Below are 54176 nucleotides of genomic sequence, written 5' to 3'. Positions count from 1 at the left end.
TCCTAGTTTTCTATAAATCTTTACTCATAGTGCCTTAATAGTAAAAGTTGTACTTTTCTCTAGTTATTTCTGTACTTTTACTTTATAGTACAAAAAAATCACTCTATAGAGAGGTTTTTTCTACCTACTCTATAGAGTGATTTTTTATGTTTTACAACAATTGTCTCATTTTGCTTGAACACTAATTACGGTAGTGCCAAGTAAATTATTTTCAAGATAGGTTTTTAATTTCCATCTACCTTCTCTTAGGGGAGTAATTTTTGCTTCGAATTTTACCATTCTATCAGAATCAGGCAAACTAAGTATCTCATCTTCTGATAATTCTTGGATTTCCCCATCTGATAAGTGCATTTCTTCACCTTTATTTTTTTCACTAATACCTTTTATACTAACTTTCTTTCCAATCAAATCTTCTTTATTTTGATCCTGAGTCCATAAATACCATGTATATAGTCCTTCTGTTTCTATCCGAAATACATCTGACCTAAGAACGTAATCACCTATTTCACCTAACAAATCCACGTTTTCATTCTTAATTTGTATAGAGTTTTGTGTTGTGACATTCCAAGTCTTTAATTCCTCAGTGGATTTTTCGCTGGAGGCTATTGTATCTTGTTCATTTTCTTCAATATCTTTACTTCCTTCATTGGAGCATCCTATTAGTAATCCTAGTGTGATTGCTCCAATAAATAGTGATCTCTTCATGATTAATCCCCCTCGATTAAAAGATTTATAGTAATATTTATAATTTACAGTATACTATAAAAAATGAGATAAATATACTTTACTGTAAAAAATAAGGAAAATATGTAAAATAGTGTTGAATATTATAAATTATATGATAATATTAAAATCGTAGTATATATATTACAAAAATAGAAAATAATGGGAGATGAGGGAATGAAGAAAAAAATATTATCAATTGCTGCTGCTGTTGGAGTTAGTTTTAGTATGCTTGGACCGGTTAGTGCTGCACCAGTAGAAACTATTACTATTGCTAGTGAAGATGTTTCTACTCAGAATATTCAAAAGGGTGTAACTCAGACTAAATACTACTTAAAATCTGAATATAGTAGTTCACAAGTACCTAAATCAATTACTTATAGTGATAGTAATGGATTTTATGGTTCATTAACACTTCAAGGTAGTTTAGAAACTTGGGGTACATATGGTGAATGGTGGAAAGCTACTTATTCGGGTATTGTAACAAAGGCTGAGTAAAATTAGGGGGCATGTTATAGAGGTCGATCTACTGATCTTTATAACATGCCTTTACTTATATTTATAATTAAATTAACTTTATTAATCAGTATCCGGATGTTTTGCTCTATTTTCTTACCTTTTATGTCACTTTTTGTACATATTTTATGCATCTCAAATGAGTAATAAAATCAAAAGTTAATTTGACATCTTCCTATATTATTTTTTTAGTACCTGAAATTAAGGTTGATGCAATTTCTTTTCTACTAATTTATCTATAAATATCACGCTTATATGCCTCTACTTTTATCGTTTTTATTTGTATTGTTTCATTGGATCCTTTGATGAAACTCATAATTAAGCAAATGTTATGGTTTTTTACATTCTACAAAACTAGTTGCAGTTTCAAAAGGTGGACATAATTCTGAATACTAATCAGAAATTAAATTTCAGCATATGACGAATCTTGATTGGAAATACATTATTTCAATATCTATTTTATAGGCAAAATAAATATTTGTTATATTTAAGAGCTATGGTTCATAATATTCGGGGTTTCATTTTTAATTATGCGGAAATCCTGACTGAAGTCCGACTTATTTAAGTATTGAGCTAAAAAATTATAAATTAGAGAGAGTAAGTAAATTATTTTATTACTGCTGAGTAGTTTTTTGAAGTTAATTAAAAAAGAGAATAAAGTTATTCTATCGTGTACATTATCGTGTGCATTTTTTAGGTAACAAAATCGATGAAGGAAAATTACAGAGGACAAACGGTACGATCAGTTTCATTGTCTATTACAAAACTTGTTGATGATTATGAGATGCAGCTAGATTTATTTGACATTGATGGTTGGAAAAAACGGGAGCTTGGGTATGTAGTTGATAAGATTAGGAATAAGTATGGTTCTGCAGCTATTCTAAGAGCAGTGTCTTTTACAGGTGCTGGCACTGCTTTGCATAGGAGTAAGTTGGTTGGGGGGCAAAAAGGATAAAGCCCTCTCGTATTGAAAAGGGCTAAAATTGGTTATAATTTATTATAGACATTTTTATTCTTTTCGAATATGATGTTGTTATAAAGATCTAAGAAGTGATGGCAACCTGAATTGGTTAGGCGTCACTTCTTTTATTTTTTACAAGATCATAAATTAATAGTAATCTTCGAAGATGTGTATTAATCTTAGCCTCTCCTGCAGATACAAGATCTTTGACTTTTTTCTTAATATACTGATCAACCTTTTCAAAATCTAGCCGTTCAATATTAAATGCAATTATGCAATATTCTCTGTCAGGGACGTATCCCCAAGATAAAATTTCATCTAATTCACTCATCTTTATACGATAAGAATTTGGAATACTATTCATTTGCATATTAAGGTTTCCGTGATTTTTCAATCTTTGTCTTAGTTTTTCTTTTTCATAATCATGAAGACTAGATTCTTCAATTTTCTTATTTGATACATATTTAATGAATGGATATCGTCCCGCTTGATTCTCATTTGCTAAAAATCTCAAAACAACATCCGTAGTTAATTCGTTTGTTTCAAAGATATAATCCTCAAGATAAGATAATTTATTCGGTATTTGAAATATTACCTTCGAATCTCCCATTGCTACTACTATTTTTTCATTAAGTGCATCGTGACTATTTAGCCTTTGTTCAAGTTCATCTAATTCTATAGGAGAAATTAATACTGATCTTAAAGCACCTTCTCTTCCAGCGTCAATAACAAGTTGCTTAATAATGTGCTGATATTTTCGTATTTCTGAAGGAGCTACTCCCTGATCTATTTTTAAGAGATAATCATAAATTAAATTGTAATTATCAGTCTTTATTACAGTAAACTTACAATTTAATTCTGGATCAAAAATTACCTCTTCGATTAAACTCTTTTCATTTTCCTTCCATTCAACGATTATAAGTCTTTCCTCAAGAGATATAGGATCATCAGCGTTAAGGGATGATGCAAAATCTTTAATAAACTTTCTAACATTTAGATCCGTTAAAGAATATCCTAGAAATATGATTGGTGAATGGATCAACATTGAAATAATTTTTGCGCTAATAAGGATAGAATTTTTATCAAATAATTCATAATCTTCTTTTGTAATTACAATTGATTGTGGCTTGCTAATACAACCATGAATTTTGTAAAGTTCGGCATATCCAATGGTCTCCTCGAAAAATCCAGTTTGACCGATATATGTCTTAACACCATATTGACTAATTGAATTATAGCTGTCCTCAATAAAATTATCATAGTTAGTTGTAATCATAATTTGTGATTTTGTTAAAGCTTTCTTAAAGTTTTCTACTTCACTTTCCTTTTCACTTCGAATCAAATACTCTTTAAAAGTATTTTTAATTCCCATTTTATATGGTTCGATTCCTGTCGAATAGGCATCTTTAGTCGAAAAATCCTCAATATTTATTTCACCTTGATTAAACTTCCTATTATATTTCTTTGCAATTAATGAACTCATTTCTAGATTGCTATAAAATTCTATCTCTTTGTCGTTTATTAATCCTTTTTCACTTTTCAATTCTTCCCTTAAAATATTCAACCTCCCATAAAAATTCTTGTTTTCTTCTGACTTTTCCCAAAACCTTTCTAATAATCCATCCCAGCTAGGGAAGTCCATTAAATATCTTTTTGATATCCCCGATCCTATAAACAGTATCGGAAATTCATTTTTTTCTTTTAGCATATTCAGCACACTTTCAACCATAAATTCACCCCCTATATTTTATTTTTTATATAATGTCTATATTTCGACAAAAGATTGAAAGTCCCTCTCTAGTAAAATAATTTGAAATTAAAATCCATCAATTTGTCACAAGGACTTCCCTCCAATATTAATATCCCTAGTTCCCTTAGAATACTTATTGAGATAATCTATAACAAAATTAGGTTCCACTCTTGCCTAATTATTAGGTTTAGGAGGGATCTTTTTATGAATGAAACGCCTATACGAACAAACTTCACTCAAAAAACACTTCAAAAACTGCCCCAGGTACTTACTCTATACAACGACTACCACCAATCTGTCCAAACAATAGCTAAAGCACTTAAAATGTCACCAATGACTGTAAGCAATTTACTAAAGCAATATAGCAACGGATTACGACCTAGTAAAATTGAGTATGTAAATAAAGTAGATAGACTAGGTAAGGAAATTGAAATCATGTACTATGATCAGCTAATGTCCACACGCCAAATAGCGAAGAAATTAGGAGTAGAACCTAATTTTGTTATAGATTATCTCAATAAGTTTTCTAAGGGAACTAGGGATATTAAAGAAGCCTGTCAGCTGCGAACAAATGATGAGTACAGGAGAAAATTAAGAGAAAAACAGCTAGGGGAACTAAATAATAGTGTGAAGCTTACAGAAGAAAAGGTACAGAAGATCCGTCTAGAATACGAGAAAATGCTAGAAATTGGCTATACGAAAACGCTGGCACAATATTACCTTGCAAATAAATATAATGTTAAGCGTCCTACTATATCAGATGTTGTTTTACGAAAAACATGGAAGCATATTTAAGAATTGCCCCTCTCAATTGAGAAGGGCTTTATTATAGAACAAAATGTGAAGGAATATTGAGGAGGAAAGTGGGATTATTAATTAATGACAGAGTACTTACTCCCGAATCAATCGAGAGATAACCTTATTAGTATTAAGCAAATTTTTAGGAAGAGGTCTAGTAACTGATTCAATTATAAGTCATGGAAATATTTTAATAATTATTTGGATCCTAATAGAAAGTCAATTTTTTATCTTCTCCTTAAAAAAAATCAATTAATCTAATATTGAACTCATTCTTAATAAAAAACACTCCAGATAACAAAAAAGAATAAGATTATTAAATTTGCAATCAACATTTTTTTTATACCAAAGCCTCTAAAAGAATAGCCTAACTTATGAAATACAATATCTACTAGACTTTTAATAATCAAAAACAATAAAGCGTATAAGAAATTATACTTAGTCGATTGTTGTATTAATGAAATTGTAATAAACAGGATACATACGGAAATAAGAGAATGGTAGATGCTAAGTTGGTTTTGACTCATTTTTTCGTTCTTTTCCATTTCCACTTCCCTTTCATTATTAAAATTAAGTTAGCAATAGTCATTGTCTACTATATTATCAATTAATTATTAAGCGAAAGTACTATAATATACTTTTGTTGGACCTGCTTGACTTTTACGATTAGGATCCCAATACATAGTAACAAAAAATTGTTTTGCAAGCATTCCTAAAGATTTATGATGCCATTCTACCTTCTTATAGAAAATAGCAAAGGCATTAATGTCATTTTCCCAAGCTTCAGCAATTAGAATAGCTGACATAGCAGCTCCTACAATTGGAGCTACTAATCCAATGATTACAGCTAGTGCACCAGCTGTAAAGTTTTTAATGTTTTTCTCCAATTGTAAATTGCCGAGATAAGTGTCCTTATATTTACTATAATCTGCACTAGGATACGGAGAAGTTTCTGAATCATAATATGCCATTACCCCAATATCACCATTAGAATTAAGTGAAGTAGAAGAATCATTCTCGTCCTCTGCTGGAACTAACTCTTCGTTAATAGTAGCTAAAACTTCACCTTTTTCATCGTATAACACATTTTCTTTCAATATAAACTTTTCTACATCGCCTTCAGGACTGTGTGCTTCATATTTAACAGTTCCGTCAGTTTGTTCATTCTTATAAATTTCGTAGATTTCACCTCTAACATCTATCGATTGTTTATAATCAATATCTAATGAAGCTTCAAAATCCCTTTTATCAATAATTTTTTGACTTTCCGAACTGTTAGCTAGAGTGTTTGATACAGGACTTATTAATAAAAAGAACGCAATTAATGAGACTATTGACTTTTTAAACATATTTTCCCCCTTAAAATTGGTAGACAATGACATTTGCATAATTACAGTCTACTATAGTTCAGATATAAAAAATAGGTTATTTTTGTAATTTTTAGGTTTCTTTGTATTTTTCGTAAATTCTGATTTATAAAGTTTTTATTAGTTTTTATTTTTTATATTAGTAAAAAACTAAGCCCATCCAACTGGAAGGGCTTTTATTATTACTTATAGAATTCTGCTGCCTTTTCTAGCAAAGCTTTAGACGGTGTCTCATATTTAATGTAGCCGTCCATCTTCGTAACCCAATGACCGCCGCCTACATCATATTGTCCTTGATGCTTATCTCGATAACCGTACACCCTATACTGTTCATCTGGTTGTAAGATACGTGCCATTTCTAATTTTCCGTTAGCATCATCGGTCCATAAATTAATTGGTTTCAAAATTGTCACACGACCAATTTGTCCCTTTTTAAATTCTGTTTTACCCCACATTAGTTTTTCTATAGGAGCTGGTGGCATGCTTTCAATCCCAATAAACCAATCTAATGATCTGCTGCCAATCAATTGGTTAAGATCTAAATATCCTCCATACCAGTTCACACGGCCCTTCTCAGTGTATTGCCAGATATCACAAGCATAATCAGGCTTTATCGATGGTGTTCCGTCATTTTTCCCATAACGCGGGATCCATAGGAAATCTGCTTTTACTTTATCCATTCCATAAGGTTTGTAAAAGTGGTGCCCAGTATACAAACCAACTGGTCTATGGTCATTTGCTTTCAAATAGTCAATGAAAGCTTGTGTAGCAAGAGCCATTTCAGCTTTTGTTTTCGTAGTCTGAACCTCTACATCAACAACTAAAAATTTTGCATCTTTATCACAACGGCTTAAAAAGTCTTTTGCTTCTCGTATAGCATCATTTTTATCTTTAAATAATGTGTAGATATAATGTCCAAATGGAATCCCATACTGCTTGCAAGAAGCAACATGCTTTTTATACTCACGATCAATCGTAGAGGTACCATATTGTGTTCGAATAACAAATAGTGAAACCTCTTTAGCAGCTTGCTCCCAATTGATCTTGTTATTAGGTTGATGATGAGAAATATCAACGATTAAGTTTCTTGTCATTTTCTATCATCCTTTCCTTTAAGGACAACTATTGCACTCTTAATTTGTTCTGGCACTGGGAGACCAATGCGTCCTGCATTTTCTGTTATTGATAAAATCTCATTTACTGCGTAAAATACAATGACCATAGTCATTACCAAAGCCTTTGTTTCTAAACCACTTTCAATTAGTAATAGGTCTATTAAATGAGCAACTGCTACCATTACAAAGATGAAGACTTTCCTAGCAATCCCAATCATGCCCACTTTGCTTTTTAGATTTCCTTCAACAAAGCCAGCTGCCATTCCACTTATAAAATCAAGAATGGCTAAAACAAGTAAAATAGTCAATAAAATAGTCCAATCCCCATATAGGAATTGGACTGCTCCTGCTAATAATGCTGTTACAAATTGAAAAGTTTTCTCCATTTTCCCACCATACTCTCATAAAATTAGCCCCGATCGGTTCGGTGCAATAAGAAAAAGCACCCTCATTTGAGAGTGCTTAATCTAACTGTTTATAATTCATGATTTTAATATCACTATGACCCATTTCCCGCAGAATTATTGGTTTAAAGATTCTATTTTCTTCTTCATAAGTTGGTTCCTTACTCAATGCTGCTTCAATAATAACTGCTTCATGTTTTACATCGGATATATCTCCATGTACATATTCAACCAAATATCTCATTGATACCCTCCCTTTCATCTAGCAATATTCGACAAAAGGGAGAGTCTTTCCTTCAAATAATTGTACCAATTTCCAGGTGTCAGTTGTTGCGCATTTTTATCCAAATGTATATTAAGCACTCATTGCTGCACGGTCGTCTAACTCCTTTTTAACAGCTGCCTTTAAAAATGTTGGAACAGCAATTTCACCAGGTTGTGGATTCTCCAAAACTCTTAATCCTAATTGTACTAAGTCAGCATATAAAGTTACCATTTTATAAAACTCCTTTCATTGTTAACGTTTCTACTAATTCAGCTAATGCTAGTTGATTATTGATCTTATCTATTTCCTGTTTTTCTATACTTTCTGCCAAGGCTAGTTGTAAGACTAACTTTTCTTGCTCTAAGGTTTCCAACTTTTCTTCAAAGGTAGGCAGTTGTGGCACAGAAACATCAGGCTGGTTTTCGTCTCTCCACTTTTGAGAAGGTGTTACCAATAACTTTGAAGTAACTTCACCGTCAGAATTCTTTGCAACATGCCACTCACCCCATTCATCAATAATAACTTCATACATTTACAACACCCCGAATAACTGAATTTTTGTTCCTGGCGCAAACTTGAAATTCACATCAGGTATTGATAACTCAATTGATGTTATTTTTTCTATAACTGGCGACCTCAAAAGCACTAGTGACCCAAATTTTTGGGAACTACCTGATGAGCCGGTAATGTACTGATTATGTTTAATTCGCTTAGCTTCCCCTTGCTCATTCGAGAACTCAATTTCTGCATAAGTAGCCTCATTTGTGGTATTCACCTGACTATAGAAGTGACCAATATACAACTGTGAATCATGGTTTACATTAGTAGTACTTGAACCTTGGAATGATATACCTCTAACTGTCCCTACTCCACTTTCATTTATCTTCAAACTAGCTGGTGCTAGTCCTCCGTTTGTGTTGCCTGGAATAATAGATTTAATAATTAACTTTAGGTCTCTATACTTAGTCGGGATGCTTGATAGAACTATCGCCGAGGTTGATACGCTAGGCTCTACTGTTGCGATTAACTCGAAACCGCTAATACCACTTCCATCAGCGTTTATTACATTCCCGTCAGCATCTAACATAGCCACACCGTTTGGCTGTCCTTTTTCACTAGCAGGTATTTGCTTTACATTGTCAACATTTCCAAGCCCTATTTGAGTTTTATCTGTCCCGTGAGGATTCGCTTTATCCGCCAAATGCGTAGCAAGTTCCTCGCGGATTTGTGCCAATTCCTGTTCAGTCGCCCCAGAGTTTATAGCATCCTGCAATATCTTTAATATTCCATCTATGGTATCCATATTTGCATTGGGCACAGATACATCATAAAAGTCGTCCTGCCCAGGCTTAATTAAATTGAAATTTGTCGTATTTGTAGGCATTAATTTAACACCTCTTCCCTTAATTGCTTGTGTGTAAATGCTGCTAATTGAGCATGTGTGTACTGTGCCAATTTCGAATGCTGATTGTATCTAAGCTCCACTGATAGCACCATATTTTGTGGTGTAATTCGCTCAAGCATAACCACTACTGCATCAAACTGGCCTTTTACAGTCAATTCGATCTTTACAGAAAGTGTTTTAGCTGCAACATCTCGTTTTAACTCGTACTGGCCTTCTCCTAACAAATTATCAAGTAATTGTTTTAGGAGTTTCCATGTATATGGGGCTTGTTCCTGATAACGAGTTAATATACGGAAACGTCGAGTTTCAATTGAATCTGTAGCCGGAGTATTTATTTTTAACATCTTTTCATATCTACTTAATCCAGATCCATTTGCAGCTACAACGAACTGATTATTTAGTGCATTTTCGATATTCTCCCATATAGCTTCTAACGCTGGTTTTTCAACCTGTGCAATCTCAATTAATTCTTTAATATCACGTAAAATAGATGGTAAATAACTTAAAATATCAACATCTCTAGCCACTTACTACCCCCCTTTTGGGTATCGACTCTTGATCAAGAGCAATGTTTGATTGAGCACCATTCAACATTGTATTAGCGATATCAAGGACACCATCTACTCCAAGGAGCCGTGTTTCTATTTGCGAGATCCTAACGACCACACCAGTGTAATCATCATCGGATTCGGCCCATTCTTTTGCTAATTCATTGAAATAGTTGTCAATTGTTTGAAATACATTCGATTCAATATCAGGCCATGTCCATCCATCTTGGTAAGTGATATTAAGAGTTACATCAATTGAGGTTTCCCCTACTGGGAAAACAGTAACAATATGGTCTATTGGTGCTATCCCTACACCCTCTTCTTGTTCTGACAAGGGATCTACAGCTTCTTGTACTGAATCAACTAAAGCCTGAGATGGTTTATCATATTGTGAATTAATGATTACCAGTTTAACAGTACCTCCACCATTCCATGCTCGATAAACCCGAACACCACCAACACCTTGGAGTGCACTGACCTTGTCTTTATAATCTTTTCTGTTACCTCCAAAAGCTGTGGAGTCAAAACTATTAAAATATCGAGTACGAAAAGCTTCTGTATCCTCTTCATCCTCACCTGGTATAAGCACATCTGTTAATTCTGCACTTGTTAAACCGTCAATATATTCAATAGGGATTATGGGACCTAAAAATAAATTCCCAATACTGCCTGATGTTTCGCATTCTACTACAAACTTTCCAAACTCAACTTTCTCGATTACTACATAATTCAACTCATCTAATGAAAAACGGCTACCAATTGGAACATCGATATTAAAAACACCTTTAAGCCGTGCATTTGTTGCCTCATACGGTTTCATTCCTCTTTCTGTTGCACGACGAATTAGATACTCTCTTGGCGCAGTATCGGCAAACACTAAATCGATTTGATTTTTAAGAGTAAATAGCATTTGGATTATTTCAATACTGTTTGCTGCTGTAGCATTATAAATAAGAGATGTCCCTTCCCGTGTATCAAGAGATGGATCAACTCCAGCTAACTTTTGAGCCATTAAATCTTCATAAGTTGTATCTAAATTTAGAGGTTCAGTCATTAAAATTCCACCACCTTCTCAGCTTCGATATCTCCATAGATGGTATAGACATTAAAGGTTACATGAACCTTCCTTTTTTGAACGTCAAATACAAAGTTATCGACTGCATTTATTCGGTCATCCTGAGTAAGGCATTCAGTGATCCGTCGCTTAATCTCAGGTAAAACATAAGCTGTAGGCCTTCCAAATAAATCTTTCAATTCCACACCAAAATTCCACGAATAAATGATGTGGTCATAACGCTCGATTGAAAGCATTAAAAAAATCGCTTGTTTCAATGCTTCGATTTCATTAACGAAGCCTAAACAGCGATTTTTATTGATATATATTTTATAGTTTTTAGTAGGTGGCGGCGTAGCCTCTTCAAAATCAGCCACTAGACCATCATTAACTTGAGGAATCACTAAACCACCTCTTTATCTAACACTAAATATTTTTGGCCACCTTGCATTTTAAGGAGAATAACACTGTCCCCAACTTTAAGAGCATTGTGGACAGTAAATTTCTTTTTGCCTTTGTATCCATGTGAATGTCCTTCTGCTACTTCCGTCATATGATCTACTAACATTTCAACCTCATAATCTCGTACATTTCTTGTCAATATTAGTTGAGCAATAGATAATTCTTTCTTTTGCTCAACTAGTATTTTTAATGGTGATGTACTTGTTACATGACCAAATTGTATTGCAGTTGGATCAGCCGCCTGAATTGCGTCTACTGCTGCTTTTTTAAATGATTGAACGATATTATTCATATCACGCAATAAAATCGCCTCCAACTAGTTGTAAATCCATGAAATGATCGCTTTCTTCAAAAGTGTGTTTAACACTTTCAACCAGCATACAGTTCATAATTTTAATATCATCAAGGATTAGCCTTACGACTACCAAGTTTCCACCACGTACAAAAATGTTCCCAAATGCATTTTTTATACTTAAATTTCTTGTCTTACGATTATACAAAGACAGCAGCGCATCTGCTTTTGACTTTCCATTAGTCGATTCTTTAATAGTTTCGAAAAATTGAAGTACTCCCCAACGGTTTATATTGTTACCATCTTCTGTAATGTAAATCTCACGCTTACCTGTCTTTTCATTCTCATATGCTAGTTTAATCTTGTTATACGTATTAGAATCGATTGAGGATGTATAATCAAAGTTCTCACCAGTCTCTTCATCAATAAGAACATCTAATTTCATTTTTTCTATGTTTCTAAGAGTTAACTTTCCGAAATTATCGTAGAGGATATACATTTTTTTCGTATTATCCATTGTTAAATCTAGTGCGTTTTTAAACATTTCGAACAACTCTTTGTTATCCTCTACACGACTAGCAATTTTAAAGCCAGTATCTTCAATAGTTCCAGTGTTCATTCTAAAATCCGCAGCAACCATTTTGATAAATTCAGATGCAGTTTTATTCTCATAGACATAAGTATCTTTGTTTTTTAGATACCTTAATTGATCATAAGCTGTCACATTAACAAGTCCATCTTTAGAACGTTTCTTCGTGAAAATAAAGCCATAAAAAACATTTTGTCCATCTTTTTTAAATCTAACAGCATTACCCTCTTCAAATATTAAATCTTTATCTTGCACGACCTTAAAAGTTAGTTTTCCTGGAACGCCCCTGCGAGCAGTTTCCCATATAATCCCTTCTTCTACAGCAGGCATCATTAATTTTGATCCGTTTTGAATTATTAACTCAAAATTACTCATAACTTAATCACCTGCCCAGGGAATATGAGATCAGGATTCTTTATATCATTTTTAGCAGCTAACTCATCAGTCATTTTTTTAGTTACTTTTCCATAATATTTTTTACATAAAGCCCATAAGGTATCACCTTTAACAACTTTGTATGACTTTGGAGGAGGTGGAGCATTCGTTGTTGGCCTTGGCTTAATAGTTTTAGCAACTGGCTTTGACTTTGCAGTAGGCTTTTTAATCTCAACTATTTTCGTACCATATTCCCGGTATTGCTTAAGTTGGATTGAAACGACTACATCTAACCCATGATCGACACTCTCTTTGATTGTGTATTCTTCAAGAGATACTTTCATATCATTATCAAATAATAAATCGCCACTCGGTTTTAATCGAGAGACGATAAATTGGAAAGGTTTATTTTCAGTTTTTAATTTCTCAAGTTTATCTAAATAGAATGTCGCTGGCTGAAATCCATCTGGATAGACAGCAAAAGGATACTTTACATTAGGTAATAATACCTCAAATGAAACTTCAGTTAATCCTGCTTTTTTTAGCAAATTAACTTCGCCTTCATTGATAAGCGTAATTGTAGAATTATTGTTCTTTATCTTCATATCTAGTTTAGAAGGAGTGATTGGAAAAAGTAAATCATCAAATAAAAAGCTATATGCCATCGTTAAACACCTTCCGCAACAGAATCCAATGTTTCCACTAGTTTTTCTCCAAAGCGATCTATGATACCATCAAGATCCAATTCCGAGTTAACGTTATTATGATTAGTTAAATCAACCTTAACCTCAGCTGTAGTAAATCGGTTAATCACTTCTCGTTCAGCAATGTCACGCAGGTATTTCAAATCCTCTTCCGAAGCTTCCATCGAGTCAGCCATTTTCCCGGTGTTTCCGGCTGTTTCTTTTCCAGCGCTGCCAATTTGGTCAAGAGCTTGAGCATTATTCATCAACTCATCCATTTTAAAAGAATCTTTTACATTATCACTGAAGGCTGCACCTTTGTCGTACCCTGCAGAAAAAGCAGCTCCTACGTTTTTCATTTCCATCTTTGGAGCTTCCCAGTAACCCTCAGGAGCTTCACCAACCCAGTCATTAATACCTGATTTAAGGTTTTCAAGATCACTTGTAATGGATGTTCTGTGTGAAAATTCTGTTCCCTTACCAATTCCTAATGCACCTGTAACGCTGTCTGGTAGTAAATCAACAAGCCAATTCCAAGCTTTAATTACTCCATTTACAGCTGAGATCATCGCATTCACAAAACTAGTGGCAAAGCCATCCCAGCCTTTGGTCATTGAAATTGTCATATCAAGCACATTAGTCACGAGATTAGCAAATATTTTTTTTACTGAATACATTGGATGGTTCCAGACATTCACAAAAAACTCTGCTATTGAGGCAAAAATGTTCCATAAAAAAGCAATGATATTAAATATATAGGCACCTAATGCGAAAAAAACTCCTGCAATAATTCCTGTTGCTGAGATTGATGTTCCAGCAAATTTATTAATTATTGCAATTGCTAAATAAAAGGCTCCTATTAATGCAACAACAGCTAATACCACCCAAAAGATAGGATTTGCATATAATGCTGCATTAAGCCCCCATGCTGCACCAGTAGCGGCGAGAGTCGCTTGTACACTAGCCCATGTAGAAGCAGTATATAAACCAGTAGCTAATGTTTTAATTCCCAACCAAAACGCTTGAGCAACACTCGCAGCCTTTACTATTAATAATGCTGAGGTATAGGCTACTATAGCTGCTGTCGCAGTTCCAACAACTGGAGCAATTAAGGACCAATTATCATAGATAAAACTTCCAATAGAGGTAATTATATTGAAAACTGATACAACAACACTGGATAATGTGGTAAATGAGTTGGATAGGCTGCTTAAAAATCCTTGAATTCTTTCACTATTGGCAACCTTATTAATTGATTCTAAAAGTGGCCTAAATGCCCAAAGGGCTTCGTTTCGTATATAGGCAAAAATTTGAGACCAGGTCAGTGGCATTGAAGCAAACTTACTATTAATCTCATCTGTCGCTGCAAACATAGCATTCTTTACTATTTCAGCACTTAATAAACCTTCTTTAGCCATTTCTCTAATTTTTCCAATATCCACTTCTAAATAGTCAGCAATTGTTTGAATAATACTTGGTGCCGCCTCAAATACTGCATTTAACTCCTCGCCTCGTAATACTCCAGATCCTAGTGCTTGAGTTAATTGTAGAGTAGCCGAATGGATTCCCTCTACATTTGTCCCAGCAATACCAAATTGTTTGTTGAGTAATTCTGCAAATTGTACTACTTCTGAACTTGAATTAAATGCAGCTCCTGCATTCATCCCGATTTTACCTACCATGTCAGCAGTTTGAGAATAAGCTCCATATGATCTTTGTGCTGCTCTAAAAATCATTTCCTGTAATTCCTTGGTACTTTGTAGACCATCATTCATCATATCAATTCTAGCTGTTGAGTTTGTATATTCATCAGAAGTATTCATTAAAGACTTACCTGTTTGAAACGAGAGGTATGCTGCTACCATTGCTCCTATCTTAGATAAAAATCCATTAGCCGCAGAAGTTCCGTTATTTATACTATTATTCAAATTTTGCTGTTGCCTGTCAGCTTGTCTAATCTGCTCTTCTATTTGGTCAAATGATGATTCAGCTCTTGCTAATTCTTGTCTAGCAGCTTGAATACTAGCAGTATCAATAGCATTTCCAGATGCCCTTTGTAGGCTTTCGAAGGAATTTAGAACTATATTCATAGCGTTATTCATCGATCTAAACGCTGGTGACATACCATCATAGATCTGTATAGCTGTTCTAATGGTAGCCAAAATAAGCACCTACCTAAAAAAACACCCACATTTTGTGAGTGTTTCAGATTATTATATTTCTATTGTTTGCCTCTTTTGAACTTTATTGTCATATAAATTTACAAATAAAGAAGCATTAGGAATATTTGTTACCTCAAATGATATATATTCTACTTCATTATTTTTTTCATATGCAAAGATCAGATATTCTTCAATAACTTGTGATTTTTTTTCTTTCGCTCTTCCTCCAACCATTGCTCCAAGTGGTCCAAATAAAACATACCCACCTACAGCACCTCCAACACTACTTACATAACTTTTTTGTATTTCGATATCTGTTTTAATTGTTATATCTTCTATTTTATCTAAAATTAATTCATAAGTTTTCTCATTTCTTTCAAAAACCACTTTATTTTTACATCTGTATATAAAAGTTTCTGCACCTTCACTTATTGGTAAACCAGCCATGTGTTTTGCTTTTATACATATATCAGCGCCTAAATCTTCAATACGTGCTTTCGAGCCAGGAATAATTTTTTCAGTTTCCCATTTTTCTTGCAATAATTGTTGATTATGTTTTTGCTGTTCTTTTATTAGCTTTGGATCACTATATTTTTTATATTTCTTCACAAAAAACATCTCTAATACTACAAATACAAATAACATAATAAATGCAACTAAATAATCTCCTAGACTACTGTAACTTCCAATACTTTTAATAATTGAAAATATCGCAAATACAAGAAATATCCCAAACAAAAATGAAAGAACTAGAAATAATGCCCTTTTCATATACTTATCCCCTCCTTATCTATAAATATACAGAAAAGAAGAGGATTTCTCTATGACTTTCTACGTCGGCCTTTCCTTTTGCTTTCTTTCTCGGCTTTTTTCTCTGCATCTTGTTTTATTTGTACAGAAGCAATTACATAAGCTTTTTCATTTTTAGGTAAAGACTCAAACTCAGAAGGCCATTTATGAAACTTATGAAGGCAATAATAAGCTATGTTAGCCTCATAATCGCCTTCATTTATTAGTTTTTTGCTTCTTCAACCAATTCTTCCATCGAAGCTTCAAACCCGTTAACCTCTTGAATCTTTGCGACATAGTCTGCATACTCACCAGGAGTTAGCATTGTTTTCAGTAGCGCGTCGGCTCCCATTACCCCATAGCTATTCTGCAATTCAACATCATTAAGATTAGGGAATACTGTACACTTTGCAGCAAGTTTGCCAAGATATGCATTGTAATCCGTTTCTGGTACAAATTGATTTCTTTTACCTGGTACCGGAACTTTTTTGGTGCAGGCTTTTCTTATATCCTCATCTTCAGTAGACGTAATGCTGCAGATTTCCCATTCCATAGGCATTTTATTTTCATCTAGGAACCGTTTAGATGCAGCATACTTAACATTTTCAACCTTTACAGCATTTTGACTAAGAAACGCGCTTAATTTATTCATTCAATTATCCTCCTAAAATTGTAATAGGTATTTTATCCTTTTATGTCGAATAAAGACAAAAGAAAGGGGGTGGAAATAATGTCTAAGTTTAAAGTAAAGGGTTTAGATAAACTGCAAAAACAACTAAAAAATATGGAAAGCGCAGCAAAAGAACTTGAAAAAACAACCAGTATTTCCTTCGATGAATTATTCATTACATCATTCATGAGTAAAAACACTAAGTTTGATTCATTTGATGAATTTTTGAATGCTGGTAACTTTAAAGTTGAATCTCAGGATGACTTTGAAGCTATTCCTGAAGATGATATGGATCAACACGTTATGAAGAATACCAATTTTAAAGATTGGCAAACGATGTTAGAAACTGCTACTCAAGAATATATTCAAAAAAAGTTAGGCTTCTAATTTAGTTTCAAAATTCAATTCAAATTTATTTATTTGCTGAAGAGTTTCCTCTAATTGGTTTGAAAGAATAGTAGCTTTCCTTAACAATTTTTGAAACTCTTCTGCATTTTTTAATTGAATATTTACATTCATCATTTATACCCTCCCTATACGCAAAGACACTCTCAAATTGAGAGTGTCGTAGAATGATCATTCCTGCTTTATTGCATACCTGGTAGTAATTTGAACTTTTCTGGAATCTCAAAGTCATCAAAGGTAAAGTCTAAATCCTCATCCAAGTATTCTGCATCTGCATCAAACTTAGTAAGAATACCACCATCAATATTGCAATCTTTTAAAATTACAGTTTGACGGCCAACTCCAGAAGTAGGATCCTCATTTGTCACTTGAATATCAAAATATACATCCTCACCAGTTTCCTTAAATCTATATAGCAACTCACGGAAAATGGAAGTATTATAGTGGAATGTAGCAGAGCCAGATCCACTCCACCCTGTTGACTTATTCCCTTTACCCGTCTTACCTAGTATCGGTACTTCACTTTTAGTCTTTTCCATAGATGCTTCTAAATTAATCGCCTGCATAAAGTTATACCGATTACCTTCAATTGTTACAAAGCACTCAGCAAGAGAAGCACTTACCGCATCTTTCGAACTCATTGTTTGACCAAACTTTTGCAAGTCTAATTTCAGAAGTAAGTTATTTTTTTCATACATAATTAAATTTCATCCCCTTTCCTATGCCACTGTAACTGTCATATATAGTTGAGCCATAGCATTAACAACAGTTATCGCATCACCAACAACTACTGCTTTTTTACCTTCGCCTTTAGACACTACAACATGATCAGCATTAAAATTCTCAATAGCCTGAAGCGTTTCAAGTTCCTTATGGTGCTTCACAATGTCATTCCACAGAGATACTCTTCCAGATTCATTGTTTGGTATTTTGCCAAGATATTTGTTATTAAAGAGAACAGCAATATCATTAGCAATCTGATCAAGAACTCTAATAGTTTGATTGCTACCGAAGTCGCTGTTTTTTTCTTCTGTGAAGGTAACTAGTGTATTAATATCCTCTAATACACGTACTTCGTCATCTACTTTATGGAAAATAAACTTACCTGCCTTCAATGCATCCTCTAACGCAAATTGCGTATAATCTACATCCACTGTAAATTCACCATCATACTTTTTGTTTGTATTAGATTTATTTACAGCACAACCAGCTGCCGCACCTGTCACCCAATAGATTAAAGATTGAGGGATTGCTTCACTAACCTTATTTTCAACAGAAATAACACCTTCATAGTCTGCTGCTGTTTGATAAACTACTGTTTGAAACTTTGCTCCAACTTTCTCACGCATCCGCTTTGTAAACGCAACAAATAATGCCGTAATTACTTGATCAGTCGCTAAGCACCCAATTGTGTTGAATTTAAATGGCTCAATCTTATCCAAGAACTTTTGATATTCAGTTCCTGTAGATTGACTTCCATTAGTCCCTCCGGTAAATGGAGTACCAGCAGTTGCTGCTAAAGTTGCATCTGTTTTCCAAACTGCAAAGTCATTAGGTACTAATTCAGTTGCCTGTGCTACAGTTTGACTATCTATAATCTCTGTATCTAGCATTGTAATAACATCAAACTTCGTAGGATCGTCTATATTAGTCGTTACCACTGTTTTTAGGCTGTTGCCCCTTTCACCACCATATAGAGCCGTAGCGAAGGTATTTGAAGCTTTAACACCAGTATTTAATTTGTACAAATATGCTGTATGAATGTTTCTAAACAAATCTCTTATTCCTTTTAATTTCTCATGATCATATGGGTAGCCAAAGATTTTCAATGAAAACCGTTCTAAATCCTCAGCCTTAACAGTAAAGACTTCGTTCTCTACTCCCCAATCCAATTCCAATGCCAATGCAGCAGTGCCTCTGTCAGACAACGAAGAAGATGCGCGTTTGGCACTAATAAAGTTAATATAAGCACCCGGCAATACCTTGTTCTGAGAAGTAAATGTTCCTCCACCTAATGCCATTCTATTTCACCTTCCTTTTCATGAACTTATCAACTTCTTGATCAACTGCTTGTAAGCTGTACTGCTGGTCATCCTTTAACAAAACACTTAACAAATCTCGCCTTTCTTGATAATTCGCAGACGATAGTATTTGTTTTTTTGTAAACAAAGCTTCAGCTTTTTCTTTGGCCATTTTTATTCACCTCGCATACTTCCGTTGATTGAAAGACCTTCCATCGAGTCCTCAGGTATCGTTTCTTTTAGGACAAACATGTTATAACTTACGAAGAAATGAAGGACACTATCAACTAAATTTGCACTCATTTTTGTGCCTTTCAATAAATCACCATTTAAGCACTGTATATAATCCATATTGAACATGAGATCATCAACAATTTTATAAGCATTAGTGGTACTATGACCAAAATAATGAATATCAAATGGCAGTGTCCTATGAAATCGATTTCCTATCATTTGCTTTATATCCGGCTCAAGTAACGCAATAAAAAAACAAGGCTCCTGAAAGCCTTGCTCAATTGAATCTTTATAGATTGTAAAGCTATTTCCAAAGGTTTGATGCAGCTTAATTGCAATTGCATCAATAACATCATTAATCTGCATCAAATACCTCCCCTAAAAATTTTGTTAGCTTTTTCTCAACAATTTTTGGAGCTTGACGTTCAACCTCATCTGCTGAAATTGTCATCATAAAGCGCCCCTTCACCCAGCCCTTGTGATTTCTCGTTCTATGTCCATATTCGACATATGGAGCATATTCTACTGGGTTGATGATAATAATTTCGTAAACATTACCTATTTTAGTTATTTGTAGACCTTGCGCAAAGGATACTGCATTTCCTCCCTTACCACTACCACTTTCAGCTTCTGCATGCGTTTTAGCTGTCCAACCACGTCTTAATGTTCCACCCGTTTTTCCTTGCCCCTCATAGACACCAACTGGAGTACGTTTAATTACTTTCGCCAAAAATCGAGCAGCAATTTCCTTTGCGCACTCTTCACAAAACTTATCAAACTTCGCTCTTTCTAGCTTCTGTATTCGTTTTTGCAATCTTTTTAGCTGCTCATAATCAATACGACCCCACCTTGCCATTAAGCATACCCCTTGAAAAATTCAAGTACAATTTCTTGATGATCCATGTAAACAGTTGGTTCCCCACTACGGGCATACTCATTTGTTTTACCGTGTTGGCTTACAATGATTTTTGAACCAGCTTTTACAATAATTTCTGGAGCTAAAAATAACTTAGTAGATTGAGCAATAATTGCTGGCCCGTTAGTATTTGTTGCTGAAGTTTGTTTTTCGATAGATAGTTTGCAAGGTTGATTTTCAAGCACTGGGACCTCTTTATTGCTTGTAATATGTGTGATAGGGTCTTTTATTGATTGAAACTCTTTAATTGTACATACGCCCTTATACAGTCTTTCTATGGCTTTTCTACGTGCATTCACCATATCAGTACCCTATACCTTATAAAATCCACTTCATCATGTCTCAGATATTGAATAAAGGCATTAAATTGAGCTTCGGGCGTTGAACTTGCTTCCACTGCAAATGTGACGTTTGTATCACCATCTTGTACTTGTTTTTCGATTAAGCCAAAATCTAGAGAATCTATGTTCAATAGCCCCATAGACTTTTTGGAAAAAAGATATTCACCAACAACCATATCGATCGCAATTTCTTTAAGACCAGTGGGGATTTCAGATAGATTTGTTTGATTTTTTATATGATTTGTCACTTTTTCAATGCTAAATTTTATTATTACTTCATCAACATTGCTTGGCTCACTAGACACCGAAATGCCTAGTGAGTGTAACCTTTCTTTAACTTCTGTTAACAACTGAATCACTCGCTTTCTTCAGCAAGTTTTTCTTCAACAGCAGCTTGTAGCTCTTCTTTTTTCATTTTTGTATAACTTTTTATTTTTAATTCTTTCGCTTTTTCTTTTAATGCCTCAAACTCGGGATCTTGTTTAACTTCCTCTACAATTTCCATCATCTTATCTGAAAAATCCTTTTTATCAACAATAAGCTCGTCACCATTATGGTAACGAGCCCCTTTAATACGGATTGGAAATACCGAATCTTTTATTTTCACTCGAAGCTGTGTAGTCATACAGTTTCATCCTTTCTAAGCAATAGGTTGAGCTTGGAACACATTATTTGCTTCCGGGAAAGAAGGGATTGCAGTAGCTGCAGCTTTGGTCCAAGTAGACACTGGATCCAAACCTTCTTCATAAACCATAGCAATGACTTTATCAATATTTTGTACTTGCTCATTACCTTCGCGAACCATACGGCTTTCTTCTGGAGTAGGTCCATAAAGAGTTTCTCCGAGCGTACCAGCACCAAACATAACGAACTTATTCTCACCAAAGTAACGAGAAGTTGTGTAAGAACCATTGGCATTCTGCTTGCGATATTTTGCATCATTGACTGCAATCTGTGGTAAGTCATGTTGCAGTAAGAATGCATTCAAATCTTGGCGAGTAGGAATGCGGCCGGAATCTTTGCCGAATAGATACCCGATAATTTTAGAGTTTCGTAGAATTTGAGATAGTACTTTAGTAGATGTTAAAGCACGAGTTGCTTTTTCATCTAATGAATCCTGCCAACGTTCCAAATCTCCAATAATATCAGCTGCTGGATCAGTCCATAAATCGGTACCAGCTAATGTTTCTTGGTGTTCAGTAGGTATATGATAGTTAACGGTCATGTTTAGACCATTTTCATTTAGTGTGACTTTACCGGTTGTTAAAGCCTCCATTCTCATTAACTCCACTCGAGCTTTAACACCTTGAACTAATGAATCAATATCATTAAAGACTCGACTAGTTAAATATTGTTGTTCCTGAGGAGTACGTGGGAACTGCAAGGCAATTAAATCCTTTTCTGTAATTTGCATTTTACGCTTTATATAAGCAGCTTCAAGTGCTTGCTTTGCAGCTTCACGAGAACCAATTTCTGCTTCTGTATCAAATGCATGTACAGATGCTACTACTGGAAGAGAACTTGCACCTACTAAGTATTCAAAATCCAATGTATCATGCTTCACTTCAGGGAATAGGCTTTCTCCAAGCAATGGCTTATATTGACGTTCTTTTAGATAATTTAATACTGTTTTGGAATCAAAAAGTTCTAATACATCTGGCATAATTTTTGCCTCCTATCGATTAATGGAATTGTTATTATCGGAATGTGATTTTTGATAATGCATCCTTTGCTTCAGCAGCAGGAGCAACTGGTAAGCGAGCTTGAAGAACATATGCTTCAACAATTAACGAGCCTGGTTGTGGTCCATTTGTTACATCCACATCTGTATATAAAATACCTTGTGCTGTTGCATCATTCGCAGGAAGAATCGTTCCTGCCTTTACAATCTTTCGACCATTTGAATCTGCTGCAACACCTGCAGCACTTACTTGATAAGTGAAAGCTTGAACCTTTGAAGATGCTAAAAAGTTAATACGATTTGCTGTTACCACTGGTTTTACATATGGCATATCAATATCCTCCTTCTATTAACCCCACGGGTCATTTTCATTTTTTGGTGCTTGAGTTCTTTCGTTTGCCATTTTCGCGAAACCGGCACCGATATCGATCGGATTGCCATCGGAACCATTGCCTCCACTTGGAACAAATCCTCTAAAGGTTTTATCCTTTTTCTCTGGCACAAATAAAAAGGACTTTGATGTTTGCAGCTCTTTAATCTGCTCATCAAGTCCTTTGGTGACTTTTCCGTCCTCGCCTAATTCAATTTTTGTTTTGTCGATAAGACCAGTTACAAGATCAGCGTCATGAACCTTGCCAGCTAGAGCCAGCTTTAAAGCACTGGAAAGCTGAGTATCTATTAGCTTTGTTTCAAAGTCTGCTTTCTCTTGATTGTATTTTGTCTCAAGTTCTGTAAACTTTGATTGAAGCTCTTCGCTTCCTTCTGCTTTTTTCTTTAAATCCTTTAGGTCTTTATCACGGTCAGCAAGCTGCTTCTTTAAATCTTCTAAGTTAGTAGATAGTTCAGTTTGCTTTGATTTATGTGTTTCAACAGTTTTTCCATGTTCAGCCATGATTGAGTCAATCTTCTCTTTATCAATGCCAAGACCCTCTAAAAATTCCCTTTTCATTTATGATTCCTCCATTGGTTACGATAGTTTTACGAGGTTACGTCCTCGAGCCAGCTTTAATAGTTAACGTCCATAAATGCTAAGATGACGGAATGTTAATAACTTAATTAAATATTTTCTTTATTTGATACTCTAAATTGTTTACTAAATTTTCAACATCAAACTCTCCACTTGGAATAGTGACATTTACAACTGGTGTAACACAACTGCTTTTTCCTATATTTGCTAATAAGATATTTTTGGTTTCTTTATTAGATAGCAAAGTTTGAGCTTCCTCTACCGTAAATCCATACTTCTTTGATACAGAGTAAATTAAATCATCTTCAACTACAGGTTCATATGTTGCTTCAAAAAAATCTGGCTTGCAAAGATAAAATCCACCTGTAACTCCCTTAACGATATAATCACCGGGGTTGATTATCATATCACCTTCTAATGTTCTAATTACAGCTTCACAATTAGTATTTAGATCTAGGTTCTCATGACCAACAAAATCTATAATTTCTTTCATGGGTTTGCCACATTCTGTCTTAATAGCTTCAATCACAACGGACTTCTTACGATACTTTTTCATATAATAAAACGCTCCTTCCATTCAGGATACTTAATTTTACTATCAATGTAATAGACCTTTCCGTCTTTACCACGAGCAATACGCTGACCATAATCATCATCAAAATAAGGTACCGTGGTGGTCCTGCAATATGGATGAAATGGATTCGCTGTTATACCCGGCTCAAATTCACTCATTTTGAATACTTTCCCATCCATAGAATGGCATATCAAACTTGTTTTGCTATCAAGCGTTGCTACGATCTCATAACGTTCAACATTCAACTCTCCAAACGTTTCTTTTTGAGCCGAAGCACTAAAAAACGCCGATTCGGTCATTACAAGACGAGCAGCGTTAGAACGGGAAGTATTTAGTTTTTTCGATATTGTGGAAATCACTTTATCTGGCGCTTGACCTCTAGCAATGGATTGAGTTAGTTCTGTATGCAATGTATTGACTAATAACTGCTTGTCGCGCCATATCTTATCGCTGAAAGTCATTCGATCTACTGTCCATGGCTTGCTTATAATTTTTGTTAGCTTTGTTTCATCAATAGCATGCATTGTAAAACCAATTCCAAATGCGCTTTGAATTTCGAAAGCTGTGTGGAGATAAGTGCTCTGATAAGTTTCCTTCATTAATCGTTCTACAGCATTAATTTGACCACCATAGAGCTTTTCTATATGTTGTTGTAATTGTATCTGCAAGCTTTCTAAACGGCTAATATGAACCCTGACAGAAGCATTTTCAAGCTGTTTCATCCAAGCTTGGTTAATTGCGTTCTTTTCACCATAAAGAATATATTCCTCAACAGTCCACCTGAACTCATTTAACTCGTCAGATTTCAATAACCGTTTTGCTTCTGCTAGTGATATTTCATTGTTAGCAGCAAAGCGCAAATACCATTTTGCAATATCCTTTTCAATTTCAGACATTGTTCGGATATACGCTTTCTCCATATCAATTAGATACGTTTCACTTCTATTTAGCTCAGCCTCCAGTAATAATTCAAATCGTTTTCGCCAGTAATCACGACTCTTGGCCATCTAACTCACCTTTATTTTGATTGAATGTGGCATTGTACCCATCAAACTCTTCCTGAGTTTCTAAGCGCTCTTTCTTGATACGTTCTAGTTCACGTTGCACATCATCGACATAAGGGTGTTGTGAAATACGGGTTTCAAGTGATAAGTCAGTAGATTTGTTCAAGCTTTCTATTACTTCCGATTCATTTACTAATGTGTCACGATTGAAAATGAACTTTACTTTCTCCCCTTCAAAATCGCCTTTTTCTGTATTTATGAAATTTTGATTAATAAACCACAATAAATCCTCAAATGCTGCTTGAAATTCTGTTTCAATTCCATTTGCATCTAGTTCAATATCACTGTACATACTTTTTATATTCATTTGATTTGGATTATTACTCATTCGATCATCTTTAGCATCGTAACCACGGCCATTTTCAATGAGTGCTTTTTTAAAGAGCTTTAAAATAGATTCATAGTTATCTTTATTTACTTCAATATAGAGGGTTTCTAAACCACCTTTTGCACCATCGGTACTTCGAACTTTTACAGCACCATACTGAGCTAAATTCCGTCTAAACTCTCCAAGGTCCTGTCCATCATAGTTATGCAAAACTAAAATCGTGGAACGAGCATCCTCTTCCATGTTGTTCTGGAAATCACTCAACATTGAATTGATTCCATCTTGTAAACTCTTCACTCTTCGAATCAGAGGTATCTCTTTGCTATTAAACTTAAATACTATCAAGGGAATACGTTGCCAATTTAACTGCTGCTCATTACCTTCTTCATCTATTGCAGTTAGATAAGGTGAAGGTGTTTTTTCAACATCAGGTACTAATCGGCCGTTAAACCATACATAGCTTGTGATCCCATCTTTGCTATACAAATCAACACATTCTCGATTAACTTCTGTTTCACCCTCATATACAGTAATGGTGTATAGATGTGCAAATGCATCTAATTCGGTGTGCGATTTATCTCTCCAAAAAGGGAGAATTTCGAAGCTATTAAAATGTTTAAATGTAAATTCACCAGATTCGTTGTAGTAAGGATAAAGATAGCTTATGCCTGCGTTAAGTGCATCCTCACCAACGTTTCTTAGAGTACGATGAAATCTTTTATTAAATACATCTTGTAGTAACTCAAGGTATCTCTTATTTTTTGTTTCTATCGTTAGGGGTTTACCCAGCTGATAATTCACTTTCTGGTCAACCAATTTCGCATATTGATTATCTACAACTTGGTTATTCGGCAAGTTTTCTACTTTTTCTAAGCGACCGCCTTTACCTATTACCTTTCGTTCACGCTTCATTATGTCTTGGTTGCCATCATAGTAATTAATTCCTGTCTTCATCCACTTTAATCTGTCCGAAGACTTAAACTTATATATTTCCTTTTCTAAAATACGAATATCACTCAAGACTTTACTTGCACCATTTATAATTATGCTATTAAAACGATCACTTTCTGTGCTGCTTCCTTGAAACGGAAAGTATCCTGTCATGTTATCACCTCACTTAATCAAAACTGAATAGACTGCCTTGTCCAATCTTTTCTGCAATTCCAGTAGTAGCATCTGGAGCATCATCATGTTTGTTTTTACCTTCACGTTGGTACTCTGTCATTGCTTTATAATACTCTGGCCATTTAAAACGCCAATCAGCAGGAAAATAGATGTGATCCATAACCCATGTAGCATTTGATATAATACGGGCTGTTTTGTTTTTCGATTGATGAAATGGCTCAATTCGGGTTTTATTCGAATGATGCTTATCTCTTAATATCCTTTCAACTGACCGAGCATACCCTCGGCCACCATTATTCGATTCAATATCAGCCCAGTTCACTTCACCTTCATACAGCATCTTTGCTTGTTTTGGTTCAGTGATTTCCATTCCATCTTTAGTGTAGAGAACATCTAAAACATAAGCTTCATTACTAAATGTAACGCCATAATTGATTGAACATAAGTAATCTTCTCCACTATCTGCCGTATCGGTATAATTCTTTATTTCCTTGAATTGTGGCAATTCACCATCATATGTTTTAAATGAGATGTATAATCTTCCTTTTACATCTATTGGTTCTTGCTGATAGTTAGCTGCGGCGATTTCAGGGCCCATAGCTCGTATCTTACTTTCATAAGACCTTCTACTTAACACTTCTTCACATAACATGGTCCCATCATCTTGTAAGGCTTTTAGGTTAATATGCCGTACTCGTTTACCTTCATCAGTAAAATGTTCTAATGCCTTCCCAGCTAAATCCTTAGAAGCCCAACGCGTCATAATAATGATGATTTTCCCACCTTCTTCAAGACGGGATAGCATTGTGTTTGTGAACCACTCCCAATGCTTTTCAAGTACCATTTCATTGAAGGCTTCTAGTGAGTTTTTTATTAAGTCATCAATAATAAGTAGCGAAGCACCAAACCCTGTTGCTGTACCTGTAGGTGAAGTTGCAAGGTAATTATTATAACCACCTTCAAGACTCCATAAGTTCATTGCTGCGTCACCTTGTTTGATGCGTGTAGAAGGAAAGATATCCCTATATACAATTTGGTCCTGATCAGCCTTTTCTTCTGATATTCCATTTCGAACGGCTTTCGAAAAGGTAGTCGATAAAGTTTCATTGTAAGAACCAGTCATTATCTTTTCTTCTTGGTTCTGGCCAAATACCCATTGTGCAAACATTGAAGCAGTTCTTGACTTACCATGTCGCGGCGGCACATTAATAATGGCAACTTCATCATCAGAGTAATAAAAGTCTTGCATTTCATCACACATATCAATTAGATATTGCCTATTCTCTTTATAAAACTTCGGAGCAAGCAAGTGACAAAAATAAAAGAACTCACGTCTTGCAAGTTCTAGTTTGGCCATATGTTTAATCACTTCTAAATCAGTCATTTGTTTATCAACTTCTTCAATTCCTCAGTAGATAATCCTTTAAGTGGATTGTTAACTTCCATGCTGCCACTATGCTCCACGTCTTGTTTATCTCTCCACTTATCAGGTCGACGATTTTTAAGCCAAAATATTTGAGCTGTAACATCTGGAGCCACTTGTTTTTTTACTTTCTTAGTTACACCTAACTCATATTCAACAACATTTCCTTCGTCGTTTATATAGGGTTTAACTGGAACTGGTTCATAAGTGACTTCTTCAAACTCATACCCTAAAGCTCGTTTGAGGAGTGCGTTTTCAACCTGACGATCAACTACCTCTTTACCCCTTTTTAAGGTGTCCGATATGTCCGAATACTTCTTCTTCCACTCATTTAACGTAGAGCGACTAATACCTATATTTGAAGCAATTTGTTCATCTGTCAGTCCGTCACGAGCCCATCCCTCAAGCTTAATAAGGCCTTCTGGTTTAATCCAATCAAGGTATTTTCCCTTAGCACCAGTTTTCTTCTTATTTACTTTCCCAATGGCATCACCCCATTATGCTAATAGCTACATAAAATAAAAAGCACCCATAAAAATGAGTGCTTTAAGCCTTAATGACCACCAGTACCTGGATCTTTCATTTCAATTCCTCCTTTAGCTAAAAGCACCCCGAAGGATGCATATTTTAGTTACTAACTTCTTTATTTTTAAATTCCTCAAGAGCTGTAATATATGAATGTTGATTTGCTCTTCTATTTAACGTGTTGTTTACAGTTTCTCTAACTATATTTCTAGGAATATTTATGTTATTTTTAATTAGTTCTTTATTAACGTCTTCAAGAGTAAAAGACCCTTTTTTGGATAGATCATCCACTATTTTTGTTAAAAAATATTCATCTTTTTTATCTATTGTGAATTCCACAAAATAATCTCTTTTCTTGTTATAAGATAATGCTTTCATTACATTGTTTTCTAATTCAGAAAATCTTTCTAAAATATATTTTTCTGTAGTTGAAGTCTCTGTTGATTTCATGATGGTAGAAGTTTCTATTGAATTATATATTGGATTATCTGGTTTCTCTTCACTGATTGCATCTTGTATCATTTCAAATAATGTTTCTTTTAACTCCACACTGCCTTTCATATCATTAGTATAAAATATAGTTCTTAATTGACTAATATCAAAAGGAAGTTGAGTTCCAACTTCACAAATTTGCACTAATGGTTTTCTAACGGCATGTCTTACAGCAAGTTCATACATTACATTTGGATTTAAACCAGATAAATTTGCTATAACCAAATCTGATTCTATAACATTTTCTATTACTTGACGTGTTATAGATCCTCCCTTACTAATTTTATGGGCCACCACTGTTTCATATCCCATTTCATTAAGCATTGGAGAAATTACAGCTTCTATAACACCATCTGCATGCCTTCTAATACTAGTATTCTCTCCACCTATTGGTGTAATAATAAAACAAGATTTGGTCATTTCCATTTCAATCCCCTCCATCCAACTAGTTCGACAAAAGGGGCTATTTTCCTTCATAATTTTAATTTAAGCTTTCTCTTTATGGGTATGCTGTAACAGTCGTCACACACCCCGTTATTATCTAAGTACTCACGTTCATCTGTAATCTCTATGCTGCAATTCGAGCAAATCAATTTTTCAATAACCTGCTCCATTGCCTCATCTCCTTTTTACATACATATTTCGGGAGATTTGAGCAAATTCCTGCAACAAATTCACTTATTTCTAATTGCACCACGTACCCTTTTATAAATGGGACGATTAGTACCCATCAACTCAGCAAGGTCACGACTAGATAATCGTTCATTTGATTTTTTATTTGAGGACTTATCTTTATTCTTGAAGTTATTCACTTGATGTAATTCTGCAGAAGAAAGATGATCAGCAATTTTCATGTTCATCACCTATTTTCGAGAAATAAAAAAACTCCACCGTAAAGTGGAGCTCAAGAAGGGAGAATAGTTTAACAGACAGCGAGAAATTTTCCGCGCCGATCCTGCCTCCCATTTTAGCAAGCAGATTTAACTTCTGTACAAGTATCACCATTTGGAACATTTGGAACATTTGTATCAGAAAGTTGGTCTACAATGCAGTCTCTAATTCTTCTGATATGCGAATGAGATAGGCCCATATGAAGCGCGATCCATCGGTAGCTTTTCCCCTCAAGTAACCAATGTAGCACTTCCAACTCACGGTCATCTTTAATAAGATGCATACGATCTTGGATGGTGGATATTTTTGCTTCGTATTTATTAATTACTCCAAAACGTTTACCGCGTCGTACAGCCTCTCTATAAACTGGATCACTAGTTGTTCCTTGAGCTTTTGGCATTCCTGCTTGATCGCCATATTGCGCTGTTAAACCTTCTCCTGCATCTTTCATTGAATCCCTCAAAATCTTAATCGAATTCATCATCCAGTGATAATCTTTTAGTATGGACTCAACTTGTTGTTTGCTGGCAGCTTCTTTCAAGTGGACCCCTCCCGTGATATAATTGAGTGGGTAGGTCAGGAGGAGTCCTGGCTTTTTATTTTGAATTAAGGCGGGATCGTCATAGAAAAGGAAATTGATTTAACTATCGTGCATGACATTAAATTATATCCAGATAAAAACAGTGGTCGTTGCGACAATTGCGATAAAGGTCATTTCAAAAGTTCCATTAGTGAAGGGAAATTAATAAGAGAGTGCCGTAATTGTGGGATGAAGAAGAGTATTTAGCTTCATCCTTTTTTCTTATACAGCAACACTTTGCATCTTCTGTGTCAGTTCAAGAAACCACTTCTTGTCATCAGTCTCAAGCGCTAAGTCTATCAATTGTAGGTATTCACCTTTACTTAATACGACTGGTTCATCATTACCAGGAGGCGTTGTTTCCAATGTATTTTTAATAGATTTCTTTTTAATAGCATTGTGACTTTGGTTCATCAATTTCATGTACTGCATGTACAATGAGAATACGTCAAATTCTTTATTATCCATAATCTACACCTTCTATCTCTACTTAATTTAAATCAATCCATCCTTCATCATCTGGAATAATTTTATAGACCCCGGATGAAATTCTTTCAATCAAAATTTCACTTTGCATAGTTCCTGAACAGTCATCCCAGCAGTCATATTCCTCATGAGTGTAATCTTCTTGAATCCACCAAAGGTTGGCTATATCCTCTTTTGAAACAAGAAATATATCCCCTTGCTCATCTTCCACAAAAAATTTATCAGGTAAATTCAAATAATCACCTTCTATCTTTTGTTTACTTAATCTTCTTCTGGACGTTTTTTATTAGTACGATCAACTTCTGCTTCATAACATTCATCAAAGCCTACATCTACAAATTGAACACAATTAGAGCCATCACCATATGCCAAAGAATCAATAAAATCTGCGAGCTGTTTTCTTTTTTCATCATATTCGTCTGATAAATCCCAGCCTTCTTTACTTCCATCTGGTGCAACAAAGAAAGATTGATAACCATTTGTTTTACCTTGAATTACCGGGGAAACTAAATTTGAGAAAAGCTCTACTGCCTTTTCATGTGCTAAATCCAATTTTCTTTGTGCCTCTGGATAACTGTCCCCAGTAACCACAAATGAATTATGTCGAATATATCCCACTATTAAACTCCTCCTACCTTGTGTTTATTTATGATGTTTTAATTGTGGCCGCCATAACATATGGTGGTCCACTCGGTCCGTATCTCATTGCTGTAGCTACATTCTTCAACCAATCATGAGCATCTGCATCCATTTCATTTTTTGCTGGAATAATAGTCGTTGTGCAATACATTGGTTCACCAGGGAATTCATCGTGCTCTGCACGTTCTTTTTTTAAATAAAACTGAGCTGCCATAGGAAGATTTTCTCTTTTACAGATTTTAATAATTTCAGCCATTAACGGCGAAATTTCTTCGTCATATACTTTCTCTTTGTCGTACATCCTCTTTCCCTCCTAATCAACTAATCTTCATCATCATTTAGAAGATCATCTATAATTTCATAAGCCATTTGACCATCATCGTTTTCGGTTTCCCCTAAAAATTCATCATCAATAAAAGCGACATATCCTGTTGGATACAATGTAACGCAATCTTTGTGATAAAGATTATCTTCAACAATTATCACATCATCATTCCATACAAATTCATCTTCGCAAGAAGCACACTTACTCATTTACCCACCCTTTCTTAATTCACTTTTTTGCTATTGAACAAAGCTATCATTATGTTAATTAAATATTTACCTTTTGTAGATATTCCGTCTGAAAAGAACCACTAAAACCTTCGAGCATAACAACTGTATAGTCGTGTTTTGGATGATGTTTAAATTCGTCAGTTCGGCAAGTCCAAATCTTACCGTTGTGAGCTTCAGCTTCAATACAAGTGTGCATTACTACTTTGTCGCCTTTCTTTAAGGCTTTAACACTCATTCTTCCTTCCCCCTAATTAACATTTTGCTTAATATATTTAGTGAAAAAGCACATTTTTTTATAGAACTTGGACAAATCCATTAAAATTGAATACTATATAGCACAATCATATCCTCAGGTTGTAAGCTCATGAACTCCCTCTTTGCAGGCACTAGAAATGTTGTGCCTGCATTATTTATTTAAATGCAATTATTTTACTTGTCCCAGTCATTATTCGAAAATGTTTCATACAATAAACTTGTATAATAAATTCTTTTGCCATACAGTTTGCTTCGGAGCCATTATGGCTCCTTTTTTTATACATAATTACTCTTTTGTTTACTTAATCTGCTAGTATACTTATAATTATTATTACTCGTTCTTTTTCACAGGCTCATCTCCCGGGACTGGAATCTGTACAGGATAACACCTCAGTGAAAATCATTGAAAAGGGAGTGGTCGTTATGAAAGAAATGTTTACTAGCTTAAACGGTCTACAAATCTTGGTGCAAATAATTTTGCTCGCTGTGAATATTGCAATCTTTAGTAACTCCATCACTGAGGTGCCTGTGAAAGAGAATGATTTAAAATAGTGACTGCTGAAAATAACCACCAGCTGCTACTTCATTTACCCAAAGAACTTCCTGCCTTTTGGCCCCTGCTTCTGCTGCCACATCTAATGTTTCCCTGTGCCAATGTTTCAATCTTTCATCATAAATATGATGAGCGTATCCAGAGAGAATAACTGGACCGGGATGTGCATCTAATGTTTCCAATAACTCAATATGATCATCTATCGACATTTCATGCTTGTAGTGCCTTTTTGTTCGAGTCTCAATAATGTAAGGCGGATCTGCATATATTAGTACTTCTCGTCTCTTATATCGTTCAAGTAATTTCACAGCTGGTTGATTCTCTATTTGTGCTTCCTTTAATCTTTTTGCTACTAGGAGAATCTTATCAGGTAACTTCCCCCATTCCTTCGCTGTGTCTGGTCCATTAGAAGATATTAAACTTCTCCAACCAGTTCTATCCGATGTCTTAGCCCCGATAGCCTGCCAACACCTAACTAAAAATGTTCTTGCTGCTTCAATTTCACAGGATCCGGAATACTCATAACTTGAGTAATATTCCTCTCTAGAAAGTGGGGTCCAGTAAATTTTTTCTGATAGTTCCTCAGAATGATCTCGAATGACTTTAAAAAGATTAACTATGTTACTATCTAAGTCGTTTATAGTCTCAATCTGGGAAGGTTGCTTTTTGAAAAAGACTGCTCCTGATCCAAAGAAAGGTTCCAGATATGTCTTATGCTCAGGCATATGGCTGATTATCCAACTTGCCATACTCCATTTACTGCCCGGGTAATGCAATATCCTAGGTATCGCCATTCCGAATCCCTCCGTTCTAGTAAACTTAAAGATTTGAATCTAAAACCATAAAAATCCATAAATGTGTTATAATTAGGAAATTACATATGAAGGTGGTCTTGTTGCTATGAATGGAGCGTTTTTTGCTATAATTCCATTATTATTTTATTTAGCTCTTATTGGTTTCACTATTTGGTTTTGTACAAGTCTTATTACTGCACAAAAAGAGAGGAACCAGATCTTAAGAGAAATCTCATCTAAATTAGATGGAACTAATATTGGGAAAAAGGAAGAGTAAATGGCTCTTTCTTTTTTTCTAGTAAACACAATAATTCTTGTGTTTCTGCATGTTTTACTTCAATTGGTCATAAAATAAAATTGTTGGGCAAGGCACAAAACATCTTAGATACACCTAATCGTCATGTCTTGCACCAACATCAGCCTATACCACTAAAAATAATTGACATACAATGTAATGAAATCAGTTTTTCGCCATGCTATGAGCCTGAAAAGGCTCTTTTTTATTTAATGTTCAGTAACTCTGGATTCTCGTAAATGTTGCCGATGACTTCACTTGCATAAGTGTTATAATCCGAACATGAAAAATATCCATTTTTAAAAATAACTGTATGATTTTGCAAACCTAATTCAGGAAAGGTTCTTTTATAAGGAAGTGCAATTATATCCCCTTCATAAATCTCCTTGCCGTTCTTGTCTTTTAAGCCTGTAAATTCCATGTATTGAAGATGCTCTAATTTCTCGACATGCACATCATCTTCAAGACGGTCTTCAACAGCTATCTGAATATCCTTAAAACGTTCAGCTACAATACCACTACTGTCAAAATAAAAATGAATATCACCTTCCTCGCCTGTGTAATACATTTTGAAATCTACATTATCCCAAGCCCGAAACTTTATCTCACGCACGTTCATTCCTCCTTTTACGCATTAATCTTTTTCAGTACCTCGGCATAGTTATCTTTAGTCCACAGATCTTTACCATCTGATGTAGAGATAATCGTTTTATCTCCTGCATCAAGCAATGTACAGATATGCTTCGGGTTTACCGATACTCTTGCTCCACTTTGACTATCTGTAACTTCTATAAACAAAGTTCATCACTCCATCCTTCGTAATTGGTGGAATTGCGAAACATAATACAAATTCTATTTCTCAAATAATACTTTTCTTAACACAGACATTACATATGGTTTTATCCGAACTGGAACTCCTTCACGTTCCCATATATTTATTGTCTGTATGGCAATACCCATAAAATTAGCAACCTTATATTTTGGAAGATTAGTGGTCTTACAAACTGAATTAATCAACTCTTTAAAGTGCTGGGCATTCATCGGATTGTTCTTTACACCTCCACAAATTGACCATTTTTATATTTCAAGAGAGTAATTGAATCCATGTACTTTAGTTCAAAAAGCTTTCGCTTTATTGCAAACTCCTTGGTGATCTTGCCCTTTATATCAATTATTTGAGTACTGCCATCTAAATTAGTAATTTCAAAGTCTGCAATATACTCAATCTTCCGATAAGTCTTTCCGTTCTTCTTAAAACTATCTTGAAGTAGGTACCTTGGTTGCAACTTGAAATCCTTAATTTGCCTAGCGTGTTTTAAGTATTTTAGTTGGTTGTAGTAGATAGACTCTGCTTGTGAATCAAATGTGATCCCATCTACCACTGTTTTTTTATTTCCATACTTAGGTGTTGATTGCTTCTTTTTGCGATATTGCTTGTACGACATTCTTTGCATAAATTTCATCCTTTATCGACTGCTTATCAAGTAGTTCATCAATTGTTATTTGACCCTCTGGAGGACTATTTTCTAGCTTTTTTACTTTTATCTCGCATACTGGCCCAATCCCCTTGGATAGACTTTTTTTACTCTTTAACGGGCGATTGCATACTGGACAATTCATATTCCCACTTCCCTATCTTTGCCCCAGATCATTAAGCATCCAAGGCCATATCCGTGCTTTTTAAATTCACTTGCTTGTACCCAGCCACGTTCTTCGTGGGCTTCAACTACTGATTTTAATTTCCACTCAGTCAATGCATAGGCAATCTTCTTTAACTGACGTGGTTGTTGTGATTTCCATCCACGATTACTCATGAGGATCTATGTTTCACTGTATAACAATCCATGCATGTACCTTCGACAGCATATCCATTTGGTTCGCCACACTCTTTACAAAACTTAGAATAGGTTTTCCACTCGTTCTTGCACTCAGGGCATTCCATAGCAACAAGTAACTTTTCCTTGCGACGTACAACACCCTGTGTAGAACATTTCTGACATTTAGTTACTGATTTTACATTTGTTATTGACATAAAATAACTCCTCCCTAGAACCACTTATTCTGGTCGTTTTGAATATCTATTTGGCGAAATGAAGCCATTACCAGTTCATATTTCAATTCATCGTAATCAAGTTCATAGACTGAGATTCCTTGTTGTGACTCTATGATGCCTAAAGCTATTAGATCCTCAAGAATAATATTCCGTTTCATTTCTTGGTGAACGTTTACCTTTTTCACAAAATCATAGAGAATTCCCATTAAATTAACCCCCAGCCTTCATTTTTTTTAGGGTCTCTTGAAGTTCTGCCCTCTTGCGACTGATATCATCATTTGGCTGTTTAGGCTTACCGGTTTTTTGTTGATTTTCATCAAACCAGTCTGGAAGCTTTTCAGTTCGAATAGGTACAGTGCCTCTCCTTGTTTTTTGGCGTTGTTGCTGTTTCCTTTGTTCATGAATATTTTGCTCATTTTCCACATCTTGAATGGTCTTAATACCTTTTTTGGCCCAACTGTTTAAGATGCTTCTGGCATAGGGATACTTTGCACCAGCTTCAGCAGCCTTTTTAAATGAAGCACATATAACTTCTTCATTAAGGCCATCTTGATCAATAAAACTATTAATCTCTTGAATTTGAATTGGATTAGGTTGTCCACTGAAACAAAGCATATATTCATCAAAATAATTCACGCGTGTAGCAGTAGATATATTTGTTTTGTTTAATTTAGTTTCGTTTAGTTTATTTAATGTGGAACTACCCGTGACATCATCTGTGACACTATCCATGACACTACCCGTGACACTAACTGCGGAATTTATTTCCGTTGGTATAATAGGCGCGGAATTATTTTCCGTAGAGAAAAAAGAAATCAACTTATAAATTGGTGCCTTTCCTCCCTTTCTAGAAACAAAATCAATTCTATTTTTCTGTTTCAACTCATTTCTAACTTTTCGAAGGGTGCGATCTGTCAATCCTGTTTTGACGCATAACACCGATTCTGCTACTGTAAATGTTTCTATCCATCCAGCTTTATTATTTATGTGCATTAATGCATACCATAAATTAATTGCTGAAGGTGATAGTTCATTTAGTTCGAGCCAATCATAGAATGCGTTCATTTCTTTGATGTAATTCACGCCTATTCCCTCCTCTCACAAACAGCAAATTTCTTTTTAACTGATTTCACTACATAATCCGGATAACGCTGCATATACTCTAGTACAAGCTGTTTTAAATGTTCTTTATCCTTTGCCTGCTCGAATATCCAGGCAGGCAGTAGGACGTTTCTTTTAGATTCATTGTTCAAAGACTATCTCACCTTGTAGAAGATCCTCTGATTGGTCAATTGGATCCCCGTTCTGAAGTATTTGTTCAGGATTGTAATCTATAATGTTTGAATCTTCCTGTGACTCATCAGTAATGTCTTTGATTTCTGGAATTTCCTCATCTTTAGCCACGGCTGTTTGCATTTCAATTGAGAGAATCCCCCATTTAGATAACATGTTGCGGAGCACCGTCTTTTTGGCCATGGCATCAAAATCCTTTTTCCAACCAAAATCACTTTTAGAAAACTTCTTTTTGTGCGCTTCTATTTCAGCTCTAGACCAGTACACCGTCTTTTCAAAGCCATTTATCAATTTAAAATATCCGCAATATCCAACTATCTTTTCACTTGTTGCTCCTTCTAAATCAAGCTCCAATTCTTCGGTTAAACGATTCCACTTAACTAGTTCACCTTCTCGCACTTCGATAACATTAATCCCTTTATACTGCCCTGTCCTTAGAGCCAATTGGATGTATCCTTTGTACCCTAGCTGAAATTGAGCTTTTCCACTGTACGGAACAATCCATGCATAACCTAGATTTTTATCAACTGGAAGGTCCAATGTAGCTGCAACCATCGCTGAAGTTACAACAGACATTGCATCAGCTTTCTGGAGGTATGGATCTCCGTTATATAAATTGAGTAAAGATGACATAAATTGTGGAGCCTTTTTATTAAGAACCTGTTCGAATTTCTTCTGCATTGTTGGTGTATTCAGCAAACTTTTTAACCCTAATGATTGAGCAGAAACTTGTTGTGGAGTAGCATCCTTTTTATTGGCTAATTGATTTTTTAATGCATTATTAGTTGCCATTATTTCAACTCCTTAATTGTAAATTTTCGAAAGGAAGTTTCTTTTAAAACTTGCTGATAGATATCAGGGAATTTTTCTTTTAGGGTTTTAGAATCGATCCTATTCTGACTTTGGTTTTTCCAAGAAACCATATAGGTGTCAGTAATTCCGGCTTCCGCATCTTTTAGTTCAGACTTGAGTTTATTCTCAATTTCCGTTTTTGCTGTCTTGATTAATTTTTCATCATCCTTTATCTTTTCGTACTGGATGATCATGTCTTTGTAATTGCCAGGTAGAACTATTTCTTTATCCTTTTCAGCCTGAGCATATTTTTCTTTCAGATATTGTTCAGCTGCGCTTGATCCATCTAATTCAGGGGCATGTCCTTGTTGAACGTGATATTTCCAGAAACGAAATTCTGCATCAAATATCATTTCTATTAGTTCTTCATCTCGCTCTACTTCTTTCCATACAAAGCGATTTCCGCCAATTAGGACTGCGATATAGCCTTTTTCCTTACCCGTAACCCCTAGATAATGTTGAATCTGAACAAGATAAGTGGCTGGGATTTCTTCACCTTCCCATTCCTTAGCAAGATAAGCGCTAGCAGTCTTACATTCCAGTACTGCAGACTCACCTACAATAAGTCGGTCCACATTCGCTTTGATGAATTCATGTTTAGGATGGCTATACATGAAGTTTGTTTTTCGCACCTTTTTTCCTGTACGCTTTTCAAATTCCTTAGCAACAACATTCTCCATTTCATTGCCCCAATAAATGGCTTCATTATCAATTTCTATGGGGTCAACTTGCCCTGTTTTTTCAAGCCATAATTCAAAGGCTGTCCGATATTTGTTTAATCCTAAGATTATGCCGGCATCACTGCCTCCAATACCCTTAGCACGTTCTTGCAACCATTCATAACGGCTCATTGATAGGGTTGATACTGCATTTTTTGCCATGATTATCCTCCCTTTACCACCAAAGATTGATATGCTACAATGACAGTAATTAATAGTTTTCGAAATGCTGACTCCTGCCGCTAACAGGAGTCTTTTTATTTTTCAATTTCTGTTCCACAAATTTTGCAGAAATTATGATGATCTTCTATTTCTTCATTAGAACAAACTGGACATTCCATTTCTTCAGTCTGATCTTCCTCAAGTTCATACTCTTTATCCATTGGATATGGATAACCAGTACGCTCCATTTGCTCAATTACTGGATGATCACGCATCCTTTCGACCTCCTTTCTATGTATTTTTCAAAGATCAGATGCAAGTTTTATTCGCATCGCGATAAGCCAAAACGATTGGTAGAGGTGGGATAGTAGATTCCGCTCTGACTTATCACGACAGGAACAAAGGTTCTTGTCGATTCATCACATCCGTGATAAAATGAATACATACCGTAATTCTGTGCAGTTAGTTAAGTTCCAGCTTAGCTAGCTGCTTTTTCATTTTTGTTTACTTCTTTTGCAAAGAATTTTAAAAGCTCATATTTACATTGGCTATGTAACTTTAACCAAGCCCCTGCTTTAATTCTCACGTCTCTTCCCTCCTTCTAGAAATTTATGTAGGTAATAAAACCACCTATTAACTTAGTCAATGTATGAACGACTGTATTAACATCAACCCCACATAATATTGCTGCTAAAAACTCAGGCACATTAGTTACTTGGCACCATCTAGCTGCATCAGACACTTTTAATTCCATCTTGTCATTTTCTACTTTTGATATAGTACTGCGTGGCATAAACATTTTTTCTGCCATCGCTTCTTGGCTTAAACCAGAAAGTTTTCTAGACCTCTTATAAAATTCTCCTAACGGTTGCATGACTTCCATCTCCCCTAATGTTCTAATTCTGAACATGTTCTATCGTTGAACAGGCAAATTAATAGATTAGTATTAAAATTTAATATAAGAAGAAACTAGCACCGATTTTTGAGCCTGGCAGCTTCGTCGGTGCCGGACCTCTTATGAAGCTTTTCTTGGTACCCAACTATTAATGTAACGAAGGGCTGTCTGCAGCTCCTTCTTCTTGAGGTCCTTATAGCTAGCAACACCGAAACGATCTTTAATTTCTCGATGCAATTCTCGGAACAGGGACGGTCGTGAATCAGGATCATTACAAATCTCATATACTTTGGTTGCAATGCCTTTTTGTAGCCGACGCTGTTCACCAGACGTGAGTGTGATTTGTTCTTCTACCTTATGCTCTAGTTCGAGAATTTTCCTGTCATGATGACCAAGGACCTTTTGCATTTCATCCTGTCTTTCAGCTGTTTCGAGAGTTAAACGCATGGATTCTATTCGAATTTGACGGTCATCTAAAATTTTCACTTTATTGTTTTCAATTTGTTCTCGCATCCGTTTAAACTCTTGAATGAATTTCACTTTCATCTTCATGGCTTCAGGAGTTACATAAGACATTGCAACTAAAGTGAATGCATCTTCTGAAAGGTTAATTTTTCGATACTGACGACCGCGTTCATTTGTGTAAGTTGACTCGCCAAAGTTGGAGAGTGAAAATTCTTTTTCGTTTGCTAGATTTAACTTTTCAATTTGCACTTCAATATCTCTAATTACCTTGTCGTGAGATTTTTTAAAAACATCTGCAACAGTCAAACTGTCAGTAACTGCTTTGTTATTTTCAATGAAAACTAATTGCGTCATTAGATCACCTGCTTTAAATAAGTTGAATTTGCATCTATCCATTTGAAAACTAAATCTCTTGGGTAACGCCCTTTGATATTTTGTAGCCTTGGAAAAGATGGATTACTTGTTACCTTAATAACAGTTGGTGGTGCTATTTGTAGAATCTCTGCTAGATGACTATTTCTCAATACTGGCGGATAAGAGTATTTACCATACTTTTCACGTGCATCATTCACACCTTTTTCATAAGCTTCCTGAATTAATTTTTCTAAGCGATCCTTTAAAAATTCAGCTTCTAGATCATCAAAAGTAAGAGTTGTTCGCAATTTTGCACCTCCTTTTATGGTTGTGTATTATCTAAAATCTCAACGACTTCCATTAGCTTGCGATTACATCTTCAGTTGAGTACTCGTCATTTAGCATCATGGCTGATTCTAGGACTTTGAGTTTGATTTCAGCCCAGATCACTTTGTTGGTGAGATTGATGGTATTCACTCCTATGCTGTCGTTTTGTTGTGTAGAACTCTACACACACTAGTTAAAAAAAATAGATCTTCAAATTTTTTCTCGGGAAAAGCATTTAATGCACCTACTATTAGGTTTTCTCCCGGGGAGCAATATTCATTATGGTCTTCAGGTAGCTTTGCTCTCCAGAGACGACTTCGAGATATTCCCATATTCTTTGCTAACTCGGTGTCATTCCAACCATTTTTCTCTTGCAGCTTTTCGAGAACATCTACACGAAGTTTTATTTTCATGTACTCACATCCTTTCGTTTCGTTCTCTACACACTTAGTATAAATCATCTGTGTAGCTAATGCAACAGTTTTTAATTAAAATTTGTAGTGTAATACACACTTTTTTTGTTTCATAGACGAAACGCATTTGATAAACTACTATTAAAGTATAAAAAAATAGGTGAATTTATATGGATTTAAAAGAGTTTGGTCTCTACTTTGCAAAGTTAAGAGAAGAAAGTGGTTTTAAAAGCCAAAGACAATTAGCTGAAAAGTCTGGAGTTAGCAATGGGACAATTGCTCGGATCGAAGGCGGCACTCAAGAACCTACTCCTTCTACACTTAAAAGATTAGCTATTCACCTTAAAGATGTTGACTATGAAGATTTAATGAAGGCTGCTGGATATATTGAAGAAGATAATAATGATAGTTCTAATGTAGTAAGGGAAAAAACTGCTGAAGAACTGTATGATGATCCAGAGTTTCAACTTGCAATGAGAAGTGCTCAAGGCTTTTCAGAGGAAAACAAAAAGAAAGTACTAGACTTTATCGAAATGATTGAAGAGTTAGAGAAGGGCAGAAAGCCTGGAGATAAACAACCTCGACCGAGAAGATACTAGTACTCTGAAGAAACAAAAAATACTTTTTCAGAGCCATTAAGGCTCTTTATTTTAACCACAAATAGAACATACATTCGATCGGGTGATTTCATTGGAATATCAATTTACATTAATAGAAGAACACATAAAGGATTTTTACGAGAATTTGTCTATACATACTCCTTATGAAATTGATATGTACCATATTGCTAGTGAATTGGATATCTGGATTCACTATCTCAATGATGAGAGTCATGTTTATAAAAATAAAAATGGTTTATATAGCATTTTTTTAGATCAGCGTTTATCACCGCAAGAACAATGGCAGGATTTCGGTCATGAATTAGGTCATGTAATTAAGCATGTTGGAAACCAGTATAAACTTAGGCGTATGTTTAGGGAGCTGCAGGAAAGCCAAGCAAACAATTTTATGTATCACTTTTGTGTTCCTACTTTTATGCTACTAAAATACAACCTTACTAATTATATGAATATTAATGATGGCATCGAATTTGTTTCGGACACTTTCAATGTCACTAAGGGTTTTGCTAATAAACGTTTAATTCATTACAGAAATCAATGGGCACAAGCTAAATCTGATGCCGCACATAGAAAGCACATGGAATCACGATATCGGAAAGCATCTCCTTATTCTGATGAAACTAATAAAATTCTTGCTCGTGCATTAGAGTTCAAATCTGCTAAAAGAAAGGAAGATCACCTATGCCAGTTCAATATTTAGATTATCAGTATGTAGACGGAGAATTATCACCTTTTTATTATGTTTTAAAGTTGTTTAAGGGAGAAGTGGATTGGGACAAGCATACATTTTATTTTGATTTAATGGTTCCAATTAGATCGGAAGAATATAGCGAAATAGATGAGAATCTTATTAATTATGGCGTGCAAATTTCAGAATTAATTATTAATAAAGATTATCCACATAAATTAGGAATTAATCTTAGTGCCCTGAAGAAACGAATATCTTTTGACATTCATGATCCAAGTGTAATCGAACAGTTTATTCTCTATGCACCAGATGTTATGGGGGTTGTCGGTGTATTACCACAAGAGCAAAGAATGGAATTTATGATAAACGCATAAAGGAGAGAGTGTAGATGAATTTTGTCAGGAAGCTCGAGAAATTAATTGCTATATACTTCAATGGTGAAAATTACACGATTGACAACTATGAACTATCAAGAAAGGATTCTAAACTTATAGCATACTCTCTTATTCACACACTTCAACAATTCGAATGGGTTATGCAAAAGCGTAAAGAATGATCATTTATTATTTTTTAACAAATAAAGAACATACGATCCTGAAGGAGTGATTTTTAATGGCCTATATAAAAAAGTATAAAACAAAAAAAGGCGATCGGTGGATGTATGTAGTCGAAAACGGCATTGATCCGCAATCCGGCCAACGACGACGTATTGTTAAAAAAGGATTTGTAAAAGAAAAAGAAGCTAAGAATGCTCTAAAAGAATTTGAAAGAAAAACTAGTGGGAAAAATTTTGAAGATAACAATATAACATTTGAAGATATGGCTCAAGACTGGCTTGATGTTTATAGTGAAACTGACGTAAAAGTAAGCACTATTCGTGTTAGGAATCATGAAATTGGACACTTAAATCGTTATTTTGCAAAATACAAAATCAAAGATATTACTAAACGTATGTATCAGAGTGCGTTAAATGATCTGAAGAAAAAGGAAAAATTGGCTCACAACACTATATCAGGAATTCATGGTACAGGACGTATGATCTTTAAAAGGGCTCTGGAACAAGATTACTTATTAGTGGATCCAACAGAGTTTGCTTTCATTCCTAAAGATAAAAAAACTGTAGAAGATATCGAAAATCAGAAGGTTGAAGAAAAATATTTAGAAAAGCACGAGTTGAAGGATTTCTTAGAAACAGCTAAAACCTTAGGGGAAGTTGATGACTATGTAATTTTTTTAACTTTAGCTTGGACTGGTCTAAGAGCAGGTGAATTAGTGGCTTTAAAGTGGAAAGATATTGATTTTGAAGAACATACTATAAATATTACTAAGACATATTACAACCCCAAGAACAATACTAAAAATTATGAATTACTTCCACCAAAAACCGAAGGATCTATACGAAAAATTGACGTTGAAGAAGAGGTTATTGCTACCCTCAAGAAACACCAGCTGAAACAAAAGGAATTAAAGCTTGAAGTAGGTAAGGAATATTACAATAAAGATTTTGTTTTTGGAAGATTAAATCCACCATATTACGGTTATCCTCATTTTATTAAGACGATCGAGAACAGAATGGAGAGTTTACTTAAGAAGACACCTAGTATTAAGAAAAGATTGACTCCACATTCTCTCCGTCATACACATACTTCCCTTCTGGCTGAAGCAGGAGTAGAACTTCTTCAAATAATGGATAGGCTTGGACATACAGAAGATGAAACTACCACTCAAGTTTATCTACATATTACAAAAGACAGAAAAAAAGAAGCTTCTCAAAAGTTTGCTCAACTCATGAGAAGCCTCTAATTTTGAAGTTTCGGCACCTTTTCGGCACCTATTTTTAGGTGTCGAAGGTCGAAACCTTGGTATTACTGGGTGTAATTCTACGAACTACATCATGCCGCCCATTCCACCCATACCGCCCATGTCAGGCATACCCATGCCTGCACCAGCTGGTTCTGGCTTATCAGCAACAACTGCTTCAGTTGTTAAGAACATAGCCGCAACAGATGCTGCGTTTTGAAGAGCTGAACGTGTAACCTTAGTTGGGTCAACGATTCCAGCTTCAACCATGTTTACCCACTCGTTTGTAGCAGCGTTGAAGCCTGTGCCGATTGCTTCGCGCTTTAAGCGGTCAACAACAACAGATCCTTCTAAGCCTGCATTGTGAGCGATTGTGCGTACTGGCTCTTCCATTGCACGTAATACAATGTTGATACCTGTAGCAACGTCGCCTTCAGCTTGAAGAGCTGCTACTTTATTGTATACGTTTAGAAGGGCAACTCCACCACCAGAAACGATTCCTTCTTCTACAGCTGCGCGCGTAGAGTTTAGGGCGTCTTCGATGCGAAGTTTGCGCTCTTTTAATTCTGTTTCAGTAGCAGCACCAACTTTAACAACTGCTACACCGCCAGCTAATTTAGCTAAGCGCTCTTGTAATTTTTCACGGTCAAATTCAGAAGTTGTTTCATCCATTTGAACACGGATTTGGTTTACACGGCCAGCGATTTGTGCACTGTCTCCAGCACCTTCAACGATTGTTGTGTTTTCTTTTGTAACGACAACTTTAGAAGCGCGTCCAAGAGAAGCGATTGTAGCAGATTTAAGGTCACGGCCTAATTCCTCAGTGATTACTTCCCCGCCAGTTAAAATCGCGATGTCTTCAAGCATAGCTTTACGGCGGTCACCGAAGCCAGGAGCTTTAACAGCAACAGCATTGAATGTTCCGCGTAGTTTGTTTACTACTAATGTAGAAAGAGCTTCGCCTTCAACATCCTCAGCAACTAACAATAATGGTTTGCCTTGTTGAACAACTTGCTCAAGTACTGGCAATACTTCTTGAATGCTTGAAATTTTCTTATCTGTAATTAAAATGTATGGATTATCTAGGACAGCTTCCATTTTTTCCGTGTCTGTTACCATATATGCAGAAGCATATCCACGGTCGAATTGCATACCTTCTACTACATCTAGCTCAGTAGTGAAGCCTTTAGATTCTTCGATCGTAATAACGCCGTCGTTGCCAACACGTTCCATTGCTTCAGCAATTAGTTGTCCTACTTCTTCGTCAGCAGCAGAAATAGCAGCAACTTGTGCGATGGATTCTTTGCTTTCGATTGGCTTAGAAATTGCTTGTAATTCTTCTACTGCAGTTAAAACTGCTTTTTCAATTCCTTTGCGAATGCCCATTGGGTTCGCACCAGCTGTTACGTTTTTAAGACCTTCACGAATCATTGCTTGAGCAAGTACTGTTGCAGTCGTTGTACCATCACCAGCAACATCGTTTGTCTTGCTTGCTACTTCAGCTACAAGCTTTGCTCCCATGTTTTCGAAAGCATCTTCTAATTCAATTTCTTTAGCAATAGTTACTCCATCATTTGTGATTAATGGAGAACCGAATTTTTTCTCAAGAACCACGTTGCGTCCTTTTGGTCCAAGAGTTACTTTTACTGCATCTGCAAGGGTATCTACACCGCGTAGCATCGCACGGCGAGCATCTTCACTAAATTTGATCTCTTTTGCCATTTGTAAAAACCTCCTCTAGAATTATGAAAAGTTATCTTTTAGAATCTATCTGAGTATTGTTTATTAACCGATAATAGCAAGAATATCATTTTCACGTAAAATCAAGTATTCTTTGCCTTCGTATTTCACTTCTGTTCCAGCATATTTTGAGAAGATGATACGGTCGCCGTTAGCAACTTCAAGGGCTACACGCTCACCATTTTCAAGAACGCGGCCAGTTCCTACAGCAACAACTTTACCTTCTTGAGGCTTTTCTTTAGCAGTGTCCGGCAAAACGATGCCGCTTGCAGTTTTTTCTTCAGTTTCAACAAGCTCGATAATAATTCGATCACCTAGTGGCTTTAACAAGTGAAACAACCTCCTCAATTTATATGTAATATTTTTTATTAGCACTCTATCCATCCGAGTGCTAACACAATTATTATATTAAAGAAAACGAACACTATTTGCAAGGGTGAAGCTCAAATTTTTACAAAAAATATTCATAGCCAAAATTTGCTTCAATCGAAGTATTATTTTGCAATAGTTATGACTATCGAACTGTTCTATTTGAAACTAGAAGCTAATTATGAGTAAAATGAAAGATGGTAGAGAAGCGAGTGAATAATCACCTCGGCCAACCAACCTATTAGAAGGAGACAATACATTGAAAAAAGAATACTGGATCATTCTTATTGCATATATAGCCATGCAATTTTCATCGATTATAGGCGTTCCACTTCTCATGTTTACCGGTACTTTTTTTGGCAAAAGTCCTAAAGACATGCAAGTACTTTCTGTACCCTATTGGATTGTCATTAGCTTTTCAATTACCTTCATTATTACTCTTGTGCTATTACGGAAAGAAATGAAAACAGTCCGGGAATTGCGGGATGCTTCTTCTGTTCCAACTTCTATCGCATGGGCAGTTGGAGGGATCTTCCTAGCCTATTTCGCCCAAATAATGGCGGCAAGTATCGAAAACATGGTTGGCATTGAAATGGGGTCCGAAAATACACAGGACATCCTGATGCTTATCCAAACCTTCCCGGCCGTAATAATCGTCAGTTCCATCATCGGACCTATATTAGAAGAAATCGTTTTTCGAAAAATCATTTTTGGATCCCTGCATAAACGATTGAACTTCTTTTTATCAGCATTAATCAGCTCTGTCATTTTTGCCCTAGCACATGCAGAGATTGAACATACGCTTTTATATTCTGCGATGGGATTTACGTTTGCTTTTCTTTATGTAAAAACAAAGCGGATTATTGTACCGATCTTCGCTCACGTGACAATGAATACACTTGTTGTTATTCTGCAGCTTAATAAGGAGCCAATAGAAAACTGGCTGGAAAAAATAGAAAAAATACAATCTTTTATTGGAGGATTTATATGAGAAGGTCACCATTATTTTCAGGCATTATCTATATTATTCTCGGTCTCCTCTTTACATACATCGCCATTCAAAACATACAAAGGGAACAAGGATGGGGAATTTTCACTGTATTTCTAATTATTATTGCAACCTTTGACTTAGGCGGCGGTCTGCGCATGGTTGCTTTTCATTTCAAATTAAAAAATAGCCTAAAAAATAAATGAGCCTCCATTTTGAGAGGCTCATTTACTTTAATATTTTATTCTTCTTTTTCACTTTCTGTCGGGTAATGCTTTAAGAAATAAATAAGAGACTGAAGCTCTACAGCTAAATCAATATGATGAATTCTTATTGTCGATGGGACAGATAGCCTAGCTGGTGTAAAATTCAAAATTCCATTTACACTTCCCTGAACAATCCGGTCAGCGATTGATTGAGCAGCAGGTGCAGGAACGGTTAATATCGCCACTTGAATATTGTGTTCTTTAATTACTTTTTCTAAATCATCCATATGAAAAACGGGAACTTCCCCAATTTTTGAACCGACTTTATTTACGTCTACATCAAAAGCAACTTCAATTTTTGTATTATTATTTTTCAAAAAGTTATAATTCAGAAAAGCAGTGCCTAAATTTCCTACTCCGATTAATGCCACCTTTGTCAGTTCATCCTGGTCTAATGTCTTCCGGAAAAATGTAAGCAAATAATTGACATTATACCCGTATCCCTTTTTCCCCAATGCCCCAAAGTAGGAAAAATCCCTGCGAATGGTGGCAGAGTCCACCTTTACTGCCTCACTTAGCTCAGCTGATGATACCCTTTGCTTGCCAGAGGAATGTAAATTTTTTAGAAATCGATAGTACAAAGGGAGCCTTTTTGCAGTTGCTTGCGGAATTTTCACTGATTCATTCGCCATTATTCATCCACTCTCCCAAAGTTACATTATTTAGTGTCTCTTTTAAAGTCTCCATTTTTACCGCCTGTTTTTTCAACTAAATACGTTCTGCCAATGATCATTCCCTTATCAACCGCTTTACACATATCATAAACGGTCAAAGCACAGACAGATGCCGCTGTGAGCGCTTCCATCTCAACGCCAGTGTTTCCTTTTGTTTTAGCTGATGCCGTAATTAATAGGGTATATTCCTCTTGATCCATTACCCATGAGAAGGAAATATCCACACCAGTTAGCGGAATAGGGTGACACATCGGGATGATTTCCCAGGTTTTCTTGCATGCCATCACTCCTGCAACTTGAGCGACTGCAAGGACATCCCCTTTTTTCATTTTATTAGAAGTAATTTTTTCATATATTTCTTTATTTACAATAATACTTGAGTGAGCAATCGCTGTTCGGACAGTTTCAGGCTTATCACTAACGTCAACCATTTTTGCTCGGCCCTCTTGATTAAAATGAGTAAAATCTGTCATGTACATACACCTCTCTACAAAATGATACACTATTTTTATCCATTTGTATGCAATTTGTACAACCATTCACTTACGCAAAATGTATCGGTTATTGCCCATCATATATGAATGAGTTACACTAACTCTAGAATATAGAGGTGAAAAAAATGATTTTATTACAAGTAAATCAATTAATGAAAAATTTTGGTGCTGATCCTATTTTATCGAATATAAAGCTAGAAGTACAAACAAGAGATCGAATTGCCCTTGTAGGCCGTAATGGAGCTGGTAAATCTACTCTACTAAAAATTATTGCAGGGCAAATGTCTTATGAGTCCGGAGAAATAATTAAGCCTAAGGATGTAAAAATAGGTTACCTAGCTCAAAATACAGGCTTAGAATCTGAACAATCCATTTGGAATGAAATGTTAACAGTATTTGCGCATTTTCAAACCCAAGAAAAAGAATTACGCAGGCTTGAAGAACGTATGTCTGATCCCGAAGCTATGGGAAATCAGCAGGAATATGAGCGAATTTTGTCCGAATATGATAAACGTCAAGTTCAATTTAAAGAAGAAGGCGGCTATCAATACGAGTCAGACATCCGTTCAGTTCTCCACGGCTTAAATTTCCATTCCTTTAGCTACGATACAAAAGTATCAACATTAAGCGGAGGGCAGAAAACAAGACTTGCTCTCGGAAAACTATTATTAACAAAACCCGATATTTTAATCCTGGATGAGCCTACCAATCATTTAGATATCGATACTCTAACGTGGTTAGAGCAATATTTACAAGGATACGACGGGGCCATATTAATTGTCTCACATGATCGTTATTTTTTAGATAAAGTGGTTTCACAAGTATACGAACTATCAAGACTTCAAATTCGTAAATATACAGGGAATTACAGTGCCTACCTCGACCAAAAGGCAGCAAATTTTGAACGTGAAATGAAAGAATATGAAAAACAGCAGGAGGAAGTAGCAAAGCTTCAGGATTTCATTCAACGAAATCTTGCACGAGCTTCCACAACAAAAAGAGCTCAGAGCCGCCGCAAGCAGCTTGAAAAAATGGAAGTAATGGACAGGCCCCTAGGAGATGAAAAATCTGCCTCTTTTGGCTTCCAAATTGATAGACAATCGGGAAATGATGTATTAAAGGCTGACTCAATCGCTATTGGTTATCATGGAGAAGAGATTTCAAACAGTATTTCCTTCCGGATTACTAGAGGGGAAAGCATTGCCCTTGTGGGACCAAATGGGGTTGGAAAATCTACTCTATTAAAAACAATCATTGATAGATTGTCACCTATTTCAGGTCATTTTCATTATGGATCAAATGTTTCCATCGGATACTACGATCAGGAACAAGCCGAACTATCATCGAATAAGCGAGTTTTAAATGAGCTATGGGACGAATTTCCACTTAAGCCTGAGAAGGATATCCGAACTGTGTTAGGGAATTTCCTTTTCTCTGGTGATGATGTATTAAAGAATGTATCTACCTTAAGCGGAGGAGAAAAAGCTCGTCTAGCACTAGCTAAGTTAATGATGCAACAAGCAAATTTTTTGATTCTGGACGAGCCTACTAACCATCTTGATTTAGATAGTAAAGAAATATTAGAAAACGCACTTATCGATTATCCTGGGACTATCCTTTTCGTTTCTCATGACCGCTACTTTATTAACCGTATTACAACAAAAGTGATTGAGCTGAGCAAGAGTGGCGCAACTGAGTACCTTGGTGATTATGATTATTATATTGAAAAGAAGCAAGAGCAAGAAGAATTGAAGGCATTAGATACCGTACAAAATCATTCAGCATCAAATCAGCCTAATCAGGAAAAAACCAGCTATCAGCTTGATAAAGAAGCAAAAAAAATGGAAAGGCAACGCCAAAGAAGATTAGAAGAAGTAGAAAAGCAAATCGGAGAATTAGAAGTTCAAATATCTGAATATGAGCAGCAATTATGTGAGCCTGAGGTTTATCAAGATCATGAAAAAGTACTGGAGATTACGAATAAAAACAATGAGGCAAAAGGTAAATTAGACGAACTGGTCGAAGAATGGACCGAATTAGCAGATTAAGAAAAGCGGAAGCGCCTTGATCATCGCCGTACAAACTGGAAGGGCCTTGACTTATCGTAGGGAGGGGACCTGAAGTTTGATAGGCGATAGGCGCTGAATCTAGACATAAGAAAAAGGAACTGGGGATATGTACATCCTTTGTTCCTTTTTTGTCCACAAAACTATTCACAAAATATAGCCTGAAATGAAAGACTTCCACAGACTTTTCCACATTATCCACAACAAACAGCCTTATTATCCACAATTCCCACAGAAATTATCTGATTTTTCTATTTATCCACAAGAAAGTCCCCATTTTCCAATGAGGACTTCTTCCTAGCTGTTCCTTAATTGTGGATAGTAATATCGAGACCTGGATTTGCATTCAAAGCCATAGTTGATTGTATCCCTTTTTCAAATAAAACACTGCCTGCAGCAGCGATCATTGCCGCATTGTCTGTACATAGGGATAACGGCGGGATAACTAGCTCACATTTAGGAAGCTTAGTAAACTCTTCCTGTAAAGCTGTACGCAAACCTTTATTAGCTGCTACACCACCAGCTAATAGTACCTGTTTCACGTTATATTCTTTTGCAGCCTTACTTGTTTTTGTTACCAGTACATCAATCACACTTTGTTGAAAGCTTGCTGCCAAATCCTCAGGCTTAATCTGGTCCCCTCTTTGTTCAGCATTGTGGACAGTGTTAATAACTGCTGACTTTAATCCACTGAAGCTGAAATCATAGGAGCCTTCCTCCAGCCATGCACGAGGCAATGAAATAGAAGGTTCTCCTTCCTGTGCTAACCGATCAATATGAGGCCCTCCTGGATAGGGAAGACTTAAAGTTCTTGCAACTTTATCATAGGCTTCTCCAGCAGCATCATCCCTAGTTTCACCTATGACTTCAAAATGGCCATGCTCTTTCATATACACAAGTTCTGTATGTCCACCCGAAACAACAAGTGAGAGCAAAGGAAATACCATCTCTCTTACAAGCCGATTCGCATAAATATGTCCAGCTATATGATGAACCCCCACTAACGGAATCCCATGAGCAAAAGCAACGGCCTTTGCCGCATTTACCCCCACTAATAATGCCCCAACTAATCCAGGTCCTTCTGTAACGGCAATGGCACTTAAATCTTCGTAACTGATATTTGCCTGATTTAGCGCTTCTTCTAGTACAATCGTAATTTGCTCTACATGATGACGAGAAGCAATCTCTGGAACAACACCGCCGAATCTTTTGTGGCTTTCAATTTGAGAGGCTACTACATTTGCAGCAATTTCTCTTCCATTTTTAATGATTGCAACTGCCGTTTCATCACAGCTTGTTTCAATTCCCATGATTAATTGATCTTTGTTTGTCATAAATTCACCCACATTACTAAAGCATCTTCTTGATTATCCGAATAGTAGTTCTTTCTAATTCCGCCATTTTGAAATCCAAGCTTTCGATAGAGGGACTGGGCAATCGAATTGGATACACGCACCTCGAGCGACATCGTCCTCGCTCCTCTCTCTGAGGCAATTTCCATCACTTGTCTCATTAATGCCTCTCCCAGCTTCCTTCCTCGAAACTCCGGCAAAATAGCAACATTTGTAATTTGCGCTTCATCCACAACAATCCATACACCACAATAGCCTATGACTTTCCCGTCTTCTTCTAAACCTAAATACAAAGCATATTGATTTGTCGTTAACTCATTTAGAAATGCCTCTCTGCTCCATGGAAGGGTAAAAGATTCATGCTCAATTTTTAGAATGTCATCTACATCATTTATATCCATAAATCGGAAGGTTAAAGACTTATTCATACTGCTACTTCCTTATCTTCTCTTTATTCGCTTTGATCCAATTAGCTTCCGCTTCTGCTAAACGGATGTAATTAGGAACAAAAGAATGTATATCTTCAGCTTCCTTATCCCTGCCCAATAATGCAAGCTCAGCAGGTCGAGGATTATGCTCCGTTATTTCAGCAAAAACGGCTTGTGTTCCAATTATTTCTTCAAATGTTTTTCGATGAAGAGGCAAATCGTTCCCAATAAAAAGAACCTTATCACTTCTCTCTTTCAGTTCAGCAGCCCAGTCCTTAGATAATACCAGCTGATCTTTATTCTTTGTGATTAAGTTCCCCTCACTGAATTGATAGAGACCCGTATATATTTGACCTCTGCGTGCATCAAATACGGGAGAGATCACACCTTCGAAATAACGGCCTGCAGATGCTGCTAATACCTCTAAGCTCGAAACGCCTGTCAAAGGGATATTCAATGTCCATGCTAACGTCTTTGCAATAGTCACACCAATTCGAACCCCAGTATACGAGCCCGGGCCTTTAGCAACAACAATCTTTGAAAGATCACTTGGCTTCACATCACAGTCTTTCATCAATGCTTCAATTGCAGGCATTACGCGTACAGAGTGATTTTTCTTTATATTTGTTATATATTCACCTATCACTTGATTTCCATCTAATAAAGCCACACCTAATGAATAATTAGACGTATCGATCGAAAGCAACTTCATATAAAAAACTCCTTACATAATTCCTCATATCTTTCACCTTTAGGGGTTACTACAATTTTTCTTGCTCCATTTTCTCCTAAAAACAAAGATATCATTAATAATTCCTGTGGAAGCTGTTCCTCTATTAAATGAGCCCACTCAACAACTGTAATTCCATTTCCCTCGAAGTATTCATCGAACCCTAAATCTTCAAATGAATCCTCGACTCGATATACATCCATATGATAAAGAGGCATTCTTCCTTGATACTCCTTAATAATTGTAAAGGTAGGGCTATTCACGTTTCTTTTGATATCTAAACCAAGAGCCAGCCCTTTTGTAAACGTCGTTTTTCCTGCACCAAGATCGCCTTCTAAAGCAATTACATCGCCAGG

82 protein-coding genes and 1 pseudogene (1 of these 83 only partly in view) are annotated in these 54176 nt (G+C 35.7%); 15 read left to right on the top strand and 68 right to left on the bottom strand.

Annotated elements, in window-relative coordinates; all coding sequences use genetic code 11:
- Window positions 1-165: 165 nt before the first annotated feature.
- Window positions 166-705: a hypothetical protein gene (locus tag AN957_RS03125; protein WP_053478096.1), complete on the bottom strand. Its 540-nt coding sequence runs from the start codon at window positions 703-705 to the stop codon at window positions 166-168.
- A gap of 195 nt (window positions 706-900) precedes the next feature.
- On the opposite strand from AN957_RS03125, the gene AN957_RS03120 reads away from it, so the two are divergent.
- Both AN957_RS03120 and AN957_RS03115 read left to right on the top strand, forming a co-directional pair.
- Complete coding sequence (locus AN957_RS03120) at window positions 901-1221, top strand: hypothetical protein (protein ID WP_053478095.1); 321 nt, start codon at window positions 901-903, stop codon at window positions 1219-1221.
- A gap of 727 nt (window positions 1222-1948) precedes the next feature.
- A complete protein-coding gene (locus tag AN957_RS03115; protein WP_056682244.1) occupies window positions 1949-2194 on the top strand; it encodes a hypothetical protein in 246 nt (81 codons plus the stop codon).
- Window positions 2195-2309: 115 nt separating this feature from the next.
- Here the strand turns inward: AN957_RS03115 and AN957_RS03110 are convergent, their stop codons facing one another.
- A complete protein-coding gene (locus AN957_RS03110; RefSeq protein WP_056682241.1) occupies window positions 2310-3929 on the bottom strand; it encodes an SIR2 family protein in 1620 nt (539 codons plus the stop codon).
- Window positions 3930-4154: 225 nt separating this feature from the next.
- Here AN957_RS03110 and AN957_RS03105 point away from each other — a divergent pair, with 225 nt between their 5' ends.
- Window positions 4155-4745, top strand: coding sequence for a helix-turn-helix domain-containing protein (locus AN957_RS03105; protein WP_056682238.1), 591 nt, complete (start codon window positions 4155-4157; stop codon window positions 4743-4745).
- A gap of 617 nt (window positions 4746-5362) precedes the next feature.
- Here AN957_RS03105 and AN957_RS03095 read toward each other — a convergent pair.
- From AN957_RS03095 to AN957_RS03025, 16 genes are all read right to left on the bottom strand, one after another.
- A complete protein-coding gene (locus AN957_RS03095) occupies window positions 5363-6097 on the bottom strand; it encodes a hypothetical protein (RefSeq protein WP_056682232.1) in 735 nt (244 codons plus the stop codon).
- Between the two features lie 200 nt (window positions 6098-6297).
- On the bottom strand, window positions 6298-7209 hold the full coding sequence (locus tag AN957_RS03090) for a GH25 family lysozyme (protein ID WP_056682229.1): 912 nt from the start codon (window positions 7207-7209) through the stop codon (window positions 6298-6300).
- A complete protein-coding gene (locus AN957_RS03085; RefSeq protein WP_056682225.1) occupies window positions 7206-7616 on the bottom strand; it encodes a phage holin family protein in 411 nt (136 codons plus the stop codon). The genes AN957_RS03090 and AN957_RS03085 overlap by 4 nt, the downstream gene beginning before the upstream one ends.
- 76 nt (window positions 7617-7692) lie before the next feature.
- A complete protein-coding gene (locus AN957_RS03080) occupies window positions 7693-7878 on the bottom strand; it encodes a hypothetical protein (RefSeq protein ID WP_056682222.1) in 186 nt (61 codons plus the stop codon).
- A gap of 111 nt (window positions 7879-7989) precedes the next feature.
- The gene (locus AN957_RS27975; RefSeq protein ID WP_172797608.1) at window positions 7990-8130 is read right to left on the bottom strand and encodes a CD1375 family protein; all 141 of its coding nucleotides are present in this window, start codon (window positions 8128-8130) and stop codon (window positions 7990-7992) included.
- Window position 8131: 1 nt separating this feature from the next.
- Window positions 8132-8431, bottom strand: a complete 300-nt coding sequence (locus AN957_RS03075; protein WP_056682219.1) for a hypothetical protein — start codon at window positions 8429-8431, stop codon at window positions 8132-8134.
- Window positions 8432-9283 carry a hypothetical protein gene (locus AN957_RS03070; RefSeq protein ID WP_056682214.1) on the bottom strand — a complete coding sequence of 284 codons (852 nt, stop codon included), beginning with the start codon at window positions 9281-9283 and terminating at the stop codon, window positions 8432-8434.
- On the bottom strand, window positions 9283-9831 hold the full coding sequence (locus AN957_RS03065) for a putative phage tail protein (RefSeq protein ID WP_056682211.1): 549 nt from the start codon (window positions 9829-9831) through the stop codon (window positions 9283-9285). The genes AN957_RS03070 and AN957_RS03065 overlap by 1 nt, the downstream gene beginning before the upstream one ends.
- Window positions 9824-10906: a baseplate J/gp47 family protein gene (locus AN957_RS03060; protein WP_056682208.1), complete on the bottom strand. Its 1083-nt coding sequence runs from the start codon at window positions 10904-10906 to the stop codon at window positions 9824-9826. The genes AN957_RS03065 and AN957_RS03060 overlap by 8 nt, the downstream gene beginning before the upstream one ends.
- The gene (locus AN957_RS03055; RefSeq protein WP_056682205.1) at window positions 10906-11310 is read right to left on the bottom strand and encodes a DUF2634 domain-containing protein; all 405 of its coding nucleotides are present in this window, start codon (window positions 11308-11310) and stop codon (window positions 10906-10908) included. The genes AN957_RS03060 and AN957_RS03055 overlap by 1 nt, the downstream gene beginning before the upstream one ends.
- The gene (locus tag AN957_RS03050) at window positions 11310-11660 is read right to left on the bottom strand and encodes a DUF2577 domain-containing protein (protein WP_056687034.1); all 351 of its coding nucleotides are present in this window, start codon (window positions 11658-11660) and stop codon (window positions 11310-11312) included. The genes AN957_RS03055 and AN957_RS03050 overlap by 1 nt, the downstream gene beginning before the upstream one ends.
- Window position 11661: 1 nt before the next feature.
- Window positions 11662-12624, bottom strand: coding sequence for an XkdQ/YqbQ family protein (locus AN957_RS03045; RefSeq protein ID WP_056682200.1), 963 nt, complete (start codon window positions 12622-12624; stop codon window positions 11662-11664).
- A complete protein-coding gene (locus tag AN957_RS03040; RefSeq protein WP_056682197.1) occupies window positions 12621-13289 on the bottom strand; it encodes a LysM peptidoglycan-binding domain-containing protein in 669 nt (222 codons plus the stop codon). The genes AN957_RS03045 and AN957_RS03040 overlap by 4 nt, the downstream gene beginning before the upstream one ends.
- Before the next feature lie 2 nt (window positions 13290-13291).
- Complete coding sequence (locus AN957_RS03035; RefSeq protein WP_056682194.1) at window positions 13292-15469, bottom strand: tape measure protein; 2178 nt, start codon at window positions 15467-15469, stop codon at window positions 13292-13294.
- A gap of 51 nt (window positions 15470-15520) precedes the next feature.
- A complete protein-coding gene (locus tag AN957_RS03030; protein ID WP_056682191.1) occupies window positions 15521-16240 on the bottom strand; it encodes a hypothetical protein in 720 nt (239 codons plus the stop codon).
- A gap of 241 nt (window positions 16241-16481) precedes the next feature.
- Window positions 16482-16910, bottom strand: coding sequence for a phage tail assembly chaperone (locus tag AN957_RS03025; RefSeq protein ID WP_056682188.1), 429 nt, complete (start codon window positions 16908-16910; stop codon window positions 16482-16484).
- A gap of 78 nt (window positions 16911-16988) precedes the next feature.
- Here AN957_RS03025 and AN957_RS03020 point away from each other — a divergent pair, with 78 nt between their 5' ends.
- Window positions 16989-17315 (top strand): hypothetical protein, encoded by a 327-nt coding sequence (locus tag AN957_RS03020; protein WP_056682185.1) that lies wholly within the window; start codon window positions 16989-16991, stop codon window positions 17313-17315.
- Here the strand turns inward: AN957_RS03020 and AN957_RS27515 are convergent.
- From AN957_RS27515 to AN957_RS02930, 20 genes are all read right to left on the bottom strand, one after another.
- Window positions 17304-17450 (bottom strand): hypothetical protein, encoded by a 147-nt coding sequence (locus tag AN957_RS27515; RefSeq protein ID WP_156341115.1) that lies wholly within the window; start codon window positions 17448-17450, stop codon window positions 17304-17306. The genes AN957_RS03020 and AN957_RS27515 overlap by 12 nt on opposite strands.
- A 65-nt stretch (window positions 17451-17515) precedes the next feature.
- Window positions 17516-18031 (bottom strand): phage tail tube protein, encoded by a 516-nt coding sequence (locus AN957_RS03015; RefSeq protein ID WP_056682180.1) that lies wholly within the window; start codon window positions 18029-18031, stop codon window positions 17516-17518.
- A gap of 21 nt (window positions 18032-18052) precedes the next feature.
- Window positions 18053-19354 carry a phage tail sheath family protein gene (locus AN957_RS03010; protein WP_056682177.1) on the bottom strand — a complete coding sequence of 434 codons (1302 nt, stop codon included), beginning with the start codon at window positions 19352-19354 and terminating at the stop codon, window positions 18053-18055.
- 1 nt (window position 19355) lies between these two features.
- On the bottom strand, window positions 19356-19526 hold the full coding sequence (locus tag AN957_RS27970; RefSeq protein ID WP_172797607.1) for a hypothetical protein: 171 nt from the start codon (window positions 19524-19526) through the stop codon (window positions 19356-19358).
- Window positions 19527-19528: 2 nt separating this feature from the next.
- Window positions 19529-19954 (bottom strand): phage tail terminator family protein, encoded by a 426-nt coding sequence (locus AN957_RS03005; protein ID WP_056682174.1) that lies wholly within the window; start codon window positions 19952-19954, stop codon window positions 19529-19531.
- On the bottom strand, window positions 19944-20444 hold the full coding sequence (locus AN957_RS03000) for an HK97 gp10 family phage protein (protein ID WP_056682171.1): 501 nt from the start codon (window positions 20442-20444) through the stop codon (window positions 19944-19946). Before AN957_RS03000 ends, AN957_RS03005 begins: the two co-directional genes overlap by 11 nt.
- Window positions 20444-20803 (bottom strand): hypothetical protein, encoded by a 360-nt coding sequence (locus AN957_RS02995; protein WP_218970978.1) that lies wholly within the window; start codon window positions 20801-20803, stop codon window positions 20444-20446. The genes AN957_RS03000 and AN957_RS02995 overlap by 1 nt, the downstream gene beginning before the upstream one ends.
- The gene (locus AN957_RS02990) at window positions 20800-21195 is read right to left on the bottom strand and encodes a hypothetical protein (protein WP_075209270.1); all 396 of its coding nucleotides are present in this window, start codon (window positions 21193-21195) and stop codon (window positions 20800-20802) included. Before AN957_RS02990 ends, AN957_RS02995 begins: the two co-directional genes overlap by 4 nt.
- A gap of 5 nt (window positions 21196-21200) precedes the next feature.
- Complete coding sequence (locus AN957_RS02985) at window positions 21201-21470, bottom strand: hypothetical protein (RefSeq protein WP_056682160.1); 270 nt, start codon at window positions 21468-21470, stop codon at window positions 21201-21203.
- A gap of 15 nt (window positions 21471-21485) precedes the next feature.
- Window positions 21486-22508, bottom strand: coding sequence for a major capsid protein (locus AN957_RS02980; RefSeq protein WP_056682157.1), 1023 nt, complete (start codon window positions 22506-22508; stop codon window positions 21486-21488).
- Between the two features lie 34 nt (window positions 22509-22542).
- On the bottom strand, window positions 22543-22857 hold the full coding sequence (locus AN957_RS02975; protein ID WP_056682153.1) for a hypothetical protein: 315 nt from the start codon (window positions 22855-22857) through the stop codon (window positions 22543-22545).
- A gap of 18 nt (window positions 22858-22875) precedes the next feature.
- Window positions 22876-23475: a phage scaffolding protein gene (locus AN957_RS02970; protein ID WP_056682151.1), complete on the bottom strand. Its 600-nt coding sequence runs from the start codon at window positions 23473-23475 to the stop codon at window positions 22876-22878.
- 103 nt (window positions 23476-23578) lie between these two features.
- Window positions 23579-24049, bottom strand: a complete 471-nt coding sequence (locus AN957_RS28260; protein ID WP_075209072.1) for a hypothetical protein — start codon at window positions 24047-24049, stop codon at window positions 23579-23581.
- On the bottom strand, window positions 24046-25074 hold the full coding sequence (locus AN957_RS02960; protein WP_056682148.1) for a minor capsid protein: 1029 nt from the start codon (window positions 25072-25074) through the stop codon (window positions 24046-24048). Before AN957_RS02960 ends, AN957_RS28260 begins: the two co-directional genes overlap by 4 nt.
- Entirely contained in the window at window positions 25058-26563 is a 1506-nt protein-coding gene (locus tag AN957_RS02955) for a phage portal protein (protein ID WP_082446478.1), read from the bottom strand. Before AN957_RS02955 ends, AN957_RS02960 begins: the two co-directional genes overlap by 17 nt.
- Window positions 26564-26576: 13 nt before the next feature.
- Complete coding sequence (terL, locus tag AN957_RS02950) at window positions 26577-27968, bottom strand: phage terminase large subunit (RefSeq protein WP_056682145.1); 1392 nt, start codon at window positions 27966-27968, stop codon at window positions 26577-26579.
- Complete coding sequence (locus tag AN957_RS29290; protein WP_056682142.1) at window positions 27965-28492, bottom strand: terminase small subunit; 528 nt, start codon at window positions 28490-28492, stop codon at window positions 27965-27967. The genes terL and AN957_RS29290 overlap by 4 nt, the downstream gene beginning before the upstream one ends.
- Before the next feature lie 142 nt (window positions 28493-28634).
- On the bottom strand, window positions 28635-29450 hold the full coding sequence (locus tag AN957_RS02940; protein ID WP_056682138.1) for a hypothetical protein: 816 nt from the start codon (window positions 29448-29450) through the stop codon (window positions 28635-28637).
- Between the two features lie 248 nt (window positions 29451-29698).
- Window positions 29699-29878: a hypothetical protein gene (locus tag AN957_RS02935; protein ID WP_056682134.1), complete on the bottom strand. Its 180-nt coding sequence runs from the start codon at window positions 29876-29878 to the stop codon at window positions 29699-29701.
- A gap of 113 nt (window positions 29879-29991) precedes the next feature.
- Entirely contained in the window at window positions 29992-30456 is a 465-nt protein-coding gene (locus tag AN957_RS02930; protein WP_082446477.1) for a helix-turn-helix transcriptional regulator, read from the bottom strand.
- Window positions 30457-30531: 75 nt separating this feature from the next.
- Between AN957_RS02930 and AN957_RS29285 the strand changes: the two genes are divergently transcribed.
- Window positions 30532-30702, top strand: coding sequence for a DUF8096 family protein (locus AN957_RS29285; protein WP_483772893.1), 171 nt, complete (start codon window positions 30532-30534; stop codon window positions 30700-30702).
- 15 nt (window positions 30703-30717) lie between these two features.
- Here the strand turns inward: AN957_RS29285 and AN957_RS02925 are convergent, their stop codons facing one another.
- The 6 genes from AN957_RS02925 to AN957_RS02900 are packed head-to-tail and all read right to left on the bottom strand — an operon-like array spanning window position 30718 to window position 32410.
- The gene (locus AN957_RS02925; RefSeq protein WP_056682130.1) at window positions 30718-30963 is read right to left on the bottom strand and encodes an IDEAL domain-containing protein; all 246 of its coding nucleotides are present in this window, start codon (window positions 30961-30963) and stop codon (window positions 30718-30720) included.
- A gap of 22 nt (window positions 30964-30985) precedes the next feature.
- Entirely contained in the window at window positions 30986-31216 is a 231-nt protein-coding gene (locus AN957_RS02920; protein WP_056682127.1) for a hypothetical protein, read from the bottom strand.
- Between the two features lie 26 nt (window positions 31217-31242).
- Window positions 31243-31599 (bottom strand): hypothetical protein, encoded by a 357-nt coding sequence (locus tag AN957_RS02915; protein ID WP_056682124.1) that lies wholly within the window; start codon window positions 31597-31599, stop codon window positions 31243-31245.
- A 28-nt stretch (window positions 31600-31627) separates the two neighbouring features.
- Complete coding sequence (locus tag AN957_RS02910; RefSeq protein WP_056682122.1) at window positions 31628-31921, bottom strand: hypothetical protein; 294 nt, start codon at window positions 31919-31921, stop codon at window positions 31628-31630.
- A gap of 20 nt (window positions 31922-31941) precedes the next feature.
- Window positions 31942-32154, bottom strand: a complete 213-nt coding sequence (locus AN957_RS02905; protein WP_056682119.1) for a hypothetical protein — start codon at window positions 32152-32154, stop codon at window positions 31942-31944.
- Window positions 32155-32212: 58 nt separating this feature from the next.
- On the bottom strand, window positions 32213-32410 hold the full coding sequence (locus AN957_RS02900; protein ID WP_056682117.1) for a hypothetical protein: 198 nt from the start codon (window positions 32408-32410) through the stop codon (window positions 32213-32215).
- A 413-nt stretch (window positions 32411-32823) separates the two neighbouring features.
- Between AN957_RS02900 and AN957_RS27510 the strand changes: the two genes are divergently transcribed.
- On the top strand, window positions 32824-32982 hold the full coding sequence (locus AN957_RS27510; protein ID WP_156341114.1) for a hypothetical protein: 159 nt from the start codon (window positions 32824-32826) through the stop codon (window positions 32980-32982).
- On the opposite strand, the gene AN957_RS02895 is transcribed toward AN957_RS27510, so the two are convergent.
- The gene (locus tag AN957_RS02895) at window positions 32974-33777 is read right to left on the bottom strand and encodes a DNA adenine methylase (protein ID WP_056682115.1); all 804 of its coding nucleotides are present in this window, start codon (window positions 33775-33777) and stop codon (window positions 32974-32976) included. The two genes, AN957_RS27510 and AN957_RS02895, sit on opposite strands and share 9 nt — an antisense overlap.
- 106 nt (window positions 33778-33883) lie before the next feature.
- Between AN957_RS02895 and AN957_RS27965 the strand changes: the two genes are divergently transcribed.
- Window positions 33884-34054: a hypothetical protein gene (locus AN957_RS27965; protein WP_172797606.1), complete on the top strand. Its 171-nt coding sequence runs from the start codon at window positions 33884-33886 to the stop codon at window positions 34052-34054.
- A gap of 223 nt (window positions 34055-34277) precedes the next feature.
- Here the strand turns inward: AN957_RS27965 and AN957_RS02890 are convergent, their stop codons facing one another.
- From AN957_RS02890 to AN957_RS02820, 15 genes and pseudogenes are all read right to left on the bottom strand, one after another.
- The gene (locus AN957_RS02890) at window positions 34278-34685 is read right to left on the bottom strand and encodes a YopX family protein (RefSeq protein WP_056682111.1); all 408 of its coding nucleotides are present in this window, start codon (window positions 34683-34685) and stop codon (window positions 34278-34280) included.
- A gap of 14 nt (window positions 34686-34699) precedes the next feature.
- Complete coding sequence (locus AN957_RS27505; RefSeq protein ID WP_156341113.1) at window positions 34700-34870, bottom strand: hypothetical protein; 171 nt, start codon at window positions 34868-34870, stop codon at window positions 34700-34702.
- A gap of 287 nt (window positions 34871-35157) precedes the next feature.
- Window positions 35158-35517 (bottom strand): annotated as a pseudogene (locus AN957_RS02880) (DUF1064 domain-containing protein); the annotation flags it as partial.
- On the bottom strand, window positions 35474-35692 hold the full coding sequence (locus tag AN957_RS02875; protein ID WP_056682103.1) for a DUF6011 domain-containing protein: 219 nt from the start codon (window positions 35690-35692) through the stop codon (window positions 35474-35476). The pseudogene AN957_RS02880 and the gene AN957_RS02875, both read right to left, overlap by 44 nt.
- Window positions 35689-35826, bottom strand: coding sequence for a hypothetical protein (locus AN957_RS02870; protein WP_156341112.1), 138 nt, complete (start codon window positions 35824-35826; stop codon window positions 35689-35691). The genes AN957_RS02875 and AN957_RS02870 overlap by 4 nt, the downstream gene beginning before the upstream one ends.
- A 292-nt stretch (window positions 35827-36118) precedes the next feature.
- Entirely contained in the window at window positions 36119-36331 is a 213-nt protein-coding gene (locus AN957_RS02860) for a hypothetical protein (protein WP_056682094.1), read from the bottom strand.
- A 4-nt stretch (window positions 36332-36335) separates the two neighbouring features.
- Complete coding sequence (locus tag AN957_RS26570; RefSeq protein WP_075209070.1) at window positions 36336-37208, bottom strand: DnaD domain-containing protein; 873 nt, start codon at window positions 37206-37208, stop codon at window positions 36336-36338.
- A gap of 2 nt (window positions 37209-37210) precedes the next feature.
- Window positions 37211-37378: a hypothetical protein gene (locus AN957_RS27960; RefSeq protein WP_165571631.1), complete on the bottom strand. Its 168-nt coding sequence runs from the start codon at window positions 37376-37378 to the stop codon at window positions 37211-37213.
- On the bottom strand, window positions 37368-38210 hold the full coding sequence (locus AN957_RS02850; RefSeq protein WP_056682091.1) for a recombinase RecT: 843 nt from the start codon (window positions 38208-38210) through the stop codon (window positions 37368-37370). The genes AN957_RS27960 and AN957_RS02850 overlap by 11 nt, the downstream gene beginning before the upstream one ends.
- On the bottom strand, window positions 38210-39151 hold the full coding sequence (locus AN957_RS02845) for a YqaJ viral recombinase family nuclease (RefSeq protein WP_056682088.1): 942 nt from the start codon (window positions 39149-39151) through the stop codon (window positions 38210-38212). Before AN957_RS02845 ends, AN957_RS02850 begins: the two co-directional genes overlap by 1 nt.
- Window positions 39152-39246: 95 nt before the next feature.
- Complete coding sequence (locus AN957_RS02840) at window positions 39247-39426, bottom strand: hypothetical protein (protein ID WP_056682086.1); 180 nt, start codon at window positions 39424-39426, stop codon at window positions 39247-39249.
- Between the two features lie 326 nt (window positions 39427-39752).
- Window positions 39753-40025: a helix-turn-helix domain-containing protein gene (locus tag AN957_RS02835; RefSeq protein WP_056682083.1), complete on the bottom strand. Its 273-nt coding sequence runs from the start codon at window positions 40023-40025 to the stop codon at window positions 39753-39755.
- A 141-nt stretch (window positions 40026-40166) separates the two neighbouring features.
- Complete coding sequence (locus tag AN957_RS02830; RefSeq protein ID WP_056682080.1) at window positions 40167-40865, bottom strand: Rha family transcriptional regulator; 699 nt, start codon at window positions 40863-40865, stop codon at window positions 40167-40169.
- On the bottom strand, window positions 40865-41173 hold the full coding sequence (locus tag AN957_RS02825) for a hypothetical protein (RefSeq protein ID WP_056682079.1): 309 nt from the start codon (window positions 41171-41173) through the stop codon (window positions 40865-40867). Before AN957_RS02825 ends, AN957_RS02830 begins: the two co-directional genes overlap by 1 nt.
- Before the next feature lie 171 nt (window positions 41174-41344).
- The gene (locus tag AN957_RS02820; protein ID WP_056682076.1) at window positions 41345-41605 is read right to left on the bottom strand and encodes a hypothetical protein; all 261 of its coding nucleotides are present in this window, start codon (window positions 41603-41605) and stop codon (window positions 41345-41347) included.
- Window positions 41606-41775: 170 nt separating this feature from the next.
- Between AN957_RS02820 and AN957_RS02815 the strand changes: the two genes are divergently transcribed.
- From AN957_RS02815 to AN957_RS02800, 5 genes are all read left to right on the top strand, one after another.
- Window positions 41776-42204, top strand: a complete 429-nt coding sequence (locus tag AN957_RS02815) for a helix-turn-helix domain-containing protein (protein WP_056682073.1) — start codon at window positions 41776-41778, stop codon at window positions 42202-42204.
- A gap of 91 nt (window positions 42205-42295) precedes the next feature.
- On the top strand, window positions 42296-42925 hold the full coding sequence (locus tag AN957_RS02810; protein ID WP_075209069.1) for an ImmA/IrrE family metallo-endopeptidase: 630 nt from the start codon (window positions 42296-42298) through the stop codon (window positions 42923-42925).
- Window positions 42907-43287 carry a hypothetical protein gene (locus AN957_RS02805; protein ID WP_056682070.1) on the top strand — a complete coding sequence of 127 codons (381 nt, stop codon included), beginning with the start codon at window positions 42907-42909 and terminating at the stop codon, window positions 43285-43287. Before AN957_RS02810 ends, AN957_RS02805 begins: the two co-directional genes overlap by 19 nt.
- A gap of 14 nt (window positions 43288-43301) precedes the next feature.
- Entirely contained in the window at window positions 43302-43469 is a 168-nt protein-coding gene (locus AN957_RS27500) for a hypothetical protein (protein ID WP_156341111.1), read from the top strand.
- A 56-nt stretch (window positions 43470-43525) separates the two neighbouring features.
- Window positions 43526-44716, top strand: coding sequence for a tyrosine-type recombinase/integrase (locus tag AN957_RS02800; protein ID WP_056682067.1), 1191 nt, complete (start codon window positions 43526-43528; stop codon window positions 44714-44716).
- A gap of 84 nt (window positions 44717-44800) precedes the next feature.
- On the opposite strand, the gene groL is transcribed toward AN957_RS02800, so the two are convergent.
- The gene (groL, locus tag AN957_RS02795) at window positions 44801-46435 is read right to left on the bottom strand and encodes a chaperonin GroEL (RefSeq protein WP_053478085.1); all 1635 of its coding nucleotides are present in this window, start codon (window positions 46433-46435) and stop codon (window positions 44801-44803) included.
- A gap of 63 nt (window positions 46436-46498) precedes the next feature.
- Window positions 46499-46783 (bottom strand): co-chaperone GroES, encoded by a 285-nt coding sequence (gene groES / locus AN957_RS02790; RefSeq protein WP_053478084.1) that lies wholly within the window; start codon window positions 46781-46783, stop codon window positions 46499-46501.
- Between the two features lie 298 nt (window positions 46784-47081).
- Here groES and AN957_RS02785 point away from each other — a divergent pair, with 298 nt between their 5' ends.
- Together AN957_RS02785 and AN957_RS02780 are read left to right on the top strand one after the other, a co-directional pair.
- Window positions 47082-47813, top strand: coding sequence for a CPBP family intramembrane glutamic endopeptidase (locus AN957_RS02785; RefSeq protein ID WP_053478083.1), 732 nt, complete (start codon window positions 47082-47084; stop codon window positions 47811-47813).
- Window positions 47810-48016, top strand: a complete 207-nt coding sequence (locus tag AN957_RS02780; protein ID WP_053478082.1) for a YdiK family protein — start codon at window positions 47810-47812, stop codon at window positions 48014-48016. The genes AN957_RS02785 and AN957_RS02780 overlap by 4 nt, the downstream gene beginning before the upstream one ends.
- A gap of 35 nt (window positions 48017-48051) precedes the next feature.
- Here AN957_RS02780 and AN957_RS02775 read toward each other — a convergent pair whose 3' ends face one another.
- Window positions 48052-48708, bottom strand: a complete 657-nt coding sequence (locus tag AN957_RS02775; protein WP_053478081.1) for a redox-sensing transcriptional repressor Rex — start codon at window positions 48706-48708, stop codon at window positions 48052-48054.
- A 26-nt stretch (window positions 48709-48734) separates the two neighbouring features.
- Complete coding sequence (moaC, locus tag AN957_RS02770) at window positions 48735-49223, bottom strand: cyclic pyranopterin monophosphate synthase MoaC (RefSeq protein ID WP_053478080.1); 489 nt, start codon at window positions 49221-49223, stop codon at window positions 48735-48737.
- A gap of 146 nt (window positions 49224-49369) precedes the next feature.
- On the opposite strand from moaC, the gene AN957_RS02765 reads away from it, so the two are divergent.
- The gene (locus tag AN957_RS02765) at window positions 49370-51292 is read left to right on the top strand and encodes an ABC-F family ATP-binding cassette domain-containing protein (RefSeq protein ID WP_056682064.1); all 1923 of its coding nucleotides are present in this window, start codon (window positions 49370-49372) and stop codon (window positions 51290-51292) included.
- Between the two features lie 326 nt (window positions 51293-51618).
- Here AN957_RS02765 and tsaD read toward each other — a convergent pair whose 3' ends face one another.
- The 4 genes in view from tsaD to tsaE are tightly spaced (at most 4 nt apart) and all read right to left on the bottom strand, a layout consistent with a single transcriptional unit that may run on beyond the window.
- A complete protein-coding gene (gene tsaD / locus AN957_RS02760) occupies window positions 51619-52644 on the bottom strand; it encodes a tRNA (adenosine(37)-N6)-threonylcarbamoyltransferase complex transferase subunit TsaD (protein ID WP_056682061.1) in 1026 nt (341 codons plus the stop codon).
- Entirely contained in the window at window positions 52641-53090 is a 450-nt protein-coding gene (rimI, locus tag AN957_RS02755) for a ribosomal protein S18-alanine N-acetyltransferase (protein WP_056682058.1), read from the bottom strand. The genes tsaD and rimI overlap by 4 nt, the downstream gene beginning before the upstream one ends.
- Before the next feature lie 4 nt (window positions 53091-53094).
- Window positions 53095-53802 (bottom strand): tRNA (adenosine(37)-N6)-threonylcarbamoyltransferase complex dimerization subunit type 1 TsaB, encoded by a 708-nt coding sequence (tsaB, locus tag AN957_RS02750; protein ID WP_056682056.1) that lies wholly within the window; start codon window positions 53800-53802, stop codon window positions 53095-53097.
- Window positions 53799-54176, bottom strand: the 3' portion of a protein-coding gene (tsaE, locus tag AN957_RS02745; RefSeq protein WP_056682053.1) for a tRNA (adenosine(37)-N6)-threonylcarbamoyltransferase complex ATPase subunit type 1 TsaE. Its footprint extends 78 nt past the window's final position; 378 of the gene's 456 nt are visible here — the last part of the coding sequence; the start codon falls outside the window, past its right edge — the gene reads right to left on this strand; its stop codon occupies window positions 53799-53801. Before tsaE ends, tsaB begins: the two co-directional genes overlap by 4 nt.

Origin of the sequence: Cytobacillus solani, assembly GCF_001420595.1 — a bacterium.
GTDB lineage: Bacteria > Bacillota > Bacilli > Bacillales > Cytobacillaceae > Cytobacillus > Cytobacillus solani.
This window is presented reverse-complemented; position numbering and strand designations above follow the sequence as displayed.

Bases quoted from the DNA above. Each gene is read 5' to 3' on its own strand.
- AN957_RS03125 (WP_053478096.1), bottom strand. From the start codon at position 705: ATGAAGAGATCACTATTTATTGGAGCAATCACACTAGGATTACTAATA.
- AN957_RS03120 (WP_053478095.1), top strand. From the start codon at position 901: ATGAAGAAAAAAATATTATCAATTGCTGCTGCTGTTGGAGTTAGTTTT.
- AN957_RS03115 (WP_056682244.1), top strand. From the start codon at position 1,949: ATGAAGGAAAATTACAGAGGACAAACGGTACGATCAGTTTCATTGTCT.
- AN957_RS03110 (WP_056682241.1), bottom strand. From the start codon at position 3,929: ATGGTTGAAAGTGTGCTGAATATGCTAAAAGAAAAAAATGAATTTCCG.
- AN957_RS03105 (WP_056682238.1), top strand. From the start codon at position 4,155: ATGAATGAAACGCCTATACGAACAAACTTCACTCAAAAAACACTTCAA.
- AN957_RS03095 (WP_056682232.1), bottom strand. From the start codon at position 6,097: ATGTTTAAAAAGTCAATAGTCTCATTAATTGCGTTCTTTTTATTAATA.
- AN957_RS03090 (WP_056682229.1), bottom strand. From the start codon at position 7,209: ATGACAAGAAACTTAATCGTTGATATTTCTCATCATCAACCTAATAAC.
- AN957_RS03085 (WP_056682225.1), bottom strand. From the start codon at position 7,616: ATGGAGAAAACTTTTCAATTTGTAACAGCATTATTAGCAGGAGCAGTC.
- AN957_RS03080 (WP_056682222.1), bottom strand. From the start codon at position 7,878: ATGAGATATTTGGTTGAATATGTACATGGAGATATATCCGATGTAAAA.
- AN957_RS27975 (WP_172797608.1), bottom strand. From the start codon at position 8,130: ATGGTAACTTTATATGCTGACTTAGTACAATTAGGATTAAGAGTTTTG.
- AN957_RS03075 (WP_056682219.1), bottom strand. From the start codon at position 8,431: ATGTATGAAGTTATTATTGATGAATGGGGTGAGTGGCATGTTGCAAAG.
- AN957_RS03070 (WP_056682214.1), bottom strand. From the start codon at position 9,283: ATGCCTACAAATACGACAAATTTCAATTTAATTAAGCCTGGGCAGGAC.
- AN957_RS03060 (WP_056682208.1), bottom strand. From the start codon at position 10,906: ATGACTGAACCTCTAAATTTAGATACAACTTATGAAGATTTAATGGCT.
- AN957_RS03050 (WP_056687034.1), bottom strand. From the start codon at position 11,660: ATGAATAATATCGTTCAATCATTTAAAAAAGCAGCAGTAGACGCAATT.
- AN957_RS03045 (WP_056682200.1), bottom strand. From the start codon at position 12,624: ATGAGTAATTTTGAGTTAATAATTCAAAACGGATCAAAATTAATGATG.
- AN957_RS03040 (WP_056682197.1), bottom strand. From the start codon at position 13,289: ATGGCATATAGCTTTTTATTTGATGATTTACTTTTTCCAATCACTCCT.
- AN957_RS03030 (WP_056682191.1), bottom strand. From the start codon at position 16,240: ATGAAAAGGGCATTATTTCTAGTTCTTTCATTTTTGTTTGGGATATTT.
- AN957_RS03025 (WP_056682188.1), bottom strand. From the start codon at position 16,910: ATGAATAAATTAAGCGCGTTTCTTAGTCAAAATGCTGTAAAGGTTGAA.
- AN957_RS03020 (WP_056682185.1), top strand. From the start codon at position 16,989: ATGTCTAAGTTTAAAGTAAAGGGTTTAGATAAACTGCAAAAACAACTA.
- AN957_RS27515 (WP_156341115.1), bottom strand. From the start codon at position 17,450: ATGATGAATGTAAATATTCAATTAAAAAATGCAGAAGAGTTTCAAAAA.
- AN957_RS03015 (WP_056682180.1), bottom strand. From the start codon at position 18,031: ATGTATGAAAAAAATAACTTACTTCTGAAATTAGACTTGCAAAAGTTT.
- AN957_RS03010 (WP_056682177.1), bottom strand. From the start codon at position 19,354: ATGGCATTAGGTGGAGGAACATTTACTTCTCAGAACAAGGTATTGCCG.
- AN957_RS27970 (WP_172797607.1), bottom strand. From the start codon at position 19,526: ATGGCCAAAGAAAAAGCTGAAGCTTTGTTTACAAAAAAACAAATACTA.
- AN957_RS03005 (WP_056682174.1), bottom strand. From the start codon at position 19,954: ATGCAGATTAATGATGTTATTGATGCAATTGCAATTAAGCTGCATCAA.
- AN957_RS03000 (WP_056682171.1), bottom strand. From the start codon at position 20,444: ATGGCAAGGTGGGGTCGTATTGATTATGAGCAGCTAAAAAGATTGCAA.
- AN957_RS02985 (WP_056682160.1), bottom strand. From the start codon at position 21,470: ATGACTACACAGCTTCGAGTGAAAATAAAAGATTCGGTATTTCCAATC.
- AN957_RS02980 (WP_056682157.1), bottom strand. From the start codon at position 22,508: ATGCCAGATGTATTAGAACTTTTTGATTCCAAAACAGTATTAAATTAT.
- AN957_RS02975 (WP_056682153.1), bottom strand. From the start codon at position 22,857: ATGCCATATGTAAAACCAGTGGTAACAGCAAATCGTATTAACTTTTTA.
- AN957_RS02970 (WP_056682151.1), bottom strand. From the start codon at position 23,475: ATGAAAAGGGAATTTTTAGAGGGTCTTGGCATTGATAAAGAGAAGATT.
- AN957_RS28260 (WP_075209072.1), bottom strand. From the start codon at position 24,049: ATGAAAAAGTATCGTAAGAAGTCCGTTGTGATTGAAGCTATTAAGACA.
- AN957_RS02960 (WP_056682148.1), bottom strand. From the start codon at position 25,074: ATGGCCAAGAGTCGTGATTACTGGCGAAAACGATTTGAATTATTACTG.
- AN957_RS02955 (WP_082446478.1), bottom strand. From the start codon at position 26,563: ATGACAGGATACTTTCCGTTTCAAGGAAGCAGCACAGAAAGTGATCGT.
- terL (WP_056682145.1), bottom strand. From the start codon at position 27,968: ATGACTGATTTAGAAGTGATTAAACATATGGCCAAACTAGAACTTGCA.
- AN957_RS02940 (WP_056682138.1), bottom strand. From the start codon at position 29,450: ATGGAAATGACCAAATCTTGTTTTATTATTACACCAATAGGTGGAGAG.
- AN957_RS02935 (WP_056682134.1), bottom strand. From the start codon at position 29,878: ATGAAAATTGCTGATCATCTTTCTTCTGCAGAATTACATCAAGTGAAT.
- AN957_RS02925 (WP_056682130.1), bottom strand. From the start codon at position 30,963: ATGGATAATAAAGAATTTGACGTATTCTCATTGTACATGCAGTACATG.
- AN957_RS02910 (WP_056682122.1), bottom strand. From the start codon at position 31,921: ATGTACGACAAAGAGAAAGTATATGACGAAGAAATTTCGCCGTTAATG.
- AN957_RS02905 (WP_056682119.1), bottom strand. From the start codon at position 32,154: ATGAGTAAGTGTGCTTCTTGCGAAGATGAATTTGTATGGAATGATGAT.
- AN957_RS02900 (WP_056682117.1), bottom strand. From the start codon at position 32,410: ATGAGTGTTAAAGCCTTAAAGAAAGGCGACAAAGTAGTAATGCACACT.
- AN957_RS02895 (WP_056682115.1), bottom strand. From the start codon at position 33,777: ATGGCGATACCTAGGATATTGCATTACCCGGGCAGTAAATGGAGTATG.
- AN957_RS27965 (WP_172797606.1), top strand. From the start codon at position 33,884: ATGAATGGAGCGTTTTTTGCTATAATTCCATTATTATTTTATTTAGCT.
- AN957_RS02875 (WP_056682103.1), bottom strand. From the start codon at position 35,692: ATGAATTGTCCAGTATGCAATCGCCCGTTAAAGAGTAAAAAAAGTCTA.
- AN957_RS02860 (WP_056682094.1), bottom strand. From the start codon at position 36,331: ATGGGAATTCTCTATGATTTTGTGAAAAAGGTAAACGTTCACCAAGAA.
- AN957_RS02850 (WP_056682091.1), bottom strand. From the start codon at position 38,210: ATGGCAACTAATAATGCATTAAAAAATCAATTAGCCAATAAAAAGGAT.
- AN957_RS02845 (WP_056682088.1), bottom strand. From the start codon at position 39,151: ATGGCAAAAAATGCAGTATCAACCCTATCAATGAGCCGTTATGAATGG.
- AN957_RS02840 (WP_056682086.1), bottom strand. From the start codon at position 39,426: ATGCGTGATCATCCAGTAATTGAGCAAATGGAGCGTACTGGTTATCCA.
- AN957_RS02835 (WP_056682083.1), bottom strand. From the start codon at position 40,025: ATGCAACCGTTAGGAGAATTTTATAAGAGGTCTAGAAAACTTTCTGGT.
- AN957_RS02830 (WP_056682080.1), bottom strand. From the start codon at position 40,865: ATGACGCAATTAGTTTTCATTGAAAATAACAAAGCAGTTACTGACAGT.
- AN957_RS02820 (WP_056682076.1), bottom strand. From the start codon at position 41,605: ATGAAAATAAAACTTCGTGTAGATGTTCTCGAAAAGCTGCAAGAGAAA.
- AN957_RS02815 (WP_056682073.1), top strand. From the start codon at position 41,776: ATGGATTTAAAAGAGTTTGGTCTCTACTTTGCAAAGTTAAGAGAAGAA.
- AN957_RS02805 (WP_056682070.1), top strand. From the start codon at position 42,907: ATGCCAGTTCAATATTTAGATTATCAGTATGTAGACGGAGAATTATCA.
- AN957_RS27500 (WP_156341111.1), top strand. From the start codon at position 43,302: ATGAATTTTGTCAGGAAGCTCGAGAAATTAATTGCTATATACTTCAAT.
- AN957_RS02800 (WP_056682067.1), top strand. From the start codon at position 43,526: ATGGCCTATATAAAAAAGTATAAAACAAAAAAAGGCGATCGGTGGATG.
- groL (WP_053478085.1), bottom strand. From the start codon at position 46,435: ATGGCAAAAGAGATCAAATTTAGTGAAGATGCTCGCCGTGCGATGCTA.
- AN957_RS02780 (WP_053478082.1), top strand. From the start codon at position 47,810: ATGAGAAGGTCACCATTATTTTCAGGCATTATCTATATTATTCTCGGT.
- AN957_RS02775 (WP_053478081.1), bottom strand. From the start codon at position 48,708: ATGGCGAATGAATCAGTGAAAATTCCGCAAGCAACTGCAAAAAGGCTC.
- moaC (WP_053478080.1), bottom strand. From the start codon at position 49,223: ATGACAGATTTTACTCATTTTAATCAAGAGGGCCGAGCAAAAATGGTT.
- AN957_RS02765 (WP_056682064.1), top strand. From the start codon at position 49,370: ATGATTTTATTACAAGTAAATCAATTAATGAAAAATTTTGGTGCTGAT.
- tsaD (WP_056682061.1), bottom strand. From the start codon at position 52,644: ATGACAAACAAAGATCAATTAATCATGGGAATTGAAACAAGCTGTGAT.
- rimI (WP_056682058.1), bottom strand. From the start codon at position 53,090: ATGAATAAGTCTTTAACCTTCCGATTTATGGATATAAATGATGTAGAT.
- tsaB (WP_056682056.1), bottom strand. From the start codon at position 53,802: ATGAAGTTGCTTTCGATCGATACGTCTAATTATTCATTAGGTGTGGCT.